Consider the following 57,671-nt stretch of genomic DNA (forward strand, 5'->3'; position numbering starts at 1 on the left):
GTGGCCATCAATGATGATGGTGTCATCGTAGTCGGGGCTACCGGTAACGATGATGATGGATCAGGTTCTGGTGCTGCTTATGTGTTTGTGCCAACCGGTTCAGGTGGCTACACTGAGTACAAACTGACTGCGCCGGATGCCTCTGAGGGGGATGAGTTCGGGTTTACAGTAGCTATCAATGCTGATGGTGTTGTCACCGTTTCTGCGGGGAAAGGCGATGGTAAAGTAGATGACAGCGGCGCCGTCTACACGTTCACTCTTGATGATGATGGCAACTATGTAGGCTATGATGGAACTACAATAGAACCAACAGGCCCTGCAAATGAAACTATCACCGGAACTGGTGGTGCTGATAGTTTGAATGGTGGTGCTGGTGACGACATGCTCACCGGTGGTGCAAGCTCCGACGTGTTTATCTTCTCAGGCTCTGAGTTTGGCAACGATACAATCACCGACTTCGAAGCTGGTGCTGGTTCAAGCGATATTATCCAGTTTGACAGTGACACTTTCGCAGACTTTGATGCCGTAATTGCTGCGGCAAGTGAAGAGGGAAGTAGTGTCGTGATCACACTAGATGATGACAACTCTGTCACTCTGAACAACGTGTCAAAGTCAGAACTGCATGCTGATGACTTCCAGTTTGTCTAATTGACCAAAGGCCACGCTCGTCTAAGTTAAAACGAGCGTGGCTTTATTTCTTTATGAACTCTCTGGGTCCTTCCCAGCCCTTTCTCGTCCTGCGGGGAGTTCAGCAGGGCAGGGTTTGCACCTGTGTGGGGTTTGCGGAGGCTTGGTGTTTATGTTCATGTTGTTGTTCTCATGTTCTAACCCCGCTAATCCTATGGGTTTATAGGATTTTTCACCTTCATCTCATTGACAGTTTAAACAATCCATCGCATGGTTTAAGCGAGGCTTCGAAACCTCGTAGAGCGGTCACCGCTGCCGTTTTGTTTGGCGGTCTTTTTGTGTCTGGAGTTAGGTCTTCAAATGCAAACTCTCGCTTATGGGCGGGAGGGCGGTGAATACAATACCCTTTGCGGGGGAATAAACCCGCCTGACTCTACCAGGTTTCGAACCTCCCGCTCGCCAGTGGGTTGTCGAAAGCCTTCTGCTGAGCGGCTTGTTCAACAAGCCAGTAGAGAGGGCTTACTGATGACTGACACTGGAAAAGAGAAATGTGCCCATACGTCCCTTCGCAATGAAGTGGATCAGCTTCGCTTATCAAGCAATCACCTCAAAAATCTAGTTTATTCCATGAGCGTGGTGATGAGTGAGCGTATGGAACACACTCAGGAATATGAAGCGTTGCTGACGCTGTTTGATACTGTGCGCAATCACATCAATGATGTGCAGGAAAGCGGTGAGAAAATCTCAGAGCTGCTTGATCCCTGTGCACTGGAAATCTCTAAAAGCAAGTAAGTTGGAATGATGAGAGGCTTGCCTCTTAAGGAATATTCTGGCTTGGGAAGCGTGAGCTTCTCAGGCCTTTTTAGTATGTGGCTGCTGAGGTAAACAAAACACTGAAAAGGGCATTCAATGATGGAGCGCTGCTTGGCTGCGTTCTAATCGTTGCCTTTCTTTTGCAACTTCCTCTTTCAAGAACCAATGGCCTGTCTCGCCGTCATGTTCCGAGAGTTTTTGGGATAAGACCCTTCTATTTGAGGTCTTACAAAGAACCTCAAAGAGTGGGTCTGATACTGAGATAAACTTGGATGTTCGATTGAGTATCTGCATTGCTGCTGCTTTTGCGTTAGATGACACTGATTGAAGTTCACCTGTATTATTATTTGTATATTTATCTTTATTTCGTGGTGCTCTCACGTCACCCTTTAGCTGTTCATTTTTGCACGTTTTTTGGTCTTTTTTGTCACTGCAACGGTGTTCGGGCCGCGAGTTAGGCGCGACCATAGGTGCTCTGCTGTCACGTTTTTCATCCCCTATAGGACAGAAGGCATAATGATTGCTTTGCCCACGACCACGTGCGCGTTGAGCTTTAAAATATCCAGCTTGTTCTAGCTTCTTCAAAGCCCGGATTACTGTTCGCCTGCTGGTGCCTGCATCCTGCTCAAGGCGAGAGATGCTTGGCCAGGCATCTCCGGTCTTTGTATTGAAGTAGTCACACAGCGCGATCCCCACGACCTTTTCTGATGCTGAAAAGTTATGATCCCGGCACAGTTTGCTAATCCAGACAGCTTTGTCGCTGTATTGGATGGTTAGGCTGTTACAATGCTGTATCTTACCAGTTGAGCCACTCATCATTTCCTCCCCCACTTTAGCAGGCGAGAAACCTTTGACAAAAGTCGCCCAGTTATTTGACGTTTAAATAGCAGTTTGACGTTTTTTACGGATCTAAGCCATTGAAATTTAGACAAGAGTTCAGGATTGAAAATCCGCGTGTCGGTGGTTCGAATCCGCCTCCGGGCACCACTTATCTTCCCAAAATCGTTCAATCGCAAAGAGTGTATAAGCTTTGCTCTTCTCATGTGAGGTGGTGAAATCACATTGAGAGTAGCACATCTGTTGCGTGGTAAGATTATCATTGTGGAGCCGGGCGGCGTGAGTGTGATACTCGATAGCAATCAGAAAAACTTGCGATGCGACCTATGTTGCACAAGCATAATCCTAGTGCTGGCAGCACTGAAGTAATAGCCTCAAACAGAGCCGTAACTCTGTTTGAGAAATGATGTCAGTTAAAGAGGCAAGGCGCCTTCCCAGACGATTTTTCTGTAACGTTCAGGATTGGTGTCGCCCTCGGTGTTGAAGATCAACACAACACTCTCTTCGTTGAGACCAGCTTTTTGTGCCAGTTCGGCGTACTCTGCTTTTGACTTCATCGCGTAAAGCAGGCCGATGTTCAAAGCTCCGGACTCGCCGCCTGTGATCGCAGGGTCCCCTTTGAGTGGGTTGCCAAGAATGCGCATGCCGGTGGCGGCAATGTTATCTTCTGCCGAGATGAAATGATCGCCGCAATCTCTCAGGATTGGCCATGTGATCGGATTTGGTTCGCCGCAGGCCAGACCAGCCATAATGGAAGTCAGGTCACCCTCAACCGCAGTCATCTCACCATTCTCGCTGGAAACAGATTGATAAAGGCAATCTGCAGCGCGCGGCTCGCTGATCACAGACGTGAAGTTCTCAGGTCCGTACGCATCAGCAAGATAGCCCAGAACACCGCCTGCCATAGCTCCGACACCTGCCTGAAGCATAACGTGAGTTGGGTGAGCATCATCCAGCTTGGCGAGTTGGTCCGCTGCTTCTCCAGCCATCGTCATGTAACCCTGGGAGATCCAGGTTGGTATCTCTTCGTAGCCATCCCAGGCAGTGTCCTGAACAAGCTCCCAGCCGTTCTCTTCCGCTGTTTTATTCGCTAGTCGAACGGTGTCATCGTAGTTCACATCAGTCACAATGCAGTCTGCACCCAAACCCCGGATGCGCTTGACAGCTGACTGAGGTGAACCTTTGGGCATGTAAACAACAGCCTTCTGTCCCATAGCGCGCGCAGCCCATGCGACACCGGTCCCATGGTTGCCGGCAGTTGCTGTTGTAAAGACCATCGGTCGCTCAAACTTTTGCGAGACAGTCTGCAGGTCGATCTCAGAAATATCGAGATCAAGCTTCTTCGCAAGCAAGCGGCCAAGGGCATAGGAGCCACCCAGGACCTTAAAGGCATTTAGTCCGAAGCGATGAGACTCATCCTTCACGAAAATCGCCTTCACACCCAGTTCCTTAGCTAAGGCAGGAAGACTGGTGAGCGGAGTTGGCTCATAGCCTCGAATCTGACTATGAAACTCACGTGTTTTCTCTGCAACCTGGGTGGTGAACAGTGGGCTGGTTTCACCTGTGCGGAAACGATTGCTGCGTATCTTAAGCATCTTGATCTCTTCAACAGCTTGGGCAGGGGGAGGAGAGCTGCGCTCGAAGAGAGTGGGGGAACTCAATCTAAGAGCGCAGCAATAATTGTGTCGTGTAGCCTATTTGACGTACGCGATTGCTTCGACTTCAACCAGCGCGTCTTTCGGCAGGCGGCCTGCCTGAATGCAAGAACGTGCAGGAGCACCTTCAGTGCCAAAGACTTCCGTGTAGACTTCGTTAAATGCTGCAAAATCTTCCATTTTAGCGAGGAAGCATGTGGTCTTCACCACGCTGTCGATACCAGCACCAGCCTCTTCCAGCACAGCCTTCAAGTTGGCCAGTGACATTCTGGCCTGCTCGGTGATGCCACCTTCAGGGAATGCCATTGTTTTTGGATCAAGCGGCAATTGACCAGAGGTGAAAACGAGGTTCTCTAAAACAGTTCCCTGAGAATACGGTCCGATTGCAGCTGGAGCGTTTTCTGTAGCAACTAACTTTTTCATTTTACTTACTCTTTGCTAGTGATCTGAGTTTTTGATTCTCGGATGTACTTGTAGATGGCATGTCGCGTGATCCCGAGTTTTTCCGCCACAAGCACGGTTGCTTCTTTGAACTCGAAAATGTCGCGTTCAAGAAGCAGTTTGGTGACAGCCTTGTTGCTGGCTTTTTGTGTCACCGATGGGTCTGCCTCCACATCTCTGATCGCCTGTTCCAAAGCACCCAAAATGACCTCAGTTGAGTTGGTGCTGAAGCGTTCTGGTGTTGTTTTCTCTGCAACCTCAGCAGCATCTGGAGTGAACGTGCTGATGATCTCTGAAAAGGGCAGGGATAGATTGATGTTCAGGCAGAACAAACCAATCGGTTTGCCAGAAGCGCCAAGGATAATCGTCGTTGCTGATTTAAGCAGCTGCCCCTCAGCATTATGCGTGAAGTAGGCTTTCGGTGTCAGGTTGCCTGTCTCCTGATAAACCCGCAGCATCTTCAAACCGAGGTCTGTTATGGGAGACCCAATCGTCCGACCCGTCATGTGTCCGTTGACGATCTTGGCAACAGATGTTTCCAGGTTTTTGAGAGAATGCACTACAACCTCACAGTGTGGCCCGATCAAATCCGCGACTGTTTCTGCAATGCGAAAGTAGTTTGCAAGACGATCATCATCATCTTCAAAGAGACATTCTACATTTGTGAAGTCATTGAGGTTGATCATAGCTGTTTTCTCAAAGCTCGCCTGAGTACGTAATAGGTTCCTTGTGTTGGTAACCACGTTTCCCGGTGTTTGCAATGAAAAGTTCACTTCATTTAACTGTAAATGTTAATTTTGAGCCGAAATGCGTAGTGGTACTGATATTTTATCCACTAAAGAGGATGGAAATCTAGAAATATATATGTATGAACGCCTATTACAGTCTAATATTGTTGACTGAAATGATATTGTATTAAATATGTAACTCAAAGGTTGGCTGAACCCATTTGCGTTCACAAATTTGCAATTTCGGGTCCGGCCACTCTGTCATAAAACGGGAGCACATCATGTCAGAGTTTTCTTTGAGGGGCTTTGAAGTTTCAGAATTTGAAAGCCGGACAGCACGCCTGCAAAAGGTGATGCATGAGCAAAAAGTGGACGCTGTCCTTTTCACGACAGAACCCAATGTCCGTTACTTCTCTGGTTTCTTCACTCAGTTTTGGCACAGTCCAACACGTCCATGGTTTCTGATTGTGCCTCTTGAAGGCAAGCCAATCGCGGTTATTCCAGAGATTGGTGCCACTGGAATGGCGGCAACATGGATCGATGATATCCGTACCTGGGCATCACCATGTCCTGAGGACGATGGCATTTCTCTGGTTGCCAAGGCCATGAATGATCTGCCTAAAAAGTATGGTCGTGTCGGTGCGACGCTCGGGATTGAATCCTACCTGCGTATGCCAACAAACAACTTCCTGGAACTGCGTGACAAAGTTGAGTCAGAATTTGTTGACGTTGCGCTTGCAATTCACAATCTTCGCCAGATCAAGTCTGCGGCTGAAATCAACAAAACCCGCCAAATCTGCCGTATCACCAATCAAGCCTTCGACCTCATTCCAAACTACGCAAAAACTGGAATGACCGAGCGGGAAATCTGCAAACAGTTCAGAATTGATATGCTGAGTGCAGGTGCGGATGAATGTCCTTACATTATCGCAGGGTCCGGCCCTGATGGATATGACAGCATCATCATGGGCCCAACTGACCGCGCATTGAATGACGGTGATGTTCTCATCATTGACACAGGCGCAGTCAGAGATGGCTACTTCTCAGACTTTGACCGCAACTGGGCGTTTGGCTCTGCAAGTGAAGAGACACTTGCTGCCTATCGCGCAACATGGGAAGCAACAACCAAGGGCTTTGAAGCTGCCAAGCCGGGCAACACGACTACAGACATCTACAATGCAATGTGGAGTGTCCTGGAAGCTGCCGGTGCTCTTGGCAATGATGTAGGCCGCATTGGCCACGGCCTTGGCATGGAGCTGACAGAGCGTCCATCCCACACAGCATCCGACAATACTTTGCTCGTACCAGGTATGGTTCTGACTTTGGAACCGGGCATGAACTACGCGCCAGGTAAGCAGATGGTTCATGAAGAAAACATCGTCATCACAGAAGACGGTGCAGAGTGGCTCACCGAGCGCGCTGCACCGGAAATGATCATCATTAAATAACAAGCATGAGCCGTCCCCTCGGGGCAGGGAGACGGCTTCCCTCCTATGCAGTCAGGATAAATTGCTTCGGCATTGTTTGTCCTTAGCGCTGTAGCGGTTAACTCAGGGGAGAGTTATGAGTAACCAAGCTGTACAACAACTAAAACAAGGTAAGATGCTCTTTGCCAGCACGATGACATTTATTGTTGTCGTGGTTTTGTCAGGCATCTTGTTCCCGGATCAACTGTTTAATGTCGGTGTAAGCACCATGAACTATCTGACCGATAAATTCGGTTGGATCTACATGGCGGGCTCCTTTGCCTATGTCATGGTGATGTTCTTCTTCGCCTTCAGTAAATACGGTAACATCCGCTTTGGGTCGGATGACTCCAGACCAGAATTCAGCACCTTCTCATGGATTGCGATGCTGTTCTCCGCTGGTATGGGTACCGTAATGCTCTACTGGGGTGTTGCAGAGCCAGTTTACCACTACATGAACCCGTTAGAGACAACCGGCATCGCTGCACAGACACCTGCAGCAGCTGAGTTTGCAATGAAGCAGAGCTTCATTCACCAGGGCATTCAGGCCTGGGCTGCATTCTCCGTGGTTGGTCTGATCCTCGGTTATCTGATGTACCGTAAAGGCGAAAGCGGCCTGATCAGTAACATTTTGCTCCCATGGGGCCGTGATAAAGCAAACGGCGGCTGGGGCAAGCTGATCAACTTGGTCTGTGTGTTTGGCGCCATTGCAGGTATCTCTACCTCTCTTGGTCAAACAGGCCTGTCTCTGTCCATCAGCTCTTCTTACCTGATCGGAACACCGGATGGCCCTCTGACAAAAATCATTCTTGTGGGCGCTATCACAGTCATCACCATTCTGTGCACCACCACAGGCCTTGAAAAAGGCATCAAAATCCTTTCCGATTATAACGCTTACCTTCTTGTTGGTTTGATTATACTCGTCGGCGCGCTTGGCCCAACCACCCAGATGATCAATGTTTACTTTGATACAATGGGTAACTACATGAACGACTTCTTCACAGATGCGTTGATGTTGCCAACTTTTGCTGCAGATAAAGAGACCTCCTGGATCGGTGGCTGGCCAATTTACTACTATGCATGGGCAATCGCCTGGGCACCGTTTGTTGGTCCGTTCATCGCGCGTGTCTCTAAAGGCCGCACAGTTCGTGAGTTCATCCTTGGATCCATGATCCTGCCTTGTCTTGGTATTTTCCTCTGGGTTGCTTTCTTCGGCACAATCGGCCTTGAAGCATCTCCAGAAGCACTTGAAGCTGCAGCTGCCTCTTCTAAAGCAGCAACCTTCATCGTGCTGGAAGACTTCCCGCTCGGAACTGTCATTTCCATTGGTGTTGTAATCGCTCTGTTCACCTGCTTCATCACATCCATGAACAGCTCAACCTTTACACTCAGCTCCATGAGTGAAGATGGCTCCCTAAACCCAAGCAATAAGCAAAAGGTTATGTGGACCATTGCACAGGGCGCTATGGCTTTGACACTGATGCTGGCAACAAAATCCGGTATCGATCTGTTGCAGTCCATCAGCTTGATTTTCGCTCTGCCATTGATGTTTGTGCTCTTCGTGGCAATGATCAGTACTTTCAAAATGTTCCGCGCAGAATTTGCGGATGAAAAGCAAGCAAGTGAGAAAACACCAGCTATCAAAGAAGCTGCAGAATAAAAAACAACAGAGAGGCAGCCAATCTAGGGCTGCCTCTTTTAAAGTTTCTTCAAGGAGGTAAGGGAACTTCAATGAGCAATATCGAAGAACAGGTTGTCGCTTGGCGTCATCACTTGCATCAAACACCGGAGTTTGGGTTTGAAGAAGTGAAAACTTCCGATTTCATCGCCCGAAAACTGGAAGAGTTTGGCATTGAAGTTCACCGGAGTATCGGCCGCACCGGTCTTGTTGGGGTGTTGAAGTGCGGAGACAGCAGTCGCACCATCGGCCTGCGTGCAGACATGGACGCCCTTAAAATCATCGAGGAAAATGACTTCGCCTATAAATCCCAAACGGATGGGATGATGCATGCCTGTGGTCATGATGGACATACGACCATGCTGTTGGGCGCAGCTCATGAACTTGCCAAACACAAGAACTTCGACGGCACGGTCTATTTCATCTTTCAGCCGGGTGAAGAGCACGGTGTCGGTGCAAAGGCAATGATCGAAGATGGTCTGTTTGACCGATTTAAGATGGATGCCATTTATGCCATGCATAACCTGCCGGGCGTCCCAGAAGGGCACTTCGTAACCAATCCGGGTTCGATCATGGCATCGGAAAGCGGCTTTGAAATTGAGATCATCGCGACAGGCGGCCATGCCGCAATGCCACATATGGGGACTGACCCAATCGTGGTTGGCGCTCAAATCATTTTGGCTCTGCAAACCGTCACCAGCCGCAACCTGAGTTCGATCCACGAGCCAGCTGTGATCTCTGTAACGGAGTTCACCACCAATGGCACAACCAACGTTATTCCCTCATCCGCAACCATCAAAGGCGACACCCGCTGCTTTACTGATGAGGCACTGGCAAAGATTGAAGCTGCCATCGAGAGAGTAGCAGCCGGTCAGTGTCTTTCTGCCGGGGTGGAGTACAAATACAAGTTCAACAATACATTCCTCTCCACGATCAACACGCCCAAAGAAACAGCTGTTGCAGTTCGCGTTGCCAAAGCAATTGCTGGAGAAGAAAACGTAGACGGCGAGGCGCCACCCTTCACAATCTCAGAGGACTTTTCCTACATGCAACGGAAAGTCCCAAGCTGCTACATCCTCGTCGGCAACGGAAAAGTAGGCGAAAAAGGCGGCACAGCCCTCCACAAACCCTTCTACGACTTCAACGACAACATCCTCATGACCGGCATCCGCTTCTGGACCGAACTCGTAAAAGACCAACTACCAGAAACAGCCTAACCCCAACCACCTCAGTACCCACCCAGCCTCCTTGTTTCCTTCATCCCCAGAATGAGAAGCAGGGAGGTTTTTCGATTGGGAGAGCAAATTACAGCGTATCGCTGAAAAGTGGGGACCGATCTTCGGATAAAGATACGCAAAAACAAAAGCTAAAGCAGTTCAGATGCTTCAACTTAAATGCGAACTGCTTTAGTGCTTAGCTTTCCCGCTTCAAACAGGCGTCACCACGGGTGTCTGGGAAACCGGATCTGCATAAACGCTGGTGTTAATCTCGTAGACTGAACTCACCAGAGACGGGCTAACCACCTCGTGTGGGGTGCCCTCGGCAAAGATAGCTCCATCGCGCATGACGACGAGGTGGTCTGCGTAGCGGGAGGCTTGGGCGATGTCGTGGAGGACGACGACCACGGTGCGGCCTTGGCTGTTGAGCTGTTGGAGGAGATCCAGTGTCTCGTACTGATAGCGGATATCCAGATAGCTGGTTGGTTCGTCCAACATGATGTAGGGCGTGTCCTGAGCCAGGCACATGGCGATGAAGGCTCGCTGGCGTTGGCCGCCGGAAAGGTCTTTCAAAGCCCGGTCTTTGAAAGTGTAGAGACCCGAGGTGCACAAGGCCTCCTCAACAATCTCAACATCCCGTCTGCTACGAATGCCAAGGAGAGATTGATGCGGGGCCCGGCCATAGCCGACAAGTTGCTCAACGCTGATGCCAGTCGGAACTACCGGACTTTGCGGCAAAAACGCAATCTGCCTTGCAACGGTCTTGGCAGGCAAACGGTGGATCTCTTGATCATCAACGGTGATGCTGCCGCTCTTTAATTTGGTGATCTGACCAATGGTTTTCAGCAGTGTGGATTTTCCGCAACCGTTCGGGCCGATCAAAGCGGCATAACTGCCTTTTTGAATGGTGAGATTGATGCTCTTGAGCATGAATTCTTCGTAACCGGAAATGACGTTTGCAAGAACGATGCTCATGTGCTTTGTCCTTTTTGTGAGCGGCTCATGATCCAGATGAAGTAAGGAGCGCCCAGCATTGCACTCAAAATACCTGCGGAGACCTCAAGCGGCGGCGCAATAGCCCGTCCAACCGCATCAGCCAGAACAACCAGAAGTGCGCCCACCAGAGCAGCTGTTGGCAGCAGGAGACGATGTCGGCCTCCAACAAGAGAGCGGCTGATATGCGGTGACATCAAACCGATAAAGCCGATTACGCCGACAACCCCAACAGAGATGCTGGCAAGCAGGGTTGCAACGCCCAACAACAAAAGGCGCATCTTATTTGTGCTTTGGCCAAGCCCGCGTGCGGTCTGGTCTCCCAGTTGCTGCAGGTCCAGCTGATAGGAAAGCACCATAGTCAGACCCAAAAGACCGATCAGTGGCAACCAGATCGACTGCACATGCACCCACGTGCGAGCCCATAGAGAGCCGGTGAGCCAGACGAGCGGATTGGAGATTTCCAGCGTTGCTGCTGTCACCAGCAGATAATCAACGCCTGCATCGCACACCATACCAACGGCAATACCAACCAGAGCCAGACGGGCAGGGGAGACTTGGCGCAGATGCGCTGCAAACAGCACCACCACCGCAGCAACAATGCCGCCAAGAGCTGCTGCAACAGGAAGATAAGTCACGGGCACATTGGGCAGAAACATCACTGTGCCCAAGGCAGCCAGTGCGGCGCCTGAGTTGATGCCCATAATCTTGGGGCTGGCCAGTGGGTTGCGAATGATGGCCTGTACAATAACACCGGAAACAGCAAGGCTGGCGCCAGCCAGTAAGGCAATCAACACACGGGGAAGCCGAGATTTCCAGATGATGTAGGTCTGCTTTTGGCCATCTAAATTAAACAGGCTGTTCAGGATCACATCCAGCGGAATGTTGACTGCGCCCACGCCCAGGCTGAGCAAGCTGACAGCAACACAGGAAAACAACAGCAGCATCTGAATGCGAAAGGCCTTCGTGCTTCGATGACTTTTGAAATCCGCACGCCACTGTGCGCCGGAGGCCTCAGAGACCACGCTCATCAGTCAATCTCCTTGGCGGTGATGGTCAGGTACAAAAAGTAGGGCGCGCCAATCAGAGCAGAGACCACACCCACCGCAGTTTCCTCCGGAAAGTTGATCAGCTTGGAAGCGCCATCAGCAACAAGCATCAAGGTGGCCCCACACAGCATAACCGCAGGCACCAGCACACGATGATCTGTGCCAAAGGCAGCGCGGCACACATGCGGTATAATCAGGCCAACAAACATGACAGGCCCGGCAACGGAAACGGAAACGCCGGTCAGGACCGCTGCGAGCAAAATGCCGAAAAGCAACGTAAAGCGCGGATCAGACCCAAGCCCCTTTGAGGCGGCTTCTCCAAGCGCCATCAAGTTAAGCTTATGTGACATGAAGAACGTCAGGAGGCCGCCTGCCAAACACCAGGCCAAAAGAGGCGTCGCCTGCTTCCAGCGAACGTCTGCAATGTCGCCGGTGGTCCACTGGATCACGGAGAGAGCCAGTTCATCATCCAGCGTAAAAGTGAACCGCACCAATGCAAACGCAAAAGCGCTGACTGCCACACCAGAAAGGATCAACCGAAGTGCGCTCAATGTGCCTTTCAGGCCACCCGCAAGCGTCAGGGTCAGGCCACCGGCAAAGGCAGCACCCAGCACGGCCATGGTGTCGATATTGAAAAGGACGAGCGAGGGGAACACCAACCCGATGGCAATGCCCAGAGCAGCCCCTTGATTGATGCCAAGAATAGACGGAGAGGAGAGCGGATTGCGCGTTGTTGCTTGCAGCAAAAGCCCGGCAAGGCCGAGGTTTGCGCCAATCAATGCAGCAATGAGAGTGCGCGGAGCACGGATATCTCGCACAATGGAAAGGCTCTGCTCATCAAGCTGAGCAAAGACTGCATTCAGGACTTCAAGAAACCCGATATCTTGTCGGCCACCTGTGGCAAGGGACAGCGCTGCTCCACCGAGCAGCGCCATCCCCATAAGGCTCCAGTACATGGCATAGGTTGGCATGTGTCGCTTAGTTCTGCACTTGCGTCATGATGCCCTGCAGGTCGTTAGCCGTCATCTCTGCAGCCACCATACCGCGCAGACGAGACCACACATGCGCCTCCACATAAAACACGCGGTCATTTTTCACAGCACTGATGTTCTCGTAAAGCGCTTCACCCTTCCAGCCGTCAGCAAAGGATGGGTTTGCATAGCGGCCCAAAATGAGAATGTCAGGGTTTACTGCAGAAAGCTGCTCAAGAGAAGTCTTCACATAATTGGATTCGTAAACCGCACCGTTGGTTGGCTTCATGCCGCTGGCAAACCCAAAGCCTTTCAACAACGAACCATTGTAGGAAACAGGTGAGTGCAGCCATAGCCCCTTTGCATTGGTCACACCAAACTGAATCTTATAATCGCCAGCCTTTTCAAACTGAGCGCTGATCTCAGTCATTTTGGCTTTGTGCGCCTCAACACGCGATTTCATTTCATCCGCTTTGCCAACGGCAGCGCCAATCGCTTCCAGCTGTGCAATCGCGGAAGGGTAATCACCGCCTAGGCTGTCAAAAACGACTGTCGGTGCAATTTCAGAGAGCGTGTCATAAGCGGCTGTATGGCGGGTCTTGTCAGCGATAATCAGGTCTGGACCTAAGGACGCAATCACTTCAAGGCTTGGCGTCTTGCGCGTGCCGACAGAAACCCAGTCCTGCCCAATCTTATCCGTATAGGCGCTGATGATGCGTTCTCGCTTTTTATCATCCGCCACACCAACAGGCGCAACACCAACCGCAGCCAGAGCATCAACAAAGCTATACTCCAGCACAACAATACGCTGAGGTTGATCAGGAACAGTGGTCGTTCCCAACTCGTGTTTTACATCGCGCGCGGACGCTCCAAAGGCAACAAGAGTTGAAAGGGCGCCAGCGAAGGCGGCTGCGAAAAGGTTGGTTTTCATCGGCTTGACTTCTCATAAGGACGGGCAATAGCAAAGGTTGTAGAGTGAGCTATTGTATACCTGATAATTATAGTCAAGTTTAAATAAGAGTTTTTACCTCATATTTATTCGATAACGCAGACATCTTACAAATGCTTGCGCATAACCACTTACAGCGTATCGCCGAAAAGTGGGAACCGGTTTTCGGATAAAGATACGCAAAAATAAAGGCTAAAGCAGTTCAGATGTTTCAACCTAAATACGAACTGCTTTATGACGAAGGTTGCTCTGACAGCTCGTCCACTTCCATCTCCTTGGCAACTTCTTCATCAGCCAGAATAATCGTTTGCGGTGTGGCCGTGCGCGTTGGTGCAGAAGGCACAAACACACTCTTCTCGCTCTCGGCGACTGCAGAACGCTGTGTGAGGCGCCAAAGGGTAAAGGCAAGAATAAGCGCATGTGCCCCGAACGTGGACATGAACAGGCCGATGGAACCGAAAACGCTCATCAACACGCCGCCCAAAAATGGCCCGATCATGGACCCCACACCAAGCATCAGCAACAAACCACCGCTGGTCTGCATGGCATCCCCTGCATCCGCATGGTCATTCGCGTGCGCAACCAACACTGGGTAAAACGTGTAAATCGCTGCGCCAAAAATCACCGCCGAGGCAATGGCAATGTTGGCGCTGCTGGTGTCTGCAAACAGGAACATGGAGTCTGCCGCCAAAGCAACCACCGCAATCGCAATCACAACATAACGACGATCTGTGCGGTCTGAGATCATGCCAATTGGCACCTGAGCAAAGGCGCCAGCCAGAATGGATGAACTCACAAACAGTGTAATGCTGGCAATCGGTAGGCCCACTTGTCCGCCATACACAGCCGCCAACGTACCAAAACTGCCGTTGGAAACGCCGGTCAGAACAACAGCAACTACAGCAACGGGAGAGTTACGCCACAACCGCCTTATATCCAGTTTGACCTGCGCAAGGGGAGCCGGAGCAGGGGTGCGCGTGACAGCAGTCGGGATAAGCGCCACCACGTAAAACATGGAGGCAATCACAAAGAACTCAAAACCATCAATCGGGCCCATGGAAAGAACAACCTGACCACCCGTGGTCGCAGCAAGGTTCACCATGGTATAGGTACCAAAAACGACTCCGCGGTTGCTTGGGTCAGAGCGCTCCGTCAACCAGCTTTCCACGATCATAGCCGCACCCGCAAAAGCAAACCCTGCCACAGAGCGGAAAGCAATCCACGCAATGGGATCAACCATCAGGGAAGAGGCCAGAACTGACAAGCACGCCAGAGATGCCATCACACCAAAGGCCCGAATATGCCCAGCCCGCTGCACAATCTTCGGCACGCTCAGGCACCCGGTCACATACCCAATCGCCCAGCCCGTACCCAGCAGACCGAGAGAAAGCGAAGAAAAGCCCTCAAACGTGCCTCGAAGCGGCAAGTGCATACCGGTAACACCACCGGCAAAAAATAGGAAGGCAGAGCCCAAAAGCAAAGAGGCGATAGGAAGCAGAAACTGACGCATGGCAACGACCCGGAAGCTGGGCAAGCATCCCCGAAAATACTTAACCCGAAAAACACCAGAAGAGATAAGAGCACAACTCCCCCAAAAACGCGACAGCTTTATGTCTACTCCCCTGCTTGAGAACACCTTTTCACGAAATGATCAAACCGATCACGGAAACCCGTCGTGGAAAGCTGGAAGTCGTTCTCCGCTCCTCTTCAACCAACACATTGAGCGATGGTGCGCGTTTGGGGTATTCATAGGCTAGGGTATCATCCAGGGTGATTCAATGTGCGAGAGGGTTGGGTGTGATTTTATTTCGTCGGGCGTCAGAGTTTTCGTTAAGCCAGCTTCATCAGGTTATGGTTCTGGCGTTCTCCGATTATGTTATCCAGATGGATATGCCACTTGCTGATTTTGAGCGGATGATCAGGGCTCGAGGCTTTGACGCGGAGTTGTCCTGGGTGGCCACCGACAATGAGCAGCTCGTTGGCTTCTGGTTCATCGGCAAGCAAGACGCCTATCCTGGTACCATTTACGCAGTCTCCACCGGTACAGCGCCAAAGGCGCGAGGCAAGGGCATTGCGAGCAAGCTCTTTGCCAAAGTTGAAGAATACGCTGCTCAGCAGGGCTATCATCACATACAGCTGGAGGTGATCACCAGCAACACGGCAGCCGTAAAGGCCTACGAAAAGCTCGGTTTCCAAACAAAGCGCAACTTCCAGTGCTTCAGTCTGCACAAAGCTGCTTTTGCTGATCGGAATTCTGAGCGTATGCCGGTCCCTGCAGATTGGGCCGAGATCGAACCGAAAGCCGCTGGGCTGTGGGAGCGCGCACCCAGCTGGCAGAACACTGCATTTGCAATCCGGGCGCTCACAGACGGTGTTACCGCCTACAAGATTGAGCAGAATGGCCAGCTTGCAGGTTACATCGCATTCACCCGCAAGACAGGCGCAGTCATGCAAATCGCTGTGGCTCCGGATAAGCGCCGTCAGGGCTATGCCACCGCACTACTCACAGCTGCATTTGCCAATATGAACAAGGAGGCGCTCACCTTCATTAACCTGGACGAAGGTGATGAGACTATCATGCAGGCCCTGTCAAAACTGGGGGCAACAAAAACACTGCAGCAATATGAGATGCATAGAGCATTGCAAACGAGCACCGCTCATGGTCAAGAGAGCATGCTGACCACCCCATAACTGGCACATTTCATGACACAACTGCACCGCTCTCTCTGGTTCTATCTCAGCTCATTCATTGTGATCTACACACTGGTGCAGGTGGCTGTGACTGTGTTGGTGTTTCAGTATGGCATCAAGGAAGCAGGCAATCTGTTCATCGAGCTGGGTTTGCCTGTGGTTTTGGTCAGCCTGATCTTTGTGCGCAACGAACATAAAGCACCAACCGGCTCTGTGTACTGGGGCCTGTTTGTCGGTTCCCTCTCAATCAGCATTCCCATTTCCATGATGGTGCGCAGCTATCTGCTGTCGGGCAGTGAGCATGCTGGTTCAATCAGCCCTTTCCCATCATTCGCAGGGGATGAAATGGGTTTGTTCTTCATCATTGATCTGGTGATCCGCGCACTGGCGTTTGGCATCGGTTACGGCTTTTTCGCCCGTTTGCTGAGTGATGCACAAAACCGCTCGCAAGAGCCGAAATAACTTCCCTCAACCACATAAATCCTGAAAATCAATGGCTGGCGGAACTGTCCTCCCTCCTGCTTTGCTGTCTGCATCTATCGCGTGTTCCTCAAAAGGAACCTCCGGTATCGGAAGACGAAGACGCGGAGCAAAAGCCCGAAGTGGCTTGATGTTCCTGACGTTAAGAGATGCTGCATTATGAGAATTTTTGCATAAATGTCGTTTGCTTTGCTCTTGCTAACACGAGTTAGCAGGTGTACTTAGCAAGGTAGAAGAACAATCGCGAGTCGAAAGGGGAGGCCGCGTATGAAACAGACATGTTACGCTGGCATTGATGTCGGTTCTGCAAGCGCACGTGTAGGACTGTTCAATGAAAATGGGGAGCGGCTGGCTTTTGCGGCCAAGCCCATCAAGCAGTTTCATGGACGTACCAATTTCGTAGAGCAATCTTCCGCAGACATCTGGCAGCAGATTTGTGCAGCCATGAAAGAGGCGATGGCCAAGGCAAACGTGTCGGCAGATGAGATCCGCTCTCTGGGCGTAGATGCCACCTGCTCACTTGTGGCTGTCGCACAGGGCGGTAAACCTGTTTCCCTCGCTGAAAATGGCGAGGCGGATCAGGACATCATCATGTGGATGGACCATCGCGCAGCAGAAGAGACCGCACAGATCAACGCCACAGGTGATGATGCGCTCAAGTATGTAGGTGGTGAAGTTTCCATTGAGATGGAACTGCCAAAAATCCTCTGGCTCAAGAACCATTATCCAGATCGTTACGCCAACACAGTCCGGTTTTTTGATCTGGCCGACTATCTGGTCTGGCGGGCAACAGGTGCTGATGTCGCCAGCACATGCACGCTGACCTGCAAGTGGAACTATCTGGCACATGAGGGCCGCTTTGCAGGGGATATGCTGCAAGCCGTTGGCCTGCATGATCTACCGGAAAAAGTACCGGAGAGAATACTTGATCTGGGCGCTTCCGCTGGCGGCCTGTCAGAAAAAGCTGCAAAGGATCTCGGCCTCAATACAGGAACATCGGTTGCAGCTGGCATCATTGATGCACACGCAGGCGGTTTGGCGCTCATCGGCGCAGAGCCGGACGGCGGTCTTGCCATCATCAGCGGCACCTCCAACTGCCACATGATCGTCAACGAAAAACCAGTCATGGTGCCGGGCGTCTGGGGGCCGTACTGGGGCGCCATGCTGCCGGGGTACTGGTTGGGTGAGGGTGGCCAGAGTGCAGCAGGCTCTCTGGTAGAATGGACGCTTCAACAGTCTGATGCCTACGACGAGCTCAAAGCCGAAGCTGCCAAACAGGGCATGCATGAGATTGTACTCCTCAACAATTGGGTGCTGGATCTGGAGGCGCGGGAGGCGAACCCGACCCGTGACCTCCATGTCCTCTCAGACCATCACGGCAACCGCTCGCCGCGCGCTAACCCGCATGCCAGAGGCGTTGTCTCCGGCATGACGTTGGAAACCGGCCGCGATGCACTGGCCCGCCTTTATCTGGCAACGCTGCAAGCCATCGCCTATGGCACGCGCCATATCATCGAAGAAATGACGAAGGCCGGTCACAGCATCACCAAGCTGTTCATGTGCGGTGGCGCTACCAAAAATCCGATATGGCTCAGAGAATATGCCAACATTACAGGCCGTGAAATTCAGCTGGCGCAAGAAGAAGATGCCGTCACGCTGGGCGCTGCCATTCTGGGGGCCGTGGCCTGCGGAGACTTCAAGGACATTCCATCAGCCAGCGCAAAGCTGGTGCGTGTTGGTGGTCTCATCAAGCCGGTGCGCAACACCACTGAGTTCCACGCCGCCAAATATCAGGTCTACCTCAATCTTTACGACAACCATCAGCACCACAAGGCGCTCATGGAAAAAGCCATTTAAATATCAAAACAAGTTCAGGAGGACACCACGTGCTCAACCTGCCACAGGCCCCAGCGCCTATCTGTGTAGCGGACAAAGAAATCCTTGTCGTCACCAATGCCGACCTTCGCGAAAGCGCCAATGTCGCTTGTTGGCCAACCTTTGAGGATTACGCGCAGCGATTGGAAACTGCGCTGACTGCACAAGGTTTCAAGATGAAGCGTGCCCATGAGTATGATGCAGCGCGCGGCCACGGCTTCATCTCTTCGCAAAAAGAAGGCTCAGAACTCTTTGCGCGGATTGATCCGGAAGCCCCGCTCATCGTGTTGCTCACTGCATGGCAGTACTCACACCACATCGCGCCATCGCTTGCAAAACACAAAGGGCCAATCCTGCTGCTTGCCAATTTTGATGGCACATGGCCGGGGCTCGTCGGCATGCTCTGCATGGCCGGTTCTCTCACCAGCCTTGGCGTTGATTACTCCCGCCTCTGGTCCCAGTCGTTTGAGGATGAGTTCTTCAACTCAAGCCTCGCCACATGGCTGAAGGATGGCAAGCTCAATCATGATACCTCCTACCTGCAAGATGTCTCCGCAAACCATGCGGTCCTGCAAACCCCTGCCGGTCAGGCAGGGCAACAGGTAGGCGAGTACATCCTAAAGAACAAAGCCATTCTTGGCCTGTTTGATACCTTCTGCATGGGCATGATGAACGGCTATTTCCCGGTCAAAGCCCTGACAGATATCGGCATGCCGCTGGAAAGCCTCTCCCAGTCAGCCCTTCTGGTAGAAATGGAGAAAGTGCCTCAGTCACTGCGCGAAGAATGCCTGAAGTTCTACGAGGACCGGGGCATGACCTTCAGGTTCGGCAGTGATGATGCCACTGAGCTGACCCGTGCGCAGGTGCTGGAACAGTGCGCCATGATGATTGCCATGGCCCGCTTCACCACCCGCTTCGGCCTCTCTGCGGTTGGCGTGCAGTACCAGCAGGGCCTGAAAGACAGCTGCGCAGCTTCAGACTTTGCTGAGGGAGCCATCGGTTCCACAGAGCGCTTCCCGATCCCGGACGAAGACGGCACCATCATTTGGGAAGGCAAACCAATCCCATGCATCAACGAAGTGGACATGGGCACCGCAATTCCTCAGACCATGATGTGGCGCCTGCTCGATGCCATGGGCCTGCCTGCTGAAACCACACTGCATGACGTGCGTTGGGGCAGCGAGTATGAAGGCACCTTCTATTGGGACTTCGAAATCTCCGGCTCTGTGCCGTTTGAGCATCTCAAAGGTGGCCTTGCAGGTGCAACAGGCTATCGCCAGCCTGCCATGTACTTCCCGAAAGGCGGGTCCAGCATCGCAGGCCAGTGTAAGGCAGGAGCGTTCCTCTGGGCACGTGCGCATTATGAGGGTACGCAGGTCATCATGCACATCGGCACAGGTCACGCTGTTGAACTGCCGGAAGACGAGTTTGAGCGTCGCCGTAAAGCAACCACTTACGAGTGGCCACTGATGAACTGCACGCTCGATGGTGTTGGTCGTGACGACCTTATGGCTGGGCACCAGTCCAACCACATCACAGTCGCCTATGTGCCAGAAGACAAGCTGCGCGATGTGCTTCAAGCGTTCGTGGCTCAGGCACTGACACAGGGCATAAATGTCAAGATCGCAGGCTCTGCGAAAGACATGCTCTAAAGCGGGGATGAGAGAGGTTGAGCATCACGTGGTGCTCAAACTCACGCTAAGCTGCGGGATATCCACGGACACCAGCCCGCACCTGCCATATTCTGCTTGGCAATTTGAGGAAGGCTGACTACCACTCAACAGTTAAGCGTGTCTCCCAAAATGCTGAATGCATTTCGCAAAAGGATACACGCCAGAGCAATGGGTTAGAGCGTACTCCGCCACCGCAGGCAAGCGAGGAGGGGCTCTGAAAAATCAGGGCGAGAAACGACGCAATGGCCAAAAAGCCGGATGAAATTGCAAAGGCGCTCGGCGTCTCCATTACCACAGTGCGACTGGTGCTGGGCGGCAAGGCAGAAAAGTACCGCATCAGCAAAGCCACCCAGGCCCGCATTCGTGAGTATGTGGAAGAGCATGGCGTCAAATTCGACCTGACCGCTCGCAGCCTCAAGCTCAAACGCACCAACACGTTTGGCCTGATCATCCCGCGCCTTGCCAACCCGTTCTTTGCCAAACTCTCTGAAGAATTGGAACACAGATGCCGCGAAACCGGCTATCAGCTCATCATCAGTTGCTCCAACTCAGATGAGGAGACGGAGAAGGAGCTGGCAAACGGCCTTGTTCAGCGCAATGTAGACGGCCTGTTTGTGGTCTCATCCACCTCTGGCAGTCAGCAGCACTTGGGCAAAACCATCACCAAACCTATGGTGTTTTTGGATCGTGACTACGGCAACACCGATGCCCCCATTATCACCTCCAGCAACTTTGAAGGTGCAAAAGACCTGACGACAGCCATTGCGAAGGCTGCGGGAAGTGAGCCAGTCTACTTCCTGATCGGCGGCAGCAATCAACCCACCATCACCGAGCGTGCACGCGGATATCTGGATGTCATGCCGGAAAACGCAGGTGAAGACTGGACCCTCCAGTCCGCCCGTAACCGCACGCAGGATGGGGAGCAGATGATGCAGACCCTTTGGAATAAACTCGGCACTGCCCCGCAAAACCTGATGGCATCTTCGCTACCGGTTCTGGAGGGCGCCTTGGCAGTCCTGCGTGAGAAGCTCGGACACATCCCAGCTCAGCTACGCCTTGCCACCTTCGATGACGATAAGATGCTGTCCTTCCTGCCTAATGAGATCTGGTCAATCAAACAGCAGGAACCGGAGTGGGCAGAAGCAGCACTGCAGGCCATGACCCAGACCATGAGCAGTGAGCAACCACACAGCAAAACCATTGCGACCCGCCTGATCCACCGGCCCAAAGATCAGTAATCTGTCACTATTTGTGGCGGAAATGCGGCGGAGAATTATACCTCTGAAAACCATAGGATCGGAAGAAGGTGCTCATTCCGCTGCGTAACCGTTATATTCCTTAGGTATGTAGAGCAGGCAAATGCGCTAGTCTGCCTGCGGCTATGGTACTCTTTGGAGACGAACTCGGGCTTATCCCTGAAATGCACACCGGATTTCGTCAGATGGATACGCGCGAAAACAAATAGTTAGAGCATTGCCGGATGCCCTGACCAGCTGGGAGCATGTAGATGGATACTATTGGGCCAATCCAAAATCGCATAAGTCGTTTCTTTATTGATGTCGACGACCGGAACTGGGAGTCCGTCGAAGCTGCGATGACTGGCCGTGTCCATCTGGACTATTCCTCCTTTGGGGCAGGGGAACCTGTTGACCTGACGCCAGAAGCAATCACAACTGCATGGAAAGAGCTGCTGCCCGGGTTTGATCAGACCCATCATCAGATCGGCAATGCACTCGTTGAATCCAAAGAGCAAAAAGCCAAGGTCAAAGTCCATGCCACCGCCACCCACTTTATTGATGGTGCAGAAGGCGGAGATATCTGGGTGGTTTATGGCAGCTATCATATTGCACTGGTGCATGAAGGCGGGGCCTGGAAAATCAGCAGCATCCAGTTCAACTTCAAGTTCCAGGATGGCAATATGGATCTGCCGGTGATCGCGCAGGCCCGTGCCAATGAAAAAGCTGAGTAAGCAGCAACAGCATTTTATTCTGGGCGAATGCCCGCAGGCCGCATATAACAGCAGGTGCGATACTGCCGTAACTGGCGTGATAGGACTTGCTTATGCTGCTGAACTTGCTTTCCAAATGCGCCTTAGGGGCGGCTCTCCTCATCGCGCTGGGCGCAGCCGCAACACAGGCGCAGGATAAGCCCAGCAAATCGGAAAAGTTCTTTCCCGGCATCATCGGTGAAGACAACCGCGAGATCATCGACAGCTGGGATAAGCCGTGGAACGCCATTGGCCGCGTCAACGTCGCCGGGTTCCGCTCCCGCTCCATGTGCTCTGGTACATTGATCTCAGATCGCATGGTCATCACTGCTGCCCACTGCCTGTACAACGCCCGCACCGGTAAAGCCCACGTCCCTTCCAAAATCAACTTCGTTGCAGGCGTGCGCCGGGACAAATTCATCGCCCACACCACAGCTGCCTGCACCTATCTGTTGGATGGTTACACCTTCACCACCCGCCCAACGTTGAAACATGCCGCAACCGATGTTGGCGTGATCATCCTCTCAAAACCACTGGATGTTCCGCCCATGCCAGTGATCAGCAAATCGCCGGAAGTCACCCAAAATCTTGACCTCACAAGCGCAGGATATGCTCGTGATCGTCCGTTTTTGTTGGCTGCAGATAAAAACTGCAAGCTGCTGAAAGACCGTGGTAACCTCTGGCTCACCAGCTGCGACACCAATTACGGCGGCTCCGGCGGTCCGGTGATGGTAGAAGAGGGCGGAGAACTCAAACTCACCGCCATCATGGTCGCCTCCGCCCAAAACAAATTCTCCATCGCAGTGCCAATTAACACTTGGTCTTACCTGCTTGAGAACACCACCTGTGAGGGAAACTAAGCAGCAACCCGCTCTGCCAGATACTGCTCCCGCACATCAATGATACAGCGCTGTCTCGAAGACTGGGCGACTTCGTGGGGAGCGAATTCGGATTCCACACCGTCCAGAAAATCCACTGTCTGCCTCAGTAGTCCAAGTTGCTCGCCCGAGAGCAGGTGCGGCTCGGTCTTTGTCATATTCTCCACAAACCGCACACCAACCTGCTTCTGGAAGATTGTGTCCGGCTGTCCATCACGGGTGCAGATGCCGTAAGTTCCGTTGAGAAAGTGCCCCCATGTGCGCTCTTCCAGATCCCCGTCAAAGGCACTCAGCACCTCAGGGTCGGACGCATGCAAGCGAGACCCGAGCTCGCCGGCTAGAAAAGCCTCCTTTGCATTGCGGAAACGGGAGAGGAAGAATGCCTTGGCAGCCTGCTCCTGTGTCAGACCAAAGCACTGCAGATCTTCAAACCAACGCCGATGGCTCTTCAGATGGAAACGATAAAGCTCCCGTTCCTGAAACTGACCGAGGAAGGAAACACACAGAGAGCTGTTGGTGAACAGGTAAGAGGCCGCAGGCATCACCCGCCGCTCCAGCAGACTCTGCCAGTCCGCGGATGAAAGGCCAAGCAGATCCTGAAACACCTGTTCCTCATAGAACTCTGAATAAAGATAGTTGAGCAGCATAATCATACCTCGCAGCAAAAAACGAACTGTGACGATGAATAACCTGAAATATTGGAAGGGTGCTTCCATGCTGATCGAACTAAGTTGTAATGTCAGGACTGTCATGCCCTGCGGAAAAAGTTCAGCGAAGGGCTGGCATTGCTTCATTACATTCTGTAAGACCCAATCCGACAAAAGTTTCAGCAGATTTTGCGCGTGTTAGGTGTTCCTTGCTGCGGACGGCCATAAGCCGGAAAGAACACCTTAGAACGTCGCGCCAGATGGATACCCTCAAATCTGCCCTATTAGAATATGCAGGAGTTGCCTGCAAAAGGAGGCTCTATGAGCACAGCAGGCACGGAAGCCTATAAGGCACGCCGCACATTCGCGATCATCTCTCACCCGGATGCCGGTAAAACCACACTCACCGAGAAGCTGCTTCTGGGTGGTGGTGCGATCCGTGCTGCGGGGCAGGTGCGTGCTCGTGGTGAGCGTCGTCGTGCACGTTCTGACTGGATGAAGATTGAACAGGAACGCGGTATCTCCGTTTCAAGTTCCGTGATGACGTTTGAGCGCGATGGCATCCTCTTCAACCTGCTTGATACACCGGGCCACGAAGACTTTTCTGAAGACACCTATCGTACACTGACCGCTGTTGACGCAGCCATCATGGTGATTGACGCTGCAAAGGGTATTGAAACTCAGACCCGCAAGCTGTTTGAAGTTTGCCGGCTGCGCGATATTCCAATCATCACCTTCGTCAACAAGATCGACCGTGAAGGTCGCCACCCAATGGAAGTCATTGACGAGATTCAAGAGGCGCTGGCCCTTGATGTGACGCCAATGAGCTGGCCTGTTGGTATGGGTTCCGACTTCTTTGGTGTTTACGACCATATCGGCAACCGCTTCTTCACCTCCACTGAGGGCCGCGGTGGTGCTCTGGATACCATCAAAGATGTTAAAGGTCTGGAAGACCCTGAGTTGGTTGGTGAACTGTTCGACAACATCCGCGAAGAACTGGAAGAAAACGTGGAACTGGGCGGCGCAGGTTACCCCGAGTTCGATCACGAAAGCTTCCTTGAAGGCCATCTGACTCCGGTCTTCTTCGGTTCCGCTCTGCGCGATTACGGTATCGACCAGATCCTTGATTTCATCGCCGCATATGCACCACCTCCACATTCTCAGCCAGCAACGGGTGGTCGCACCATCAAGCCGGAAGAGAAAAAGGTAACCGGCTTCGTGTTTAAGGTTCAGGCCAATATGGACCCCAAACACCGTGACCGCATCGCGTTCGTACGTCTGTGCTCCGGGACATTCAAACGCGGCATGAAGCTCAAGCACGTGCGTGCAGGCAAGCCAATCACCGTGTCCGCTCCAATCTTCTTCTTTGCAGAAGAGCGTGAGATCGCGGAAAAAGCCTATCCGGGCGACGTGATCGGCGTGCCAAACCATGGCCAGCTGCGTGTGGGCGATACCCTGTCAGAAGGCGAAGAAATCCACGTCACCGGCCTGCCAGCATTCGCGCCTGAAATTCTGCGCCGTGTGCGCCTGACAGACACCATGCGCGTTAAGCAGATGCGCCGCGGCTTAGAAGATCTAGCAGAAGAAGGTCTGGTACAGATCTTCAAACCAGCCATTGGCACCAACTGGATTGTCGGTGTTGTGGGTGTGCTTCAGCTGGACGTTGTGGTGGATCGCCTCAAAGCGGAATACCAGACAGAAATCGGCTTCGAGACCGCCATGTACAACACGGCACGCTGGATCGAGTGTGAAGACAAGCTCAAGCTTGATAAGTTCCTTGAGACCAACCGCGCACATGTGGCACTGGACCGGGACGACAAGCCTGTTTACCTCTTCAAAAACGCTTGGGAAGTAAGCTACATCGGTGAAAAGAACCCTGATATCGGCTTCCGCGAAACCCGTGAAATTGTGCACACGTCTTAAGCTTATCTCCGAAAAGCGGTTTGGACTAGAATACGCCTACAAATAAAGCCTTGGGCTCGGCGCGTGACTTGAGTGAACGCGACAGGCTCCAGGGCAGCAAGGATAAGAACAAGATGAAAGATCCAGCTCTCGATACATTGCTGCTGCCATTTGAAGACGGTCTGCTCAATTTCTTCGAAGAAGGTGCCGCTGATCAAAAGGCACTCTTCCTGCGTGCCCGCATGGGCTTTGCCATGAATGGCATCGCCAAAGACCGCCTGATCTGCCAGCAGACATTCGCTCCAGACAGAGACAATCTGGAACGCGCTGGCTTCACAGTTGCACCAGAAGTTGAGGGCCAGTACCCGCTGGTCATGCTGCTGCCTCCGCGCCAGCGTGACGAAGCACGTGCACTCATGGCAAAAGCCGTGAAGTCCGCAGTAGAGGGCGGTATTGTCGTTGTCAGTGCCTCCAACACAGAAGGTGCCAAGACTGCTGAAAGCGATCTCACCAAATTGGCAGGCAATACCGGCAAGGTCTCCAAGAACAAATGCCGTGTGTTCTGGGCAGAAATTACACCAGAAACCGTGAACCACGAGCTGGTGGAAGAATGGTCTAAACTGGATGCACCGCGCGAAATCATGGAGGGCGAATTCGTCAGCCGTCCGGGCGTATTCGCATGGGACCATCTGGACAAAGCCTCTCAGCTTCTTGTCGCGACACTGCCCGAGAAACTGGCGGGCCGTGGGGCTGATCTGGGCTGTGGTTTCGGCTACCTGACCCGTGAAGTTGCCAAGCGTGAAAAGGTCAAGGCTATTGATCTTTATGAAGCAGAAAAGCGTGCGCTGGATCTTGCAGAGCAGAATCTGAAGGGTAAGACTGGTGAGGTTGCACTGGACTTTATCTGGCAGGATGCCACCAAAAAGCTGGCACGCACCTACGACTTCATCTTCACCAACCCGCCATTCCACGCAGGTGGTAAGCAGGACCGCGCAGACATCGGGCAGGAGTTCATCAAGTCCGCCGCCCGTGGTTTGCGTCCATCCGGTCATCTGTGGTTGGTCGCCAACCGTCATCTGCCATATGAGGCAACGCTGGATAAGGTGTTCGCGTCCTACGAGATCATGGCAGACCAGAATGGCTACAAAGTCATCCGCGCGATTAAAGCGAATAAGTAAGTAAAGCGCGCGTGCGCCCGAAAAGTGGGCACCGGTTTTCGGATAAGCGTACGCGGCAACAGAACCGAAGGTTCGAAAAATGAGACTTGTAAAGCTATTGGCAAATCTGGGATACGGCAGCCGCAAAGAAATGCAGGCCGCCATCCGCAATGGTTGGGTCACTGATAAAGATGGCAACCCAATCAAAGCCGATAGCAAGCTACCTCATGAAGACATCCTGTTTGATGATGAGCCACTGGACCCGCCAGAGGGCTCCGTCATCCTGCTCAACAAACCGCTTGGCTACACCTGTTCCATGAAGGATCGCGGGCGCCTTGTGTTTGACTTGCTGCCAGACCGCTACCGCGTGCGCAAACCTGCTCTGTCCTTTGTGGGCAGACTGGACAAGGACACCACCGGCCTGTTGCTGTTCACTGATGACGGCAAACTCCTGCACCAGATCATCTCACCCAAAGCAGATGCCGCAAAGATCTATGAGGTCGAGCTCGATCGCCCGATGACCGGTGGGGAAGCCGATCAGTTCGCCTCCGGTGAAATGATGCTGGAAAACGAGACCAAGCCGCTCAAACCAGCAGAATTGGAAGTCCTGAGCGAGACAACAGCCCGCCTCACACTCCACGAAGGTCGCTACCACCAGGTCCGCCGCATGTTCGCCGCCACCGGCAACCACGTAAACAAACTCCACCGCGCCCAACTCGGCGGCCTCACACTGGACGGCGTGGAAGAGGGAAGCTGGAAGCTGCTCTCCCAAGACGACATCGACAAGATCTTTGGCTGATCGCTGAAAAGAGCATTCAGCCTCACTCCGGCTCCAAATGAGACATGAGACCTTTATTGCGTAAGGTCATGCCAGCAGCACTTCAAGCTTTGCAGGACATGGCCTTCTGAAATGAGGTCCATCAATGCATCCAAAACTGAAGCTGGCTGCAGCTATTGTGCTCAGCGGAGTTGCTCTGGCTGGCTGCCAAAGCCCCAACCAAAAACGTATTCATGAGAGTATCAAATCGGGCCAGTATCCGCTGATCTATACAAAGAAGGTTGGCAAGTACACTTTGTCCTATGGCAAGCCAGACAAAGCGCGGAACTGGCAGTTCTTGCTCAGTATCACCCCAACCACCAATCCATTCCGGGATCAGGAAGTGCTGGCGGCGATCTTTGATACGGTCACGCCCATGTGTAACTCCCGTCTGCCAAATGCCGATCCCAACAAGTTCGGTATCCTGAGCAAGAAACCGCTCGTGGATGAGAGCACACAGACCTCAAGGATCCTGCTGTCCTGCAAAACTCGATAGAGCGAAAGATAAGATAGAGCGCTGAAGCCGTTCTTCTGCGCTCATCGCCTCAAGCAATCAACATCACCGCTCCGCCTTCTCCCGCACCATGTTCAGATGCGCGCGGATCTTCTCCTCATAAGCCCATGTGGAGAGCAGGTTGCCGAGCACCTTTTGGTTCGGCGTGCGCAGGCAGATCATGTAAAGCTGGGTGTCCAGCGCTGCCATCCACACCAGCGGAACCCACAGCGACCAGCAGGCGACCTCAGCCAGCACATACCCGCCGGACTGCACAAAGACCCAACCCGTAAACCAGTAAATCCCGATGGCATAGAAGATCGTCAGCACGGTCATCAAAACACCCGCAAACAGCCCCCAATACAGCCCCTTGCGCGCCCACAGCAGCAAAGACAGGTAGAGCCCCCACATCCTGAACAGGGTCAGGAGGCGATAGAAGAACAGGCGCCTGAATATCCAGCCGAAGACCATGAACCGCTCGCGAACCAGCCAACACCGCCAAACCCTAAGGCGGCGCCCCTTAACTCTGCGATAAACCGCAGGCGCAGTTTGACGGCAACCCGCTTACCAATCACAGGAGCTTAAGAAAGAGGCCGTACCGGAATGCAGATCACCACTTCATGTGGTCCCGTCTCGCCGGTCATGGACGGATACAGCTGGAAGCACGGCATATTCTCCGGCTCATAACCACTCATGGGCAACCAGTCGCCATACATATATTCCCACGCGGCCTGTGATTGATCATGGGTGATCACAAAGTGTCCGCAGGCATAGCGCCCGCCGCCAACCACCATCTTGCCCACTTCACCCTCAACATCCGCTGGCCCGCGCAGCGTCAGGCAGGAGCTGAAACGCATCAGCTCCACGTCAGTCACCTGCGGGTCGTCGTGGAACAGGCACATCATCTCCGCTCCATGCGCCAGCCCGCGCGGTCCGGCCCACGCCATCAGCGCGCCAAATGCCTCGCCAAAAATCTCGGGCCGTTCCTGAAAGTTGCCCGTCCGGCGCACATAAGCCACCGTGCGCGGCGCTAGCTTGCACACCTCCGCCTTGTCCGCCACCAACCCGCTCACAGGCCGTTCCAGCACCACGGTCTCACCATCAATCGCCTCAACAGATGCGCTTGCATCCCGCCGCCACTGACTGGCCGACATGCCAAACCGTGCCTGAAACGAGCGCGCAAAGGTGGAGGGTGAGGCAAAGCCCATGTCTAGCGCTGCATCAGTAATGGAGATCGCAGGGTTCTGCTTCAGCCGCCGCGCTGCCTTCTCCACACGCAGCCGACTGGTGAACTGGTTGACCGTCTCTCCGGTCATAGCGCGAAAGATGCGGTGAAAGTGATAGGGAGAAAAACAGGCCGCATCGGCAATCTGCGTCAGCGAAAGCTCCTCGCAGATGTTCTGCTCAATGTAATCCATCGCCCGGTTAATCCGCTGCGTATAGATGTTCTTCTGCAAAGCTTCATGCCGCATAATCAGCCCCCCAAACTTGCAAGGAGACTACAACATCTCCCCCAAAAGGGGAGCCTGATTTTAACGCGAAGCAAAGGTAATCCGGCAAAACGGGCAGGGGGTACAACATCAAAGGCACAGCTCGGTCAGGGATAAAGAAAACTCCACCCACTCTATGCTGTCGCCGCCCACCGTTCTTTGCAATTCTTGCTATGTTTGCATCCCACATGCCACGGCCTGAAAAGGCGCTGGCCTGCGAAGGGATGACAGCTCCGCAGACCAGCAGGGCACCCTTGGCGGCAATGCGGGGTGTATGCGCGTTCCGCCTCCGGCACCACAGCGGCTGGCACGCACGGCGCCAAACGCTCAAGCACAGTCGGTCTGCACAGGGACATCGTGGCAAAACACCCGCCACGGGCACCTATGCGGCCATCAAAAAAGCCGATTGCCTGAGATGATCAGGAACCGGCTTTGTCTGGAAACACCACTGTTTTGGTTATGGGCTGCGGCTGGTCGACCTGCTCCCGACCGTATTCCCGAAACCTGCTTTTGGGCATGGGAGAGGAATACGCATCAATAATCTGTCCGCAGCTTTTTTGAAGAGCTTCCAGTCGGTCGCGGAAGGCATAATGCAAAGTGAACAAAGCATCCCGTTCACTGCTGTCCTGCATCCTCTCACTCAGCAACAGCTGCTGCATATAAGCAAGGTTCTGCAAATCAGATGCAGCGACGAGCACTTCGTCTATTTCATTTTGGAAAGTATTTGTGGTGCCACAGGCACATGCGGAACTGGTCATTTCAATGCCCCTTGTATTTGGCAGTTGAAGGACCGCGCGTCAGAAGGGCTTTCGACGACCCACTGGCGAGCGGGAGGTTCGAAACCTGATACAAGGCAGGCAGGTTTATTCCTTCCCGAAGGAAGTGTTGTATTCACCGTCCTCCCGCTCATAGCAAAGGGTTTGCGCCCTTCAGAAAAAAGGCACAAAAAATCCGCTAGTTACGGGAGCGGTAGCCGCTTGTATCGAGGTTTCGACGCCTCACACATGAATGTGGAATGAAACACCGCCCTTGTCAAATCGGTAATTTAGGCAAGGGGTGTGGATTGGTGGAAAGAGTAGGGCGCTTCAACGGGTCATGAGACAAACAGCTGCCTCCTCCTCGGTGTCTTCCCGGCCCCCGAGCCGGGATCCATAGCCGCAATCGCCAAAACTCATGAACTCAGCACTGGATGCTTGAGCTCCACAGTGAATTCTACGACCTACTGGCGAGCGGGAGGTTCACAACCTGATACAAGACAGGCAGGTTTATTCCTTCCCAAAGGAAGTGTTGTATTCACCGTCCTCCCGCTCATAACAAAAGGTTTGCGCCTAGTCAGAAAGTCGGTCCAAAAATCTGCTGATCATGGATGCGGTAACCGCTTGTATAAAGATTGTGACGCCTCTCATATGAATGTGAAATGACATACCCCCTTTGTCAAATCAGCAGTTTTGACAGGGGTACGGACTGGTGGAAAGTAGGTGTCACTTCAACCGAAGATTGGGGAGACAGATTGCCATCTGCCACCAGATATCGACCCCCACCATCCGTCATCCCGCGCAAGCGCAGCGCGATGCGGGATCTAGAGCGGTACCCACCACAATTTGCGACTTCAGCACTGGATACCGGATCTCCACTCCGCTCCGTCCGGCATGGCGGCGAGGAGTATACTAATGAGAAGGCAAACCAAGTTTGTCAAAAAAGGCTTTGTTTCGCTCTTTGGCAGAAACAAGCAAGCCGTCGAATGATAGTACTTGGATATAGGCGTTGTAATTTTTGCCATCATGATATCCAAAGTATCCCATTCCATCGGCTGTGGGGATGAGCCGATGGTACTCGCAGCACTCAATCATATTATCTGTTAAGTCGGCTAGTACGTAGATAAAGCCGGGTATCTCCATTGATCTTGGGATTGTTCTACCATTGTATGTTGTTGTGCCTTCTCTCAGGGCTTTGAGGTACTTTAGTGCTTGGTCTATCGGATCTTTTGTTCCAGTATTCTCAGCATCTCCCGCTTTGATGTCGTTTCTCATTGGTCGTTTGATTTCAACGACCGTAAGAGAAGCTAATGGAGATGCATGTGTGTCGGAAACAAGCATAGGATTCTCGAAAACCTTCAAACATGAAATGTCGGGTTCTTTTCGAGTTCCATTTTCTGTTATTGGGTGTGCGGAAAGAGGAGTATCGGACGCTAGATAGTCGTGGAATGCAAGCCTTTCATCTAGCAACCAAAGGTTTTGATTTGAAAATTCAAAATCTCGAGATGTTACGCGCATTGGCACGATGAGCTTGTGTACTGCCTCCTCGAGAGAGAATTTCCCATTTAACTGCTTTTGTATAACTGAATCGAGTAGATCGATAATAACCCTGCGGTGTGTCACATAACTTGCAAGATCCGATTCTTTTAAGTCCTTTGAAACTTCAAGATACTTACTTAACCTATCTTTGTAGTTTTCATGGGTCTCGTCTTCTCTTGGGTTAGCGATGTCGTGACCATCTTGAAGAAGCTCTTGTTCTATTTGATATAAATGTCTGTGAAGCTTGATATCTAAGTCTTTATCAGAAATCTGCGGGTCTACGGTGAGGTCTGCTTCCGGAATACGCGAGATTATGGACCGATATCGAGGAGCTTTATTCGATACGAATGTGTCGACCCTTTCTCGCCCCAACTTAATTTTTTCATTCAGCTGATCTCCGAGATAGTGCTTAATGTTTGCGAAAACGGCTTCATGTATGTCTTCGAAGGATATTTCGGTTTCCTCGAATAAGTCATGAACGCGATCTTCGATATCGAACCCAATTCGTTGCTCATATACACGCTCGTTTAGGTACTCGCCGGTGATGTAGCCAGAATAAGAGAACTCTCCTTTTTCATCCGACATGCTACCATTCAGTCCTGGAATTTTTCCTTGAATAGCTTCATCCTTCACAACTCTTCCGGCAGCGCAGAAGCTGATAGAGTGGTTGGCCTTTTTCCCTGAAGAGACGAACTTTACGTGCGTTATTCCGAACTTTCTTTGTTTGATCTTCAAGGTTTCTGTAAAGGTCTGGGAATGCAACTGATGCTTAAAATGGTCTTTGAGATCTAGTCTCTCACCGCCGTCAATTATAATGATTTGAGGTAAGCCCTCATCTCTTACAAAGTACCAAAGACAGTGCTCTAGTAGGCCATCTGCAACAGTTTCTATTGTCTTGTGAAGGAGGAATTTCTTGTCAGGATATTGAAGAGTAATGCTTGTTCTTTTGGGAACGGAGCCTTTAATTAACTCCTGAGTATTGGCGACACCGTCAGTCCGATTAAAGTCAAAACGTCGTCGAAGCAATTCACCGTCAGTCTCAAAGTCTGATGAAACGGAAATGGAGCTGAAGACTTTCAACCACATCAGTCGTCCGATACCGCGACACCCTTTTTCGACCTTTCTGAGACTGTCCAAGGTTTGGAAGGAGTTAAAATTATCATCGTTAAAACCAATGCCATCGTCATTGATACGAAAACCGATTAAGGACGGTTTTGCTTCAGCCGTTTCTTCAAGTGGAAGATTTGATTGACTTGTATCTCGAATAAACTCAACAGTGATTTCGAACTTTGAGAGATTTTTATGTAATTACAATTTAAAGTTGCTAACCTATGTTGATGTGACCGTAGCCCTAGATCCCGGCTCGGAGGCCGGGAAGACGCCGGAGAGGGTGGTAGCTTGGTATCACTGATGGTATCAGCACCCTCCAAAATTTCACGGGCTAACCCACCCTTCAGATTTCCCATTCCTTAGCCTTCATTTGCGAAAATTGAGGCAAAATAACAAAGGAAACTGAGGCTCTAGGTGCGGTCGAAGTCTTTAAAGAACCTGTTTGACTATCGGATTGAAGTGTTTCTCTTCAGTCAGATGCTGCTCATGTTTGGGGCGCTGATCCTGCCGGGCCAAACGTTGGAAGCCCATGTTTTCGGAGCATTTTATATCTTCAACATCGCAACCGGCATGCTGATCACGCTAAAGAAGAGAGAGTTCTTTCGTGTGGTCACTATCTTGCTGGTGTGCTCGCTGGTGCTGGCGTTTCTGGATACACCCATCTTCCCCACCATCGATCCGTTAATCCCACAGATCGCCATCTACTTTGCCTTTCATGCTGTGGTGGCGGTGGTGCTGATAGATGAGATGCTCCGAACCTTTGAAGAAAACTATCGCGTCGTGCTGGGGGTACTCAGCGGCTACATTTCCATCGGTATGGTCTCGTTCTTTCTCTTTATTCTTATAGAGCATATGAACCCAGGCTCCTTCAAAGGGCTGCCCATTGAAAATATGGATACCCACTCGCAGGAGGAAGCACTGATGTACGCCGCGTTCATCACGTTGATGACCATTGGCTACGGCGACATCGTACCGCTCACACCCATCGCCCGAAAGGCGGCGATCATTGTTGGTCTGGCAGGCCAGTTTTACATGGTCGTGCTCACCGCCATCATTGTCGGCAAGTTTTTAAAATACAGACAGCCGAAAAAGAAGGACTGAGCCTGTACAGCTCTAGTGCAAAACGACGCCTGCAACTCTTTACAAAAATGGCACCTGCAGCCTTTTTCCAAAATGGCGCCCGCGGCTTTTTTCCAAAATGGCGCCCGCGGCTTATTTCCAAAATAGCGCCCGCGGCTTTTTCCAAAATAAAGAATGAAAGTGACCGGTCTGATCCTGATTAAAGCTGAACGGGTTTCATTGGTGCTTGTTAAGCGCAGCCTGTTTTAATTTCCGGGAAAAATCTGAGCCAATCGGAAGGTCGCCCATGCCAATGTTCTCCATGGACAATATGCGCAAGCTGAAGAAGTTCAACTCTTTGGCCACCGGCAAAACATGGAAGATGTTTATCGCCTTCAATGCAGAGGCCATGTCCGATGGGGCGATCTCCAAAAAGAACAAGCAGCTCATCTCATTGGCCGCCGCTCTCACCACCCAGTGCCCGTACTGCATCGAGATCCACCGAGAGAACGCCAAGGTCTGCGGAGCAACCGACGCAGAGCTCGCCGAAGTGGTTTTCATCGCCGCCGCCATCCGCGCCAGCAGCGCCATCACCCACGGCACCCACATGATCGAGCACGATGAGTAACGCCCCGGGCAGGGGGATAAGTCAGGGGCTGAGTGTCAGCGGTACCACGCGATCAATTTCATAAAAAACGCAAGTCTCTCGCAAATAACGCAAACCAACGCACAAAGGAACGCAAACAAAAAAGGCTCCGGACCGGTCCGAAGCCTTTCTTAAAATCATAAGGATATGAGTGGCTTAGCTCTCATCGGCAAGCATCTCCAGCTCCAGCCACTCTTCTTCAAGCGCAGCAAGGTCCTCATGCAGCTTCCCAACAGCGGTCATCACTTTGTGAAAACGGTCCGGATTGGAGGTAAACAGGTTCGCATCTTCTAACTCCTTCTGACCTTTGGCGATTTTCGCTTCCAGTTTTTCAATTTCACCCGGAATATCCTTCAGGCGATGCTGCTGCGTAAAGTTGAGGCCGGACTTCTTAGTCTCCTTCTTCGGCGCAGCAGTAGAAGACTTATCCCCCTTCGCAGCGCCGGAAGCCTTGTCCGCCTTGGCAACTTTACGCGCCTGCACACCTTCACCACGCTGGCGCACCATGTCGGTGTAGCCACCCGCATATTCACCCCAGTTGCCGCTGTCATCTTCCATCGTGATGATGCTGGTGCAAATGCGGTCAAGGAAGTCACGGTCGTGGCTCACAAGCAGGACGGTGCCGGGATAGTCAGAAATAAGCTCCTGCAACAGGTCCAGCGTTTCAAGGTCCAGATCGTTGGTCGGCTCATCAAGCACCATCAGGTTGGAAGGTGCAGCCAACGCGCGCGCCAGCAGCAAACGCCCCCGTTCCCCGCCAGAAAGCACACGCACAGGGGTGCGCGCTTGTTCCGGCTTAAACAGGAAGTCCTTGAGATAACTCATGACATGCTTGGAGGTGTCCCCCAAAATAACCATGTCCCCACTGCCACCCGTCATCGCATTGACGAGCGTGTCATTGGGGTCAAGCTTCTCGCGCTTCTGATCAAGCGTGATCATCTGAAGATTGGCGCCAAGACGGATAGTGCCCGCATCCGGTGCAAGCTCGCCGGTCAGCATCTTCAGCAAGGTGGTCTTGCCAGCCCCGTTCGGCCCCACAAAGCCAATCCGGTCCCCACGCAAAATGCGGGTGGAGAAATCCTTGACGATCGGGCGCTCTTCATAGGTCTTGCCGATGTGCTTGGCTTCAGAGACGAGCTTACCGGAGATATCCCCCTCAGTGGCAGCCATCTTCACGCTGCCCTGCGGTCCTTTATGCTCCTTGCGCTGCTGACGCAGATCAGCCAGCTCCCGCACCCGCCGCATATTCCGCTTACGACGCGCAGTCACGCCATAAACCATCCAATGCTCTTCCTGTCGGATCTTCTCATTCAGCCGCGCTTGCTCTTTTTCTTCCTCTTCAAAAACCTTGTCCCGCCACTCTTCAAATTTGGCAAAACCCTGGTCCATTCGGCGGGAGATACCTCTGTCAATCCAGTAGGTTACGCGGGATAGGTTCTCTAAAAAACGACGGTCATGCGAGATCAGAACAATGGCAGACTTCATCTGCTTAAGCTCAGATTCCAGCCACTCAATCACCGGAAGGTCCAGATGGTTGGTCGGCTCGTCCAGCAACAAAATGTCCGGCTCCGGCGCCAAAGCCCGCGCAATCGCCGCCCGCTTGGCTTCCCCGCCCGAAAGCGTCTCCGGATCTTCCTCACCGGTTAAGCCTAGGATTTCTAATAGGTATTTCGCCCGATATTGATCATCACCCGGTGCCAGCCCACCTTCAGCATAGGCAAGCACTGTCGCATACCCCGAAAGATCCGGCTCCTGAGGCAAATACCGGATCGTCCGTCCCGGCTGTAAAAAATACTCGCCCTTATCCGGCTCTGTTAATCCCGCAGCGATTTTCAGCAGTGTCGACTTGCCAGACCCGTTTCGACCGACTAAGCAGATCCGCTCGCCTTCCCCGACTTGCAGTTCTGCACCAGTCAGAAGAGGGGTCGTTCCAAAGTTAAGGTGTATGTCTCGCACATGAAGAAGCGGTGGTGCCATTAAGCTTGTCTTTCCAGATTCCCAAAACAGCGCATTTCAACGCTAGGAGTAGATTTGTTGGTAGTGCTCTACCACAAATGAGCCAAGGTTAAAGTTTTTTGCCGCGCCTGTGAAAAAATGGGGGCGACAAACACTGGGCGTCATAGTGACGCGATTGCAAAAGATTCAGCAACGTAAGTTGAAAGATTTGTTCTAATTCGAGTTGAAATTAGAAATAATACTTCCGTAATCGTTTATAATCTAAATAAGAGATTAAAATAATCTCCGATTACGAGGAAATTTTGATCCCTCGACACTTGCTATAATAACGCAACAGTGAAATGTTGCTGCGAACTGCCAGTCTCCAAATCTGGCGGAATGTAACTTGAGGAGAGGGGAGATCTGCATGATCAAGTCCATTCGTATGTCAGCGCTAGCTGCAGCTCTTATTGCTGCTACATCGCTATCTGCTGCGGCTGAAACCGTTTACAACCGTGGTAATTCCGCTGACCCAGAAACTCTTGACCAGCATAAGACATCTACAACTTATGAAGCTCACATCCTGCGTGATCTTTATGAGGGTCTTGTTGCTTACAACGCGAAGGGTGAAATCATCCCCGGCGCGGCAGCAAGCTGGACTGTTTCTGACGATGGTCTGACATACACATTCAAGATGCGCGACGACGCAAAGTGGTCAAACGGCGATCCAGTTCTTGCTGGTGACTTCGTTTACTCCCTGCGCCGCATCATGAACCCAATGACCGGTGCGAAATACGCAAACGTTCTCTACCCTATCCTGAATTCCGAAGCCGTTAACAAAGGCGACATGGAAGGTGAGAAGCTCGGCGTTAAAGCAATTGATGACAAGACCCTTGAAATCAAGCTGCACGCTCCAACTCCTTACTTCATCCAGCTTCTGGCACACCAGTCCGGTCTTCCAGTACATCCTGCATCCGTTGAAAAGTACGGTTCTGACTTCGTAAAGCCAGGCAACATCGTAACCAACGGCGCATTTGTACTGTCCAGCTTCGTACCAAACGATGCAGTGACCGCAACGAAGAACCCACACTTCCATGATGCAGCAAACGTTGCTCTGGATACAGTTAAGTTCTACCCAACTGAAGACCGTGGTGCAGCTCTTCGCCGCTTCCAGGCTGGCGAACTGGACACCAACAACGATGCTCCACTGGAGCAGATCGAATTCATCCGTAGCGAACTGGGCGATCAGTTCAAAGTAGCGCCATACCTTGGCACATACTACTACGCGCTGAACCATGAATCTGAAGCTATGAAAGACCCTGATGTACGTCAGGCTCTGTCCATGGCGATCGACCGTGAGTTCCTTGCAGAAGACATCTGGGGCGGCACCATGGTTGCTGCATACTCCCTCGTGCCTCCTGGAATCGACAACTACGGCGAACCAGCTTACTCCTCTTGGGCAGACACAGACCTGCTCGATCGTGAGGAAGAAGCTAAGAAAATTCTTGAGTCCAAAGGTTACAACGAGAGCAACCCTCTGAAGGTTGAAATCCGTTACAATACCTCTGAGAACCACAAAAACACTGCTGTTGCAATCGCAGACATGTGGAAGCCTCTTGGCGTTGAAGTGTCCATGTTGAACACTGACACCAAGACCCACTACGCACACCTGCGTGACCGTGGTGATTTTGATGTTGCTCGCGCAGGCTGGATCGGTGACTACTCCGACCCACAGAACTTCCTGTTCATGACTGAAAGCGACAACACAGGCTTCAACTACGCTCGCTACAACAATCCTGAGTACGATGCACTCATGGATGAAGCAGCTGTAACTGTTGACCTCGAAAAGCGTGCAGCGATCCTGAAGAAAGCGGAAACGATCTTCATGCGTGATCTGCCATTCCTTCCTTTGATGTACTACGGCTCCAAAAACCTTGTTTCTGATAAGGTTTCCGGTTTCGAAACCAACCTGTTGGACGTGCATCCAAGCCGCTTCGTCAAGATTAACAAGTAATCTTTAACGCGACAGAAAATGCCAGTCATGCAGGATAGCTCATGGCTGGCATTTTTGTGAACTATCGGTAAATAAAAACGATAAACAACTGGAGAAGCAAGGCCCATGTTACGCTATGTCCTGAGCAGATTGCTCAGCGCGATACCGACCTTGTTCTTGATCATTACGATTTCCTTCTTCCTTATGCGCGTAGCGCCAGGTGGTCCGTTCGATTTGGAACGTCCATTGGAAGCAAAGGTTATGGAGAATCTGAACAAGATCTACAATTTGGACAAATCTCTTTGGGAACAGTACCTCATTTATCTCAAGAGCGTATTGTCCGGTGATTTTGGTCCAAGTTTCTTCTTCCGAGATTTCTCGATCAATGAACTTTTCGCCCAAAGTCTTCCAATCTCCATGCAGCTCGGTCTTTCTGCACTGGCTCTTGCCTTGGCTGTTGGTGGGTTTTTGGGGGTTATCGCAGCACTGCGCCAGAATAAAGGCGTCGACTACTCTGTAATGGCCGTTGCGACACTCGGGGTGACCATCCCGAACTTTGTTGTGGCACCAATTCTGACACTCATTCTGGGTGTGCATTTTGGTTGGCTCCCTGTGGGGGGCTGGGGCGGTGGCGCCTTCGTCAACATGGTTCTGCCTGTCGTAACACTGGCTCTTCCGCAGATTGCAGTTGTTGCCCGTTTGACCCGTGGTTCAATGATTGAAGCACTGCGTTCCAACCACGTCCGCACAGCACGCGCTTATGGCCTGTCCGGATACACCGTCGTTGTCATTCACGCTCTGCGTGGTGCCATCTTGCCGGTTGTGTCCTACCTCGGCCCTGCAGCTGCTGCATTGCTGACGGGGTCCGTTGTTATCGAAACCATCTTCGGTATCCCGGGAATTGGCCGCTACTTCGTACAAGGCGCTCTGAACCGCGACTACACACTCGTAATGGGTACTGTCGTAGTCGTCGCTTGTTTCGTCATTATCTTCAACCTCATCGTGGATCTGCTTTATGCAATGCTTGATCCTCGTGTGCGTTTTGATTGAGGACTCGAATTTATGAGTGTTACCTCCGACCAGCTGAAAGAAGCCCCGAAAATGGGCCGCTCGCTGTGGGATGACGCCCGTGATCGTCTTCTCGCAAACAAAGCAGCAGTGACCTCTCTGATCGTGCTGGCAGTGATCACACTGCTGTCCGTCGTTGGGCCAATGCTGACGCCGCATCCGTACGATCAGGTTTATCGCGACTACGTGAAGAAGCCTGCGAGCCTGGAAGCTTATCCAAAGCAGGATGAGATCCAGCCAGCCTTTGCTAAAATTGCAAAGCGTGCTCGTATGACCATCGACAGCTATGAGTTGAACGATGGCAAGGTGACTGCGACCGTAACATCCCGTCGCAAACTGGATGAGCGTTATGCGCGTTACTTCGATCGTTCTGATCTGTTTGAGAGTGCTGCAATCAGCAACATCTCATCAGATAAGAAGAGCGCGACCGTAACCGCCGACATTCAGTACATGCATTTCTACTTTGGGACGGATGCAAACGGCCGTGACATGCTCACCCGTACACTGATTGCAGGCCGTGTTTCCTTGACCATCGGTCTGCTGGCAACCTTCGTTGCAATCAGCATCGGTGTGTTCTGGGGGGCTGCCTCAGGTTACTTCGGTGGCAGAGTCGATCTGGTGATGATGCGTGTTGTAGACATCCTCTACTCACTGCCATTCATCTTCTTCGTGATCATGCTTGTTGTGTTCTTTGGCCGTAACTTCGTCCTAATGTTTATTGCTGTGGGCGCAGTTGAGTGGCTGGATATGGCGCGTATTGTGCGCGGCCAGACCCTGTCCATCAAACGCCAGGAATACGTACAGGCTGCAGAAGCTATGGGTGTTGAAGGTGGCGGCATTCTGAAGCGCCACATCATTCCAAACACCCTTGGTCCGGTTGTGATCTACATGACCCTGCTGGTACCAAAAGTGATCCTGCTGGAAAGCTTCCTGTCCTTCCTTGGCCTTGGTGTTCAGGAGCCAATGACCTCTTGGGGTGTGTTGATCTCCGAAGGTGCGCGTAACCTGCAAGGTGCTGCATGGATGCTGGTGTTCCCGGCAATCTTCCTCACCTCCACATTGTTCGCGCTGAACTTCATCGGCGACGGTCTGCGCGATGCGCTGGACCCTAAGGATCGATAAGAGGACAGAATGAGCAAGATTAACGAAAACACTGTTCTTGAGATCGACACTCTTAAAGTTGATTTCGAAACCAACACCGGCATGGTTCACGCAGTAAAAGGCGTGAACATCCATGTGGACTCCGGCGAGACAGTCGCGATTGTGGGTGAGTCTGGCTCTGGTAAGTCCCAGACCATGATGGCAGCCATGGGTCTTCTGGCAGGCAACGGCATCACTCACGGTGAAGTCCGTTACCGCGGCACGAACATCCTTGGGTCTTCCATTCGTCAGCTCAACAAGATCCGTGGTGCGAAAGTCACCATGATCTTCCAGGAGCCGATGACCTCTCTGGACCCGCTCTACACCATCGAACGTCAGCTCTGTGAGCCAATGGTTGAGCACGGGGAATACACCTGGGCAACAGCCAAGAAGCGTGCTGTAGAGCTTCTGGAACTCGTGGGTATTCCTGAGCCTGCACGTAAAGTGAAGGCGTTCCCCTATGAGATGTCTGGCGGTCAGCGCCAGCGTGTCATGATCGCAATGGCGCTCGCAAACGATCCGGATATCCTGATCGCGGATGAGCCAACCACTGCGTTGGACGTGACCACTCAGGCTCAGATCCTTGAGCTGATGGCAGATCTTCAAAAACGCCTCGGCATGGCAGTTGTGTTCATCACCCACGATCTGGGTATCGTTGAGCGCATCTCCGACCGTGTGTATGTGATGAAGTCTGGTGAAGTTGTTGAAGAGGGCAACACCAAAGAGATCTTTGGTAACCCTCAGCACGAGTACACCAAGATGCTGCTGGATGCAGAGCCAACCGGTTCTAAAGCCGTTGTGCCTGACAGCAATCCGATTGTTCTGGATGCAAAGGACGTGCGCGTTGAGTTTGAAACCGAGACTGGTTTCCTCAAGCCAAACCACGTCCTGCGCGCTGTAAACGACATTTCCATGGAAGTGCGCGAAGGCCAGACACTCGGCATTGTAGGCGAGTCCGGTTCCGGTAAATCCACTCTGGGCCGTGCTGTGCTTCAGCTTCTGCCAACAGCAGGTGGCCGTGTTGTTTACCTCGGAAACGACATCACCGGCGCAGCCAAAAAGAAGATGCAGCCGCTTCGTAAAGAAATGCAGCTCATCTTCCAGGATCCGTTCGGGTCTCTGTCCCCACGTATGACTGTGGGACAGATCATCACCGAAGGTCTGCTGGTGCATGAGCCTCAGCTTTCAGCCAAGGAGCGTGATCTACGGGCGATCCAGGCGCTTGAAGAAGTGTCCATGGATCCGGCCATGCGCAACCGCTACCCACACGAGTTCTCTGGTGGACAGCGTCAGCGTATCGCGATTGCACGCACTATGATCCTCAATCCAAAGCTTGTTGTGCTGGACGAACCAACCTCCGCGTTGGACCGTACCGTGCAGAAGCAGGTGGTTGAGCTTCTGCGCAACCTGCAAAAAGAGCACGGCTTGACCTATCTCTTCATCTCTCACGATCTGGCCGTGGTTCGCGCCATGTCCGATACTGTGATGGTGATGCAGAAAGGCGAAGTGGTTGAAAAGGGACTGGCAGAAGAGATCTTCTCCAACCCGAAAGAAGACTATACCAAAGAGCTGCTTGCTGCTGCTGCGTTGAAGCCAGCGTAAGCACTGATCGCTTTGTGATAATAAAAACCCCGGGGCATTGCTCCGGGGTTTTTGCATTTGCAAGACACGCAACGCGTGATGCTGACATTCACTCGATGGACGTGTTAACCGTTTCGAGAGGCAGCAAGACCAAACCCACTGGCAACAAACAAACCGCCTGTGGTTTTGTAAACACGAGACATGAGAGTTTTGGAAAGCTCCAGTCCGCGCACCCATGCACCAAGGCATCCATAGATCATCGCAACGAGAAATGCTCCCAAACCAACCAGCACAATCATCGTGCTCAATTGCGCCCAACTGTTATCGTCGGCGGACATGAACTGCGGGAAGAGCGCAGTAAAAAACGCGATGGCTTTAGGGTTGCTGATGGCAACTGTAAAGCCTCCAGAAAACAGTTTTCGAGATTGTCTGCCGTGATGGCTGTCTTGAGAAGCAAGCGACACCGGCTGAGCAGCACTGCGCCACATCTGAATGCCGACATAAATAAGGTAGGCTGCACCTGCATATTTAATTGCCGCAAACATAAGTGCGGAGCTTGTTATGATGACCCCCAAGCCTGCGGAGGCAGCGCTTGCTTGCAGGACTGATGCAGTACTGTTTCCAAACGCTGTATAAGCAGAACGGCTCCATCCATAGGTCGCGCCGTGTGTAAATGCGATCAAGGTGCTAGGACCCGGTATGAGAGACACACCAAGCACGGTCGCAAAAAAGATTACCCAGTAATATATATCCATTGAAACTCACCGCTTAATCCGTGTTTGAGGTGTGAAACCAGCCTAGATTCCAGCCCGTTCCAAAACGCTGATCCAGTTCTTATGCGCGATCTTGGCAATAAGCTCTTCACCAAAGTCGGCTTTGCGGAACGCTTCGATCAGGTTCGGCAACCCAGCCACATCCTTGATGTCATTGGCAACCAGACATCCGTCATAGTCTGATCCAAGCGCAACTCCGTCTTCACCCAGCTTGTTGAGCAGGTAATCCGCATGGCGTAAGATCACGTCCAAAGGCATGTCAGAGTTGAGCTGACCATCAGGGCGTAGGAAGAAGACCGCGAAATTGATGCCCACCAGTCCCTTGGACTCGGCAATCGCATCAAGCTGTTTATCTGTCAGGTTCCGGCTCATCGGACAGATCTTGAACACATTGGAATGGCTCGCCACGATCGGCTTGTCGGTGATCTTGGCCAGATCCCAAAAGCCTTTCTCATTCAAGTGAGATACGTCCAGCTGGATCTTGCGGTGGTTACACTGGCGCACGAGCTCTTTACCCACGTCGGTCAAACCCGGTCCAATATCTGGGCTATGCTCAAACTCCATCGGTACACCGTGCCCAAAGATGGTCTCACGGCTCCATACAGGGCCGATAGAGCGCAAACCGCGATTATACAGCAACTCCAGCGCCTCAAAGTCCTTGTCGATGCACTCGGCGCCTTCAACATGCAGCATCATCGCCAGTTGCTCAGCTGCCATTGCCTCCTTGATTGCAGTGGTCGAACGGCAGATCTTCACCTCACTATTCCCCTTGGCTTCAAGGTCCTCTGCAATATCAAAAAGCTTCAGCGTATAATCCAGAGCCTCCTGCTGCGGCACGCCTTTGAAGTGTTCAGGGCTTTTGAAGTCAACCTCTTTACCTTCCTTCGGTTTGGCTCGCACAGAAGGGGTAAACATGGCAAACAGCCCGCCGGCAAAACCGCCTTTGCGGGCGCGTGGCAGATCGATGTGATCGTGACCAGCCTCCTCAAAGAAACTGCGTTCCTTGGGAGTGTTCGACCGACGCTCTAACGAGAGCAATGTATCGTTATGGCCGTCAAAAACCGGAACCAAATTGGAGGCAGTATCTGTCATGAAGAACTCCGAAAATGAAAAATGCTATGAGAAAAACCAAATGTGAAAAGCAAAAGGGATCTACGCAAAACCCAAGGCCACTGGCATAAAGCTAGGTCACATTGGCGGAATTTGAAACTACACTGTTAAATATTAAACCCTTAAAATCAATAGGATCAGCGGATATTTCTGGATGGTTTTACGAGGGAACAACGCAATGGCGACAGTGATCAGAAGCTCTGACTTTACGGCAGACAAAGCCTGGGGTGCACAGCAGATTGCCAACATGAATGGCATTACCACACGGCTGCATTGGACGGATCAGCCCTATAAATGGCATGTGAATGAAGGAGAGGAAGTGTTTGTCGTGCTGTCTGGATGCGTCGAGATGAAGTATCGCCAAAACGGCGAGGAACTCACCGCTCTATTGAATTCAGGCGATATTTTCTATGCATCAATCGGCACCGAACATATAGCGCAGCCCCATGGTGAGGCGCGTATCCTGGTCGTTGAAACAGAGGGCAGTGTTTGATGTCAGATGCGCAGGGAAGGGGACTGTTGTCCCCATCCTCGGTCTAAATCGTTTAGGTCAGGCTAAGCCGGGCAACGCTACATCCACCATGATCATCGCAAAATGACAGGCCGCTGCTGACAACACAAAACCGTGCCAGATCGCGTTCTGGAAGGGCAGGTTCTTCCAGATGTAAAACAGGGTTCCAACCGTATAGAGGCCACCGCCGGTTGCCAGCAGAGTAAAGCCTGCAAGGGAAAGCTCATTGTAAATCGGAACAATCGCAAAGAAGCTCACCCAGCCCATCGCCAGATAGATAGGCACGGCTAGTTTGTCCATCGAGGATATGTGTAGGATCTTGATGGCTGCACCAGCAATCGCACAAATCCAGATCCCAACGAGCATGGAAATCCCAAGCCAGCCGCCAAGAACCATCAGGCATAGGGGAGTATAGGTGCCAGCAATAAGGAAATAGATTGCAGAATGGTCCAGACGACGCAGAATGCCAATCTTATTATCTTTCTGCAGAATATTGTAGGTCGCAGAGCAGACAAGCATGGCCAACAGCGTACCAGCATATATGTAGATGCTGATTTGCCGGGCGTAGTCATCCGCCGCCCACAAGACCATAACAAAGGCTGTTGTTGCAGCAGCTCCAAACGCAATGCCCACAACGTGGATGATGCCATCAACCACTCGTTCTGCGTAGGTTTCTTCCCTCATCCGCGGACAATCCCCCCAATTAATCCAATATATGCCCTCTTCCATAATGCAGGTCCAAGCTCGCAAACTCAACTGTAACTAAGTTGCAATCTGGTCATTTACTGGGCAATTCTCAAATCTGAAGGTCATGCCCTTGGAAATCGGGCATATCCAATTGCCAGTCTCGCCTAGATGTGGCATTGCCTCTCTCGGCTTCCCAAAAGAAGCTGCTCTGGTTTGAAAGGTCCTTTGGGCTCTGTGGGAAAGAACGCGAAAGCGGAACAGCTTCTTTGCAATTTTCCTTAGAATCGGAGATTTTGCGCTGACTTCCCAAGCAGCAGTTGATGCCATTTTCGGGTTTATCAACGTTGGCTCTCGCCAGCGCCAAACTCTGAGAAGTGAACCGCAGCGCACTTTAGAAAACGTTTATTGCCGATACCCGGTTAATCACCTGCCTCCTGTGAGGCGCAACAAGAGATTTTGAATGACGGTCAGCATCGAAATGGGTGTCAAACCTAATGGCACCTCCTCTGTTGTCGATCTTGAAGAATTGCTTGCAACGCGACTACTCGTGCAGGGAAACTCCGGCTCGGGCAAATCGCATCTGCTACGCCGCCTCATGGAGCAAAGCGCGCCGTGGGTACAGCAGGTGGTGATTGACCCGGAAGGCGACTTCGTATCGCTGGCAGATGAGTTTGGGCATGTGGTGATTGAGGCGACAATGAATGATCGCGAACTCACCATGATCGCCGCCCGCGTGCGCCAGCACCGCATTTCCGTCATTCTAAACCTGGAACATCTGGAGCCGGACAAGCAGCTCAAAGCCGCAGCTGCCTTCCTGAACGGCTTGTTCGATTCCGACCGCCAATACTGGTATCCGGTTCTGGTCGTCGTGGATGAAGCCCAGCTGTTTGCGCCTTCCGCCTCTGGTGATTACGGCGAAGAAGCCCGCCGCCTTTCCCTGATGGCCATGACCAACCTCATGTGTCGTGGTCGTAAGCGTGGTCTGGCTGGCATCATCGCAACCCAGCGTCTGGCAAAGCTTGCCAAGAACGTGGCTGCGGAAGCCTCCAACTTCCTGATGGGCCGTACATTCCTTGACATTGATATGGCTCGTGCCTCCGACTTGCTCGGCATGGACCGGCGTCAGGCAGAACAGTTCCGTAACCTTGAGCGCGGACAGTTCATCTCCCTCGGCCCGGCAATGACCCGCCGGCCGCAAAAGGTGGTTATTGGCGAAGTTGTTACTGGCAGCCGTGGCGGCTCGCCAAAGCTGATGCCAATGCCGAACCAGCCCGTTGAAACAGCTGCTGAATTGATCTTCACAGCAACGGACAATGATCCGGTGCTGCACAACAACCGTGTGGCCGCGCCTTCTGCAAAAGACGTTATGTTGCAGCTGTCACAAACAGCCGCCAGCAACATGCAGGCGCAGCATAAAGAAGTTGTTGAAGCCGAGCCGGAAGACCTCTTCAACCTGGAAGAAAAGAACCAGCAGTATAAGGAGATCATCGCCAAAATCCTTGAAGACCCTGAAGCTGCCTTCGCACCAGTCTCCCAGCTCTATCAGGATTTTCAGGTCCGCTGTCGCATTGATCGGCTGAAGTCTCAGGATCTCGCTAAGTTCCGTAAGCTTCTTTCTGTGGCTCGTGCTGGTGTCGATAAAAAAGAAGTCGAAGAAGGTGATTGGCAGCAGGCAGAAGTGATTGCTGGGCAGCTGCCAGAAGAGATGCGCGGCGTCTATCTTCTGCTGGCAAAAGCCGCGTTTGCAGATGAGCCGTGCCCGGAAGATCTGGACATCGCGAAAGCGTATGGCACCCGCTCACCGGGCAGAGCGCGCTGGCTGCTCACACATATGGAAGAGCAGGGCTTCATCATCTGCGCCAGTGATCTGCGTGGAAACCGTATCGTGACCCTGCCGGATATCGGCAAGCAAACCGCAACCAAATAAGTCTTAGTCAGCGGCCATCCGGCAAGGAGTGGCCGCCTACAGGCCCGTCCACTTCGTCAAAGAAGGTTGTCTCGGTGCTCCGCGAGCAGGTCGAGCACAAATGCGGTTTGGACGGCAAGACATACTTCAGGCAACATGCCTTACGCCGCGGGGCATACTCTGTCAGCCCCTCTTGCTGACGTTGCCGCCAGACAATCCCGCCATTGATCTTCTTACCAAGGCTCGCAAGATAGGCGCGCATCAAGCTCGCCACATCTGATGGCTTTGCACCATGACGACGCAAGACAAGAAACGGCGATGTGATGGAAACAGCCACGGTGGAATAAAACACCGAAGGCGCCACTTTTCGCCGCCCCAGCTCCCGGTGGAAGACCTGAATGATCTCTTCGAAGCAAATGGAAAGTGCGAACAGCTCCGCAGGGCCCTGGTCCGGATTAAGCTCAAAATCCTCTTCCGAAAGGCGAGGGTCAAAGAAAATCTCTACCCAGGGACCTTTGCCATGCAGGACAAACCGTAGCTCATCAATGCGCGGTGCGCGGCCACTTAAAAGGTAGCTGACTGATATCCGGTTGAGCAGGATCTGGCAGATTGTCTTCAAGGCAAGGCTTGCGGCAATCTTTGTCGTTGGGGCTCCGCGATCTTCCTTGATGTAGTCAATCATACGCTTTGCAACCAAACCGAAGTTGCTGTCAAATCCGGAAAATTCCCGCAGCTCTGCAGCCACCACGTGCGGCGCAGGCGCGGTGATTGCCCGTGCTGCAACCAGCTCACCACCTTCAGGCAGAGCAGCTTCAATGAGGCCAGCAAAACGTGCGGGAATACCCGCCGTTTCGAAAGTGGGAATATCTGAGGGCGATAGACCGGTGGACACTGCCTGCAAAACCTCTGGATCTACGACTGCGCATATCCGGAATGTGGAATTGAGTTTCCGAAATGGATACGCTGAAACTTATAGTTACGAGGCGCGCATGTTTGGCTGACAGTTGGCTGAACACGACACAACAACACTTTCGCGTTACTTAGCACAAAAACAAAGTCTACCGAAATGGTAGACTTTGAAGTCTGTGAGTAATGCACCTGTCTGTTGCAAATGGGTCAGGCTTTCGCCTTGTTGGCTCGCTTCTCCCAGGCAAATTTTTCTGCAATCCAGATCCCGCCCAGCACCAGCGCCAGAGCAGCACCGTGATAAAACGCAAACAATTCCCCAAGCAGCACAATTGCCATCACCGATGCAAACACCGGAACCAGATTGACAAAAACACCAGCCCGGTTGGGGCCAATCAGTTCCACCCCACGCATATAGAAAATTTGGGCAAGGAATGATGGGCAAAGTGAGATGTACAAAATAACGAGCCAACCTTGCACAGAAGGCCAGACCAACGTTTCCTGACTGTACTCAACCGCCAGCATCGGAAGTGACACCAGGGAAGCCACAAAGGCCATCACCGCAAAAAAGGCCAGCGCAGGGACCTTGGGGCGGTTTCTCAAAGCCAGCGTGTATCCAGCATAAAACACCGCCGCAACAAGCATCAGCGCATCACCCGGATTGATGTGCATATTGAGCAGAACCTGAAGACTGCCCTGACTGGCCACAACGAAAACACCAAGCAATGTCAGCAAAATGCCGATGAATTGGATTAGCGTCACCCGAGCGCCAAACAGGAAGTAAGCCCCAATCACAACGATCATCGGAATGGAGCCCTGCAAGATGCCCATGTTCACCGCTGTGGTGTTGTGAGCAGCCAGATAGAACAAGCCATTGAAGCCGGAAAATCCGAACGCGGCCATCAAAGCGATGCTGATCAGGTGAGGGCGGATGTCCGCCCAGGACGCAACAAGATCCCGCCAGGCAATCAGGCTCATGAGCGCGGCCACAATCCCCCATCGCAAGAACACGATCACCATAGGTGAAACATGCCCCACAGCAAGCTGACTGGCCACGGCGTTGCCGCTCCACATGAGTGTGGTCAACACCAGAAGCAGCATAGGCCTGCTGTACAGCGAGGTGAGAATAGGCATGTAAAAAGTCCGTCGGTGAGCGGGCAGAAGGCACCGCTGAAAAGGAGCAGTCACCCTTCACCGTCCCCCTAACAAATGCAAGGTGAATTTCCGCAAGGGCTGTAGAGGTTTCATCAAGTATGTCGTTTTGCTTGGCATGCCGTCTTGAAATGCACGCAAATCCACCCAAAATCAAAGCATTAGACCGCGTGACTAAAGCTTGCCATTCAATCACCTGTGTTTTGAAAGAGCCGGAAACGAATTGATGCATTGAAACTTGAGATTGAATTTGCAAGGGTTTGGTTTGAAAAACTCAGCGGCAGGAAGTGACGGCATATCCTGCTAAAAAATGACAATACGAGGGGGACCCATGTCGCAAAGAGTAAGTGTTGCATCACTACAGGTTTCACCAGAGCTCCATGACTTCATCGAAAAAGAAGCGCTTCCGGGAACCGGTGTGTCATCCGATCAGTTCTGGGAGGGCTTTTCGCAGATCATCAAGGATCTGACACCGAAGAACCGCGAGTTGCTCCAGATCCGTGAAGATATCCAGACCAAGATTGACGACTGGCACAAAGCCAATCCCGGTACCATTGATCTTGAAAGCTACAAGGCATTCCTCAAAGAGCTCGGCTACCTCTTGCCAGAGGGTGACAGCTTTGAAGTTGAGACGGACAACGTAGACCCGGAAATCGCAGAAATTGCAGGCCCACAGCTCGTTGTGCCAGTGATGAATGCGCGCTACGCTCTTAACGCAGCCAATGCACGCTGGGGCTCCCTGTATGACGCGCTCTATGGCACCGACGCCATGGGCACGACGCCACAAGCGGGCGGGTATGACGAAAAGCGCGGCGCAGAAGTGATCGCTTACGCCCGCAAGAAGCTGGATGAAGCTCTGCCGTTGGATGAAGGCAGCTGGGTTGATGTCAAAGAGTTCGCCATTATGGGTGGTTCTCTGGCCCTGACCCTTGAAAACGAAGACATGGCTGGCCTGCAGGATCCGCTCGGGTTTGTTGGCTATGCAGGCGACAAAGACGAGCCAACCTCTATCCTGCTGCAGAAGAATGGCCTGCACTTTGATGTTCTGTTTGACAGCACCAGCCCGATTGGTGCTGCGGACAAAGCTGGCATCAGCGATATCATTTTAGAATCCGCCATCTCCACAATCATGGACTGCGAAGACTCTGTTGCTGCCGTGGATGGGGAAGACAAAGCACTGGCCTACCGCAATTGGCTGGGTCTGATGAACGGCGATCTGAAGGAAGAAGTCGCAAAAGGCGGCAAAACCTTCACCCGCACGTTGAATGCTGACCGCCACTATACAGATGCGCAGGGTGATGCACTGGCTCTGAAAGGGCGCTCCCTGATGCTGGTGCGCAACGTCGGACACCTGATGACCAACCCGGCAATCCTTGATGAGGATGGCAACGAGGTCTTCGAAGGTATCATGGACGCCATGGTGACAGCTCTTTGCGCAGTGCATGACATTGGCCTGCGCAAAGGGGCAACAGCCCGCAACATGAACTCTGTGGCTGGTTCCGTTTATATCGTGAAGCCAAAGATGCATGGCCCGGAAGAAGTCACCTTCGCAAACGAGCTGTTTGGCCGCGTTGAAGATGTTTTGGAACTGCCGCGCAACACCTTGAAAATGGGCATCATGGATGAGGAACGCCGCACCACGGTCAACCTCAAAGAGTGCATTCGTGCAGCCAAAGCCCGTGTCTGCTTCATCAACACCGGCTTCCTTGATCGCACTGGTGATGAAATTCACACCTCCATGGAAGCTGGCCCGATGATCCGCAAGGCGGACATGAAGCAAGCAGCATGGATCAACGCTTATGAGAACCACAACGTGGATACCGGTCTTGCCTGCGGTTTGAGAGAGCATGCGCAAATCGGTAAAGGCATGTGGGCTATGCCGGATCTTATGCACGCTATGCTGGAGCAGAAGATCGGGCATCCAAAAGCCGGTGCCAACACCGCATGGGTTCCATCTCCAACCGCAGCAACCTTGCATGCCATGCATTACCATCAGGTCTGTGTGCCAGCCGTTCAGGAAGAACTGGCAAGCCGCGAGCCTGCAAAGCTGGACGACATTCTGTCTATTCCGGTTGCGACCAATCCAAACTGGACGCCGGAAGACATTCAGGCGGAAGTTGAAAACAACGCACAAGGCATCCTTGGTTATGTTGTCCGCTGGGTGGAACACGGCACAGGTTGTTCTAAGGTGCTGGACATTCACAATGTTGCTTTGATGGAAGACCGTGCCACCTGCCGCATCTCTTCCCAGCACATCGCCAACTGGCTGCATCACAATGTCTGCTCAAAAGAGCAAGTGATGGAGATCATGAAGCGTATGGCCGCTGTGGTGGATGAACAGAACGCTGGCGATGCGGCCTACCACAATATGGCACCGGACTTCGACAACTCCGTCGCCTTCCAGGCTGCTTGTGATCTGGTATTCAAAGGCCGCGTCCAGCCAAGTGGTTACACCGAACCTGTCCTGCACCAACGCCGTTTGGAAGCAAAAGCCAAGTTCGGCGTTTCAGCATAAAAGAGAAAACCCTGCGCAGTCCCAAACAACTGCGCAGGGTTCGCTTAAATGATACTCTAAGAGTCTGAACTCAGCTGCCATCCTTGGGTACAAGGTGGGTAAACCCACCAAAATCGCCGTTTGTCAGGTTGATTGTGTCACCATCAAACTCAGTCCCTGAAATTTTTATAGCCGGCCCTTGTAGGATGTTCCACTTTCTGGAATCGCGGAATTTCTTGTAGTCGCGAAACCCTTGTGACTGGCTTAACCATGTCAGATCCACAAGGCCGTCTTGCAAGGCATTGGCGGCAACCAATCCATTTCCATAGATGCCAATCTTGTAAGGATTTCCAGCCTTTTTAAAGACTGACTGGATTTCTTTGAAGTAGGGCGTGATGTAGTGCACGTAGTCGTAATAGGACGCGTCATAGTCAACGGCAAAGTAGATGCCAGAGCCTTTGGGCTGCCTGATTACATCCTGCGCCAGATGCAGCGCTTGTTGAGCTTGCTGTGTTCCTGCAGCACTCGTAAAGGAGGATGGCCTGTCATTGCTGTCCTCATAAACAGTGATGATGGAAAGGCCCGCAGCAATCAACTGCTGGGCTTCCGTTGGCTGCAACTGCTTCCACTTGGAAAAAGAGTAATAACGCCCAACGGCCTTGTACCCTTTCTTGGCGATCGCGCTCGCCAGCACTTCCACACCTTCAGCTGTATCAACGGCAGGTTCGGTCTTGATGCCTTTATCGTCAGTCATTGCTTCTCTGCTTCTTATTGTTATGCAGAGTGATGACGAACATGAGAGAAAGACCGTGAGAGCCTACCAGTTCCAATGGTTAGCGAAGTTATACGCTGGGTTTGGAAGGATGATCCAATGGAAGGTTTAGACCTCATTTGGAGCAGGAAGGAGCTGCAAAGCTTCCAAAGCCACCATAAGAGCCTCGGTTCAGATTGAGCGTGTCCTGATCGTATTGAGTACCAGCAATTGTCACGTAAGGACCTTGAAGAATGTTCCAGTCTCCAGATTGCTTGTATTCCTGATAGTCATAGTAACCCGTTGACTGAGAAAGCCATGTCAGGTTGGCAAGACCATCATCTTTGGCACAGGAACAGACGAGACCATTGCCATAAACGCCCACATGGTAGGGATAGCCAAAGGAAGCAAAAACATCGTTGATCGCTCTCAGGTAAGGCCTGATGTAATGGGTGTAGTCATAGCTTGATGCATCATAATCGACAGCAAAATAGATGCCGGTTTGCCTTGGCTGATGGATGACGGCATCTGCCTGATAAAGTGCTCGTAGCGCCTGTTGAATTCCAATTTCTGATGAGAAATAGGACGGAGCATCATTGCTGTCTTCATAAACCACAAAGATGTTCAGGTCGGCTGCAAAGAGCTCAGAGGCTTCTGCTCTGGTTAACTGTTTCCAGCTGTGCTGGGAGTAATAACGTCCCACGGCTTTGTAGCCATCTTGAGCAAGTGTTTCGGCGGAATTACCGGCATTTGATGCTGTATCAAGTGCTGGCAGCAAGAGTTTAGGAGAGGTTGGATTTGTCATTGTTCTCTGCTTTTTGTTGTTATGCAGAGCAGTGACGAAGTAGAGAGATGTGACGTGAGAGAGTGACTTCTGCTAGGGTAACAGAAGCCTTAATCTCTCACTCAAGGTGGGTGTTAAAGCGGTAGTCTCACAATCGCGACAAGGCCTTTTTCCTCGCCATTTTCAAGACGAATAGTACCGCCTTGCGCATGAATGATGCTGCGTGTGATAGCAAGGCCCAGACCAATGCCGCCGGTCTGTTCATTCCTGGATTCCTCCAGACGAACAAACGGCTCAAAAACGTCTTCAAGGCGGTTCTGCGGGATGCCCGGACCTTTGTCTGCGATACGCACCTCAGCATGAGCCTCATCAATCAGGAAGGAGACATCAGCCTCCTCACCATAACGGATCGCATTGCCAATCAGGTTCTGGAAGGCGCGTTTAAGTGACATTGGACGACACTTCAGCACAACCCGGTTTTGCGCCTCAACGCTCACATGGTTGCCCATGTCCTCCTGATCATTGGCGATGCTCTCCAGCAAACCACCAAGGTCTACGGAACGCAGTTCTTCCTGCTTGGAATCCTCACGGGTAAAGGCAAGCGTTTCCTCCACCATCGCCTGCATTTCATCCAGCGTGGCGATCATGCGTTCCCGGTCTTCGTCATCATCAATAAACTCGGCCCGAATGCGTAGCGAGGTGATCGGAGTACGCAAATCATGACTGATTGCGGCCAGCATGCGAGTACGGTCAGAAATAAACCGCGTCAAACGCTCCTGCATCTGGTTAAACGAGCGCGTCACAGCCCGTACCTCAGCTGGTCCCGCTTCTTTCAGCGGCTTCGCATCTGCACCACGACCAAGGTCATTGGCAGCAGCTTCCAGCGTTCGAAGCGGCTTCGTCAGGCGGTAAACAGAGACCCAGATGATCAGGATGGTCAGCAAAGCCATAATGACGATCGGCAGCAATATCGGCACAAATGAAGGTTTCGGAAGCCGGAAGTTGCTCTCGATGTTGAGCCACTGGCCATTCTTCAGCTCAATGGCAGCAAAGAGCTGAACGCCTTTTAGAGAAAACCAGCGGTATTTTTTGAAATAATCATCCCGTCGGTCATGCATCGCCTGCATGGAACCATGAGAAGTCCGCTCACGTCCTTCTGGAGGCGGAGAGGATCGATCACGCCACTTCTCTTCTTGAAAGCGCTCATTGTAGATAACGGCAACACGGGCCTGCCGGTCATGATCCAACTTGCGCTTCAGGTAGTCGGCAAGCCGAGCCTCCATGCTTTCATCACCACCCATTTCGGCCACAACGGGAGTATCGCCAATGCTAAAGCGGGTGCGGGTGTTGGAGACCGTGCGCAGAACCTGCTTTTGTAAGCGCGGCGGCGTGGCTTCTAGCAGCTTCACCACATTGGCTGTGCGCCAAAGAGCATTGTCGCGAGCAAGGTTGGCAAGAGCATATTGACGCTCGCGACCCAGCAGCACAAAGCTGACGATCTGCGAGAAAATAAGCGCTGCCAGCAGCAACAGGATAAGCTGAGGGGCAAGACGGCGCGGGATCAGTTTACCAAGAAACTTCATGCAGTGACTTCTTTGACTTCACCGGTAAAGGTGTAACCGCCCCCCCAGACAGTCTTGATCAATTCCGGATTTTTGGGATCAATCTCGATCTTCCGGCGCAGCCGGGAAACCTGATTGTCGATGGACCGGTCAAACACACCCAGTGACCGGCCAGAGGTCAGATCAAGCAGTTGCTCGCGGGACAACACCACGCGAGGTCGCTTCAAAAACGCCAGCAGCAGCTGAAACTCACCGGAAGACAGCGGGACGCTCACATCTTCCGGATCAATCAGTTCACGCCGCGCTGTATCCAGAACCCAGCCGTTAAACGCCAGTTTTTCTGTATCGATGGGGTCACGTTCCCGCGGAACACTGGTGGCACGGCGCAGCACAGCGCGGATGCGGGCCAGCAGCTCACGCGGATTAAAGGGCTTGGTCACATAATCATCTGCACCAATCTCAAGGCCAACAACACGGTCTGTATCTTCAGCCATTGCTGTCAGCAGGATCACAGGTGCCTGATTGGTTTCCACCAGATGCCGGCAGAGCGATAAGCCATCTTCGCCCGGCATCATGATGTCCAGCACCACCAGATCAATCGAGGAGTTCCTCAGAGCCTTACGTGCAGCGGCTGCACTTTCTGCCACGGTCGTACGCATATTATTCTTCGTCAGATAACGGGCAAGGCTCTCCCGAATATCCCGATGATCATCGACGATAAGAATATGTGCTGTACTCTGAGACATGCATCCTCGCTTGAGTCCCGTCTCTCATGGCAGATGAAAGACCATATAGTATGCGATGCCTAACTTATGCCGTATTCCCGGGACCAGCGAAAGGTTCTCGGCATCCAAAAATGTATCAAACTGTCCCAACCCGATACTCTGGTAAATCCTGTGACAAAACAACGTGTTTTCTGGTGTAGTTTTGCGACACTTCGCTCCTACCTTCTGTTTATCGAAGCACACTCACACAAACCTTCCCCTCGTTTTAGGCTTTGATTTTTAGGAGAACACGACATGATGAATTTCAAAACTATTATGGCTGGCTCTGTAGCTGCATTGATTGCTGGTACCGCTCTGTCTCCTGCCATGGCTGCTCCGGGTTTTGGCGGAAGCTTTGGCAAGAAGATGTCTTCCCAGTTCTTTACAAATTTTGACGCAAACAAAGACGGCTCTGTCACCGCTGCTGAAATTGAAACAAAACGCAAAGCAGACTTTGCAAAAGCAGACACAGCTGGCGACGGCGCAATCACTCTGGAAGAATGGAAAGTCTTTGCAGCAGATCGCTCATCCGAGCGCAGCAAAGACCGTTCAGTCCGCATCTTCCAGCGCTTTGACAGCGACGGTGATGGTCAGGTGACCCGCGAAGAGTTCCTTGATAAGGCAGAACGCATGACAGCGCGCATGGACAAGATGAAAAAGCGCATGGGCGACCGCATGGCCAAGATGCAGGATGGCAAGGGCGGCAAAGGCAGCTGGGGCGATGGCAAACAAGGTAAGGATGGCAAGGACGGCTGGCAGAAAGGCCCTCGCGACGGGAAACAAGCCGACGGCAAGCAAGGCAAAGGTGGCTGGGGTAATGGCCCACGCGATCAGGGTATGATGAGCTTCGGCAAGCACGGTGGCAAAGGCATGCGCGGCGAAATGATGGGCGCAATGTTCGCCAAGGTTGATTTGGACAAGAACGGCAAGATCTCCAAGGATGAGCTGAACAAACTCGCTGACCAGCTCTTCGCAAATGGCCCTGTTGATCTGGCTGGTTTCAGAACCATCGCAGCCGAATTCAAAGAACCAATGTACGTGCGTTCCTTCCAGCGTCTGGATGCTGACGGCGACCTGAAAGTGACACAGGAAGAGTTCTTTGCACCAACTGCTCAGATGATGAAACGCATGGACCGTAACAACGACGGCGTCATCACCTCCGCAGACTTCAAAAAGATGAAGAAAGACTGGCGCAAAGGCCACAAGGACCGCAAAGGTGGCCACGGTCATGGTCACGGCATGGGGCAAGGCCAGCGCGGATAAGCCTAACCGCTTGAGCGAATAAAAAAGGCGGAGCCAGTGTGCTCCGCCTTTTCTGTATCAGTTTAGGAAACCTGAACTAGCTTGTGGCTGGTTTGGTCTCTTGCATCTCTGCATCATAATCAACTGCAATACCGTAATGCGGATCTTCCAGAACGGCGACCTCAACCATGCTGCCAGCTTTGTGCAGCAGGTCTTTACAATCCGGAGATAAGTGACGCAGATGCAAGGTTTTACCAACCTGCTCATAGCGCGTTGCCAGTGCATCAATCGCTGCCAGACCGGAATGGTCCACCACGCGGGAATTGATGAAGTCAACAATCACATCATCCGGATCAGACTGAGGATCAAAGATCTCCTGGAAACCAGCAGCAGACCCGAAGAACAGCGGGCCTTCCAGCTTGTAGATCTTCTGGCCTTCAGAGTTGGTTGTTGTGTGCGCATCAATACGCTTGGACGCGTTCCACGCATAAGCCAGCGCAGAAACAATCACGCCAACCACAACAGCAACAGCAAGGTCAGAATACACGGTCACACCAGTTACCAGCGCAATAACAATTGCATCAGTACGTGGGATCTTGTGCAGGATCTTGAAGGTGTTCCACGCAAAGGTACCAATCACCACCATGAACATCACACCAACCAGCGCCGCCAGAGGGATCTGCTCAATC

51 protein-coding genes (1 of these 51 running past the window's edge) are annotated in these 57,671 nt (G+C 52.3%); 26 read left to right on the top strand and 25 right to left on the bottom strand.

Translation table 11 applies throughout. The features are described from left to right. Both BM231_RS19155 and BM231_RS19160 read left to right on the top strand, forming a co-directional pair. Nucleotides 1-648 (top strand): FG-GAP repeat protein (locus BM231_RS19155; RefSeq protein ID WP_483150652.1); only part of this gene is annotated, 648 nt, incomplete at its 5' end. 504 nt (nt 649-1,152) lie between these two features. Beyond that, a complete protein-coding gene (locus BM231_RS19160) occupies nt 1,153-1,419 on the top strand; it encodes a hypothetical protein (protein ID WP_014284547.1) in 267 nt (88 codons plus the stop codon). 114 nt (nt 1,420-1,533) lie between these two features. Here BM231_RS19160 and BM231_RS19165 read toward each other — a convergent pair whose 3' ends face one another. The 4 genes from BM231_RS19165 to BM231_RS19180 all read right to left on the bottom strand — a co-directional run bounded on the left by BM231_RS19165 (nt 1,534) and on the right by BM231_RS19180 (nt 5,059). Beyond that, nucleotides 1,534-2,256 carry a helix-turn-helix domain-containing protein gene (locus BM231_RS19165; protein ID WP_159437974.1) on the bottom strand — a complete coding sequence of 241 codons (723 nt, stop codon included), beginning with the start codon at nt 2,254-2,256 and terminating at the stop codon, nt 1,534-1,536. A gap of 434 nt (nt 2,257-2,690) precedes the next feature. After that, on the bottom strand, nt 2,691-3,872 hold the full coding sequence (dpaL, locus tag BM231_RS19170; protein WP_093521899.1) for a diaminopropionate ammonia-lyase: 1,182 nt from the start codon (nt 3,870-3,872) through the stop codon (nt 2,691-2,693). Nucleotides 3,873-3,971: 99 nt separating this feature from the next. Then, on the bottom strand, nt 3,972-4,355 hold the full coding sequence (locus tag BM231_RS19175; RefSeq protein WP_057464574.1) for a RidA family protein: 384 nt from the start codon (nt 4,353-4,355) through the stop codon (nt 3,972-3,974). Nucleotides 4,356-4,360: 5 nt separating this feature from the next. Then, nucleotides 4,361-5,059, bottom strand: coding sequence for a helix-turn-helix transcriptional regulator (locus BM231_RS19180; protein ID WP_014283993.1), 699 nt, complete (start codon nt 5,057-5,059; stop codon nt 4,361-4,363). Between the two features lie 323 nt (nt 5,060-5,382). Here BM231_RS19180 and BM231_RS19185 point away from each other — a divergent pair, with 323 nt between their 5' ends. From BM231_RS19185 to BM231_RS19195, 3 genes are all read left to right on the top strand, one after another. Beyond that, nucleotides 5,383-6,549, top strand: coding sequence for a M24 family metallopeptidase (locus tag BM231_RS19185; protein ID WP_093521901.1), 1,167 nt, complete (start codon nt 5,383-5,385; stop codon nt 6,547-6,549). 115 nt (nt 6,550-6,664) lie between these two features. After that, on the top strand, nt 6,665-8,227 hold the full coding sequence (locus BM231_RS19190; RefSeq protein WP_208860507.1) for a BCCT family transporter: 1,563 nt from the start codon (nt 6,665-6,667) through the stop codon (nt 8,225-8,227). Between the two features lie 71 nt (nt 8,228-8,298). Continuing rightward, entirely contained in the window at nt 8,299-9,462 is a 1,164-nt protein-coding gene (locus BM231_RS19195; protein ID WP_093521903.1) for a M20 aminoacylase family protein, read from the top strand. 210 nt (nt 9,463-9,672) lie between these two features. Here the strand turns inward: BM231_RS19195 and BM231_RS19200 are convergent, their stop codons facing one another. The 5 genes from BM231_RS19200 to BM231_RS19220 form a co-directional block, all read right to left on the bottom strand. Beyond that, nucleotides 9,673-10,437 (bottom strand): ABC transporter ATP-binding protein, encoded by a 765-nt coding sequence (locus BM231_RS19200; protein WP_093521905.1) that lies wholly within the window; start codon nt 10,435-10,437, stop codon nt 9,673-9,675. Further along, nucleotides 10,434-11,486, bottom strand: coding sequence for a FecCD family ABC transporter permease (locus tag BM231_RS19205; RefSeq protein WP_093521907.1), 1,053 nt, complete (start codon nt 11,484-11,486; stop codon nt 10,434-10,436). Before BM231_RS19205 ends, BM231_RS19200 begins: the two co-directional genes overlap by 4 nt. Then, nucleotides 11,486-12,475: a FecCD family ABC transporter permease gene (locus BM231_RS19210; protein ID WP_093521909.1), complete on the bottom strand. Its 990-nt coding sequence runs from the start codon at nt 12,473-12,475 to the stop codon at nt 11,486-11,488. The genes BM231_RS19205 and BM231_RS19210 overlap by 1 nt, the downstream gene beginning before the upstream one ends. Before the next feature lie 7 nt (nt 12,476-12,482). Beyond that, the gene (locus BM231_RS19215) at nt 12,483-13,406 is read right to left on the bottom strand and encodes an ABC transporter substrate-binding protein (RefSeq protein WP_093521911.1); all 924 of its coding nucleotides are present in this window, start codon (nt 13,404-13,406) and stop codon (nt 12,483-12,485) included. A gap of 250 nt (nt 13,407-13,656) precedes the next feature. Continuing rightward, complete coding sequence (locus BM231_RS19220; protein WP_063310051.1) at nt 13,657-14,934, bottom strand: MFS transporter; 1,278 nt, start codon at nt 14,932-14,934, stop codon at nt 13,657-13,659. 287 nt (nt 14,935-15,221) lie between these two features. Between BM231_RS19220 and BM231_RS19225 the strand changes: the two genes are divergently transcribed. From BM231_RS19225 to BM231_RS19255, 7 genes are all read left to right on the top strand, one after another. After that, a complete protein-coding gene (locus BM231_RS19225) occupies nt 15,222-16,115 on the top strand; it encodes a GNAT family N-acetyltransferase (RefSeq protein ID WP_208860508.1) in 894 nt (297 codons plus the stop codon). A 12-nt stretch (nt 16,116-16,127) separates the two neighbouring features. Further along, on the top strand, nt 16,128-16,577 hold the full coding sequence (locus BM231_RS19230) for an ABZJ_00895 family protein (RefSeq protein WP_093521915.1): 450 nt from the start codon (nt 16,128-16,130) through the stop codon (nt 16,575-16,577). 285 nt (nt 16,578-16,862) lie between these two features. Further along, on the top strand, nt 16,863-18,452 hold the full coding sequence (locus BM231_RS19235; protein WP_093521917.1) for an FGGY-family carbohydrate kinase: 1,590 nt from the start codon (nt 16,863-16,865) through the stop codon (nt 18,450-18,452). 29 nt (nt 18,453-18,481) lie between these two features. Then, nucleotides 18,482-20,122, top strand: coding sequence for a signal transduction protein (locus BM231_RS19240; RefSeq protein WP_093521919.1), 1,641 nt, complete (start codon nt 18,482-18,484; stop codon nt 20,120-20,122). 263 nt (nt 20,123-20,385) lie between these two features. After that, nucleotides 20,386-21,381 carry a LacI family DNA-binding transcriptional regulator gene (locus tag BM231_RS19245; protein ID WP_093521921.1) on the top strand — a complete coding sequence of 332 codons (996 nt, stop codon included), beginning with the start codon at nt 20,386-20,388 and terminating at the stop codon, nt 21,379-21,381. Between the two features lie 269 nt (nt 21,382-21,650). Continuing rightward, nucleotides 21,651-22,112 carry a nuclear transport factor 2 family protein gene (locus BM231_RS19250; protein ID WP_093521923.1) on the top strand — a complete coding sequence of 154 codons (462 nt, stop codon included), beginning with the start codon at nt 21,651-21,653 and terminating at the stop codon, nt 22,110-22,112. A gap of 92 nt (nt 22,113-22,204) precedes the next feature. Further along, complete coding sequence (locus tag BM231_RS19255; protein ID WP_093521925.1) at nt 22,205-22,990, top strand: trypsin-like serine peptidase; 786 nt, start codon at nt 22,205-22,207, stop codon at nt 22,988-22,990. Here BM231_RS19255 and BM231_RS19260 read toward each other — a convergent pair. Then, nucleotides 22,987-23,655: a DUF6058 family natural product biosynthesis protein gene (locus BM231_RS19260; protein WP_139226374.1), complete on the bottom strand. Its 669-nt coding sequence runs from the start codon at nt 23,653-23,655 to the stop codon at nt 22,987-22,989. The genes BM231_RS19255 and BM231_RS19260 overlap by 4 nt on opposite strands. Nucleotides 23,656-23,976: 321 nt before the next feature. Here BM231_RS19260 and BM231_RS19265 point away from each other — a divergent pair, with 321 nt between their 5' ends. From BM231_RS19265 to BM231_RS19280, 4 genes are all read left to right on the top strand, one after another. Continuing rightward, a complete protein-coding gene (locus BM231_RS19265) occupies nt 23,977-25,578 on the top strand; it encodes a peptide chain release factor 3 (protein ID WP_063287413.1) in 1,602 nt (533 codons plus the stop codon). 113 nt (nt 25,579-25,691) lie between these two features. Further along, nucleotides 25,692-26,735, top strand: coding sequence for a class I SAM-dependent methyltransferase (locus BM231_RS19270; RefSeq protein WP_093521929.1), 1,044 nt, complete (start codon nt 25,692-25,694; stop codon nt 26,733-26,735). Nucleotides 26,736-26,814: 79 nt separating this feature from the next. Further along, nucleotides 26,815-27,513 (top strand): pseudouridine synthase, encoded by a 699-nt coding sequence (locus BM231_RS19275; protein ID WP_093521931.1) that lies wholly within the window; start codon nt 26,815-26,817, stop codon nt 27,511-27,513. Between the two features lie 124 nt (nt 27,514-27,637). Further along, the gene (locus BM231_RS19280; RefSeq protein WP_093521933.1) at nt 27,638-28,027 is read left to right on the top strand and encodes a hypothetical protein; all 390 of its coding nucleotides are present in this window, start codon (nt 27,638-27,640) and stop codon (nt 28,025-28,027) included. Between the two features lie 63 nt (nt 28,028-28,090). Here the strand turns inward: BM231_RS19280 and BM231_RS19285 are convergent, their stop codons facing one another. From BM231_RS19285 to BM231_RS19305, 4 genes are all read right to left on the bottom strand, one after another. Continuing rightward, nucleotides 28,091-28,495 (bottom strand): hypothetical protein, encoded by a 405-nt coding sequence (locus tag BM231_RS19285; protein WP_093521935.1) that lies wholly within the window; start codon nt 28,493-28,495, stop codon nt 28,091-28,093. A 110-nt stretch (nt 28,496-28,605) separates the two neighbouring features. After that, nucleotides 28,606-29,496: an AraC family transcriptional regulator gene (locus BM231_RS19290; RefSeq protein WP_093521937.1), complete on the bottom strand. Its 891-nt coding sequence runs from the start codon at nt 29,494-29,496 to the stop codon at nt 28,606-28,608. 437 nt (nt 29,497-29,933) lie between these two features. After that, on the bottom strand, nt 29,934-30,272 hold the full coding sequence (locus tag BM231_RS19300; protein ID WP_093521941.1) for a hypothetical protein: 339 nt from the start codon (nt 30,270-30,272) through the stop codon (nt 29,934-29,936). 909 nt (nt 30,273-31,181) lie between these two features. Then, nucleotides 31,182-32,894, bottom strand: a complete 1,713-nt coding sequence (locus tag BM231_RS19305; protein WP_093521943.1) for a hypothetical protein — start codon at nt 32,892-32,894, stop codon at nt 31,182-31,184. 438 nt (nt 32,895-33,332) lie between these two features. Between BM231_RS19305 and BM231_RS19310 the strand changes: the two genes are divergently transcribed. Together BM231_RS19310 and BM231_RS19315 are read left to right on the top strand one after the other, a co-directional pair. Continuing rightward, nucleotides 33,333-34,019 (top strand): potassium channel family protein, encoded by a 687-nt coding sequence (locus tag BM231_RS19310; RefSeq protein WP_208860510.1) that lies wholly within the window; start codon nt 33,333-33,335, stop codon nt 34,017-34,019. Nucleotides 34,020-34,284: 265 nt separating this feature from the next. Further along, the gene (locus BM231_RS19315; RefSeq protein WP_063312792.1) at nt 34,285-34,605 is read left to right on the top strand and encodes a carboxymuconolactone decarboxylase family protein; all 321 of its coding nucleotides are present in this window, start codon (nt 34,285-34,287) and stop codon (nt 34,603-34,605) included. Nucleotides 34,606-34,779: 174 nt separating this feature from the next. Here the strand turns inward: BM231_RS19315 and BM231_RS19320 are convergent, their stop codons facing one another. Further along, nucleotides 34,780-36,600: an ABC-F family ATP-binding cassette domain-containing protein gene (locus BM231_RS19320; protein ID WP_208860511.1), complete on the bottom strand. Its 1,821-nt coding sequence runs from the start codon at nt 36,598-36,600 to the stop codon at nt 34,780-34,782. A 385-nt stretch (nt 36,601-36,985) separates the two neighbouring features. Between BM231_RS19320 and BM231_RS19325 the strand changes: the two genes are divergently transcribed. The 4 genes from BM231_RS19325 to BM231_RS19340 all read left to right on the top strand — a co-directional run bounded on the left by BM231_RS19325 (nt 36,986) and on the right by BM231_RS19340 (nt 42,361). Beyond that, nucleotides 36,986-38,572 carry a peptide ABC transporter substrate-binding protein gene (locus BM231_RS19325; RefSeq protein WP_093521945.1) on the top strand — a complete coding sequence of 529 codons (1,587 nt, stop codon included), beginning with the start codon at nt 36,986-36,988 and terminating at the stop codon, nt 38,570-38,572. 105 nt (nt 38,573-38,677) lie between these two features. After that, nucleotides 38,678-39,601 carry an oligopeptide ABC transporter permease OppB gene (oppB, locus tag BM231_RS19330; RefSeq protein WP_057462785.1) on the top strand — a complete coding sequence of 308 codons (924 nt, stop codon included), beginning with the start codon at nt 38,678-38,680 and terminating at the stop codon, nt 39,599-39,601. Nucleotides 39,602-39,613: 12 nt separating this feature from the next. Further along, nucleotides 39,614-40,741, top strand: a complete 1,128-nt coding sequence (locus tag BM231_RS19335; RefSeq protein WP_093521947.1) for an ABC transporter permease subunit — start codon at nt 39,614-39,616, stop codon at nt 40,739-40,741. A gap of 9 nt (nt 40,742-40,750) precedes the next feature. Continuing rightward, on the top strand, nt 40,751-42,361 hold the full coding sequence (locus BM231_RS19340) for an ABC transporter ATP-binding protein (protein WP_093521949.1): 1,611 nt from the start codon (nt 40,751-40,753) through the stop codon (nt 42,359-42,361). A gap of 104 nt (nt 42,362-42,465) precedes the next feature. On the opposite strand, the gene BM231_RS19345 is transcribed toward BM231_RS19340, so the two are convergent. Further along, nucleotides 42,466-43,095, bottom strand: a complete 630-nt coding sequence (locus BM231_RS19345; protein ID WP_093521951.1) for a LysE family translocator — start codon at nt 43,093-43,095, stop codon at nt 42,466-42,468. Between the two features lie 42 nt (nt 43,096-43,137). After that, nucleotides 43,138-44,205 carry a dipeptidase gene (locus BM231_RS19350; protein ID WP_093521953.1) on the bottom strand — a complete coding sequence of 356 codons (1,068 nt, stop codon included), beginning with the start codon at nt 44,203-44,205 and terminating at the stop codon, nt 43,138-43,140. Between the two features lie 196 nt (nt 44,206-44,401). On the opposite strand from BM231_RS19350, the gene BM231_RS19355 reads away from it, so the two are divergent. After that, on the top strand, nt 44,402-44,716 hold the full coding sequence (locus BM231_RS19355; protein WP_093521955.1) for a cupin domain-containing protein: 315 nt from the start codon (nt 44,402-44,404) through the stop codon (nt 44,714-44,716). Between the two features lie 57 nt (nt 44,717-44,773). Here the strand turns inward: BM231_RS19355 and trhA are convergent, their stop codons facing one another. Continuing rightward, nucleotides 44,774-45,418: a PAQR family membrane homeostasis protein TrhA gene (gene trhA / locus BM231_RS19360; protein WP_063312798.1), complete on the bottom strand. Its 645-nt coding sequence runs from the start codon at nt 45,416-45,418 to the stop codon at nt 44,774-44,776. 463 nt (nt 45,419-45,881) lie between these two features. Here trhA and BM231_RS19370 point away from each other — a divergent pair, with 463 nt between their 5' ends. Next, on the top strand, nt 45,882-47,348 hold the full coding sequence (locus BM231_RS19370) for a helicase HerA domain-containing protein (protein ID WP_093521959.1): 1,467 nt from the start codon (nt 45,882-45,884) through the stop codon (nt 47,346-47,348). 7 nt (nt 47,349-47,355) lie between these two features. Here the strand turns inward: BM231_RS19370 and BM231_RS19375 are convergent, their stop codons facing one another. Together BM231_RS19375 and BM231_RS19380 are read right to left on the bottom strand one after the other, a co-directional pair. Further along, nucleotides 47,356-48,219 (bottom strand): hypothetical protein, encoded by an 864-nt coding sequence (locus BM231_RS19375; RefSeq protein ID WP_093521961.1) that lies wholly within the window; start codon nt 48,217-48,219, stop codon nt 47,356-47,358. A 224-nt stretch (nt 48,220-48,443) separates the two neighbouring features. Continuing rightward, nucleotides 48,444-49,334 (bottom strand): DMT family transporter, encoded by an 891-nt coding sequence (locus BM231_RS19380; RefSeq protein WP_093521963.1) that lies wholly within the window; start codon nt 49,332-49,334, stop codon nt 48,444-48,446. A gap of 382 nt (nt 49,335-49,716) precedes the next feature. On the opposite strand from BM231_RS19380, the gene BM231_RS19385 reads away from it, so the two are divergent. Then, nucleotides 49,717-51,900, top strand: a complete 2,184-nt coding sequence (locus BM231_RS19385) for a malate synthase G (protein ID WP_093521965.1) — start codon at nt 49,717-49,719, stop codon at nt 51,898-51,900. Nucleotides 51,901-51,970: 70 nt separating this feature from the next. On the opposite strand, the gene BM231_RS19390 is transcribed toward BM231_RS19385, so the two are convergent. From BM231_RS19390 to BM231_RS19405, 4 genes are all read right to left on the bottom strand, one after another. Continuing rightward, a complete protein-coding gene (locus BM231_RS19390; protein ID WP_093521967.1) occupies nt 51,971-52,633 on the bottom strand; it encodes a DUF1906 domain-containing protein in 663 nt (220 codons plus the stop codon). Nucleotides 52,634-52,766: 133 nt separating this feature from the next. Continuing rightward, nucleotides 52,767-53,435, bottom strand: coding sequence for a DUF1906 domain-containing protein (locus BM231_RS19395; RefSeq protein ID WP_093521969.1), 669 nt, complete (start codon nt 53,433-53,435; stop codon nt 52,767-52,769). Between the two features lie 113 nt (nt 53,436-53,548). Continuing rightward, nucleotides 53,549-54,997 (bottom strand): ATP-binding protein, encoded by a 1,449-nt coding sequence (locus BM231_RS19400; RefSeq protein ID WP_063312806.1) that lies wholly within the window; start codon nt 54,995-54,997, stop codon nt 53,549-53,551. Then, the gene (locus BM231_RS19405; protein ID WP_063312807.1) at nt 54,994-55,722 is read right to left on the bottom strand and encodes a response regulator; all 729 of its coding nucleotides are present in this window, start codon (nt 55,720-55,722) and stop codon (nt 54,994-54,996) included. The genes BM231_RS19400 and BM231_RS19405 overlap by 4 nt, the downstream gene beginning before the upstream one ends. Nucleotides 55,723-55,995: 273 nt before the next feature. On the opposite strand from BM231_RS19405, the gene BM231_RS19410 reads away from it, so the two are divergent. Then, entirely contained in the window at nt 55,996-57,003 is a 1,008-nt protein-coding gene (locus tag BM231_RS19410; RefSeq protein WP_093521971.1) for an EF-hand domain-containing protein, read from the top strand. Between the two features lie 76 nt (nt 57,004-57,079). Here the strand turns inward: BM231_RS19410 and BM231_RS19415 are convergent, their stop codons facing one another. After that, on the bottom strand, nt 57,080-57,671 hold the final stretch of the coding sequence (locus BM231_RS19415; protein ID WP_093521973.1) for a SulP family inorganic anion transporter. Its footprint extends 995 nt past the window's final position; only the last 592 of its 1,587 coding nucleotides appear in the window; the start codon falls outside the window, past its right edge — the gene reads right to left on this strand; its stop codon occupies nt 57,080-57,082.

This window comes from Pseudovibrio ascidiaceicola (assembly GCF_900114245.1).
GTDB lineage: Bacteria > Pseudomonadota > Alphaproteobacteria > Rhizobiales > Stappiaceae > Pseudovibrio > Pseudovibrio ascidiaceicola.

What these genes read in the sequence shown, in the direction of transcription:
- BM231_RS19390 (WP_093521967.1), bottom strand. Translation starts at nt 52,633, where the DNA reads ATGACTGACGATAAAGGCATCAAGACCGAACCTGCCGTTGATACAGCT.
- BM231_RS19160 (WP_014284547.1), top strand. Translation starts at nt 1,153, where the DNA reads ATGACTGACACTGGAAAAGAGAAATGTGCCCATACGTCCCTTCGCAAT.
- BM231_RS19405 (WP_063312807.1), bottom strand. Translation starts at nt 55,722, where the DNA reads ATGTCTCAGAGTACAGCACATATTCTTATCGTCGATGATCATCGGGAT.
- BM231_RS19180 (WP_014283993.1), bottom strand. Translation starts at nt 5,059, where the DNA reads ATGATCAACCTCAATGACTTCACAAATGTAGAATGTCTCTTTGAAGAT.
- BM231_RS19275 (WP_093521931.1), top strand. Translation starts at nt 26,815, where the DNA reads ATGAGACTTGTAAAGCTATTGGCAAATCTGGGATACGGCAGCCGCAAA.
- BM231_RS19305 (WP_093521943.1), bottom strand. Translation starts at nt 32,894, where the DNA reads ATGTGGTTGAAAGTCTTCAGCTCCATTTCCGTTTCATCAGACTTTGAG.
- BM231_RS19280 (WP_093521933.1), top strand. Translation starts at nt 27,638, where the DNA reads ATGCATCCAAAACTGAAGCTGGCTGCAGCTATTGTGCTCAGCGGAGTT.
- BM231_RS19350 (WP_093521953.1), bottom strand. Translation starts at nt 44,205, where the DNA reads ATGACAGATACTGCCTCCAATTTGGTTCCGGTTTTTGACGGCCATAAC.
- BM231_RS19395 (WP_093521969.1), bottom strand. Translation starts at nt 53,435, where the DNA reads ATGACAAATCCAACCTCTCCTAAACTCTTGCTGCCAGCACTTGATACA.
- BM231_RS19190 (WP_208860507.1), top strand. Translation starts at nt 6,665, where the DNA reads ATGAGTAACCAAGCTGTACAACAACTAAAACAAGGTAAGATGCTCTTT.
- BM231_RS19385 (WP_093521965.1), top strand. Translation starts at nt 49,717, where the DNA reads ATGTCGCAAAGAGTAAGTGTTGCATCACTACAGGTTTCACCAGAGCTC.
- BM231_RS19265 (WP_063287413.1), top strand. Translation starts at nt 23,977, where the DNA reads ATGAGCACAGCAGGCACGGAAGCCTATAAGGCACGCCGCACATTCGCG.
- BM231_RS19380 (WP_093521963.1), bottom strand. Translation starts at nt 49,334, where the DNA reads ATGCTGCTTCTGGTGTTGACCACACTCATGTGGAGCGGCAACGCCGTG.
- BM231_RS19300 (WP_093521941.1), bottom strand. Translation starts at nt 30,272, where the DNA reads ATGACCAGTTCCGCATGTGCCTGTGGCACCACAAATACTTTCCAAAAT.
- BM231_RS19270 (WP_093521929.1), top strand. Translation starts at nt 25,692, where the DNA reads ATGAAAGATCCAGCTCTCGATACATTGCTGCTGCCATTTGAAGACGGT.
- BM231_RS19215 (WP_093521911.1), bottom strand. Translation starts at nt 13,406, where the DNA reads ATGAAAACCAACCTTTTCGCAGCCGCCTTCGCTGGCGCCCTTTCAACT.
- trhA (WP_063312798.1), bottom strand. Translation starts at nt 45,418, where the DNA reads ATGAGGGAAGAAACCTACGCAGAACGAGTGGTTGATGGCATCATCCAC.
- BM231_RS19255 (WP_093521925.1), top strand. Translation starts at nt 22,205, where the DNA reads ATGCTGCTGAACTTGCTTTCCAAATGCGCCTTAGGGGCGGCTCTCCTC.
- BM231_RS19355 (WP_093521955.1), top strand. Translation starts at nt 44,402, where the DNA reads ATGGCGACAGTGATCAGAAGCTCTGACTTTACGGCAGACAAAGCCTGG.
- BM231_RS19250 (WP_093521923.1), top strand. Translation starts at nt 21,651, where the DNA reads ATGGATACTATTGGGCCAATCCAAAATCGCATAAGTCGTTTCTTTATT.
- BM231_RS19315 (WP_063312792.1), top strand. Translation starts at nt 34,285, where the DNA reads ATGCCAATGTTCTCCATGGACAATATGCGCAAGCTGAAGAAGTTCAAC.
- BM231_RS19195 (WP_093521903.1), top strand. Translation starts at nt 8,299, where the DNA reads ATGAGCAATATCGAAGAACAGGTTGTCGCTTGGCGTCATCACTTGCAT.
- BM231_RS19210 (WP_093521909.1), bottom strand. Translation starts at nt 12,475, where the DNA reads ATGCCAACCTATGCCATGTACTGGAGCCTTATGGGGATGGCGCTGCTC.
- BM231_RS19335 (WP_093521947.1), top strand. Translation starts at nt 39,614, where the DNA reads ATGAGTGTTACCTCCGACCAGCTGAAAGAAGCCCCGAAAATGGGCCGC.
- BM231_RS19245 (WP_093521921.1), top strand. Translation starts at nt 20,386, where the DNA reads ATGGCCAAAAAGCCGGATGAAATTGCAAAGGCGCTCGGCGTCTCCATT.
- BM231_RS19235 (WP_093521917.1), top strand. Translation starts at nt 16,863, where the DNA reads ATGAAACAGACATGTTACGCTGGCATTGATGTCGGTTCTGCAAGCGCA.
- BM231_RS19370 (WP_093521959.1), top strand. Translation starts at nt 45,882, where the DNA reads ATGACGGTCAGCATCGAAATGGGTGTCAAACCTAATGGCACCTCCTCT.
- oppB (WP_057462785.1), top strand. Translation starts at nt 38,678, where the DNA reads ATGTTACGCTATGTCCTGAGCAGATTGCTCAGCGCGATACCGACCTTG.
- BM231_RS19400 (WP_063312806.1), bottom strand. Translation starts at nt 54,997, where the DNA reads ATGAAGTTTCTTGGTAAACTGATCCCGCGCCGTCTTGCCCCTCAGCTT.
- BM231_RS19200 (WP_093521905.1), bottom strand. Translation starts at nt 10,437, where the DNA reads ATGAGCATCGTTCTTGCAAACGTCATTTCCGGTTACGAAGAATTCATG.
- BM231_RS19230 (WP_093521915.1), top strand. Translation starts at nt 16,128, where the DNA reads ATGACACAACTGCACCGCTCTCTCTGGTTCTATCTCAGCTCATTCATT.
- BM231_RS19165 (WP_159437974.1), bottom strand. Translation starts at nt 2,256, where the DNA reads ATGAGTGGCTCAACTGGTAAGATACAGCATTGTAACAGCCTAACCATC.
- BM231_RS19260 (WP_139226374.1), bottom strand. Translation starts at nt 23,655, where the DNA reads ATGCTGCTCAACTATCTTTATTCAGAGTTCTATGAGGAACAGGTGTTT.
- BM231_RS19205 (WP_093521907.1), bottom strand. Translation starts at nt 11,486, where the DNA reads ATGAGCGTGGTCTCTGAGGCCTCCGGCGCACAGTGGCGTGCGGATTTC.
- BM231_RS19345 (WP_093521951.1), bottom strand. Translation starts at nt 43,095, where the DNA reads ATGGATATATATTACTGGGTAATCTTTTTTGCGACCGTGCTTGGTGTG.
- BM231_RS19340 (WP_093521949.1), top strand. Translation starts at nt 40,751, where the DNA reads ATGAGCAAGATTAACGAAAACACTGTTCTTGAGATCGACACTCTTAAA.
- BM231_RS19325 (WP_093521945.1), top strand. Translation starts at nt 36,986, where the DNA reads ATGATCAAGTCCATTCGTATGTCAGCGCTAGCTGCAGCTCTTATTGCT.
- BM231_RS19320 (WP_208860511.1), bottom strand. Translation starts at nt 36,600, where the DNA reads ATGGCACCACCGCTTCTTCATGTGCGAGACATACACCTTAACTTTGGA.
- dpaL (WP_093521899.1), bottom strand. Translation starts at nt 3,872, where the DNA reads ATGCTTAAGATACGCAGCAATCGTTTCCGCACAGGTGAAACCAGCCCA.
- BM231_RS19410 (WP_093521971.1), top strand. Translation starts at nt 55,996, where the DNA reads ATGATGAATTTCAAAACTATTATGGCTGGCTCTGTAGCTGCATTGATT.
- BM231_RS19175 (WP_057464574.1), bottom strand. Translation starts at nt 4,355, where the DNA reads ATGAAAAAGTTAGTTGCTACAGAAAACGCTCCAGCTGCAATCGGACCG.
- BM231_RS19220 (WP_063310051.1), bottom strand. Translation starts at nt 14,934, where the DNA reads ATGCGTCAGTTTCTGCTTCCTATCGCCTCTTTGCTTTTGGGCTCTGCC.
- BM231_RS19185 (WP_093521901.1), top strand. Translation starts at nt 5,383, where the DNA reads ATGTCAGAGTTTTCTTTGAGGGGCTTTGAAGTTTCAGAATTTGAAAGC.
- BM231_RS19285 (WP_093521935.1), bottom strand. Translation starts at nt 28,495, where the DNA reads ATGGTCTTCGGCTGGATATTCAGGCGCCTGTTCTTCTATCGCCTCCTG.
- BM231_RS19290 (WP_093521937.1), bottom strand. Translation starts at nt 29,496, where the DNA reads ATGCGGCATGAAGCTTTGCAGAAGAACATCTATACGCAGCGGATTAAC.